At 52.3% G+C, this 57,671-nt stretch carries 54 protein-coding genes, 2 tRNA genes and 1 other annotated feature (1 of these 57 only partly in view); of the genes, 16 read left to right on the top strand and 40 right to left on the bottom strand.

Annotation, left to right across the window (positions count from 1 at the left end):
- Positions 1–13 precede the first annotated feature (13 nt).
- The 3 genes from shiA to RVY89_RS04570 all read left to right on the top strand — a co-directional run bounded on the left by shiA (position 14) and on the right by RVY89_RS04570 (position 4,649).
- On the top strand, positions 14–1,330 hold the full coding sequence (gene shiA, locus RVY89_RS04580; RefSeq protein WP_484827043.1) for a shikimate transporter: 1,317 nt from the start codon (positions 14–16) through the stop codon (positions 1,328–1,330).
- Between the two features lie 73 nt (positions 1,331–1,403).
- Positions 1,404–2,858 (top strand): AMP nucleosidase, encoded by a 1,455-nt coding sequence (locus tag RVY89_RS04575; protein WP_484827042.1) that lies wholly within the window; start codon positions 1,404–1,406, stop codon positions 2,856–2,858.
- 18 nt (positions 2,859–2,876) lie between these two features.
- Positions 2,877–4,649 carry an aminopeptidase P family protein gene (locus RVY89_RS04570; RefSeq protein ID WP_484827041.1) on the top strand — a complete coding sequence of 591 codons (1,773 nt, stop codon included), beginning with the start codon at positions 2,877–2,879 and terminating at the stop codon, positions 4,647–4,649.
- 136 nt (positions 4,650–4,785) lie between these two features.
- On the opposite strand, the gene RVY89_RS04565 is transcribed toward RVY89_RS04570, so the two are convergent.
- Together RVY89_RS04565 and emmdR are read right to left on the bottom strand one after the other, a co-directional pair.
- Positions 4,786–4,861: transfer RNA gene (locus tag RVY89_RS04565), tRNA-Asn, on the bottom strand.
- A gap of 103 nt (positions 4,862–4,964) precedes the next feature.
- Positions 4,965–6,419, bottom strand: a complete 1,455-nt coding sequence (emmdR, locus tag RVY89_RS04560) for a multidrug efflux MATE transporter EmmdR (protein WP_484827040.1) — start codon at positions 6,417–6,419, stop codon at positions 4,965–4,967.
- Between the two features lie 161 nt (positions 6,420–6,580).
- Between emmdR and RVY89_RS04555 the strand changes: the two genes are divergently transcribed.
- Positions 6,581–6,656 (top strand) — tRNA-Asn (locus RVY89_RS04555).
- Between the two features lie 53 nt (positions 6,657–6,709).
- The gene (locus RVY89_RS04550) at positions 6,710–7,045 is read left to right on the top strand and encodes a gamma-glutamylcyclotransferase family protein (protein WP_029739253.1); all 336 of its coding nucleotides are present in this window, start codon (positions 6,710–6,712) and stop codon (positions 7,043–7,045) included.
- 47 nt (positions 7,046–7,092) lie between these two features.
- Here RVY89_RS04550 and RVY89_RS04545 read toward each other — a convergent pair whose 3' ends face one another.
- The 4 genes from RVY89_RS04545 to dacD form a co-directional block, all read right to left on the bottom strand.
- On the bottom strand, positions 7,093–7,428 hold the full coding sequence (locus RVY89_RS04545; protein WP_008499467.1) for a DUF496 family protein: 336 nt from the start codon (positions 7,426–7,428) through the stop codon (positions 7,093–7,095).
- Between the two features lie 147 nt (positions 7,429–7,575).
- A complete protein-coding gene (locus RVY89_RS04540) occupies positions 7,576–8,634 on the bottom strand; it encodes an FUSC family protein (RefSeq protein WP_371897200.1) in 1,059 nt (352 codons plus the stop codon).
- Positions 8,635–8,726: 92 nt separating this feature from the next.
- Positions 8,727–9,200, bottom strand: a complete 474-nt coding sequence (sbmC, locus tag RVY89_RS04535; RefSeq protein ID WP_484827039.1) for a DNA gyrase inhibitor SbmC — start codon at positions 9,198–9,200, stop codon at positions 8,727–8,729.
- A 119-nt stretch (positions 9,201–9,319) separates the two neighbouring features.
- Positions 9,320–10,486, bottom strand: a complete 1,167-nt coding sequence (gene dacD, locus RVY89_RS04530) for a serine-type D-Ala-D-Ala carboxypeptidase DacD (protein ID WP_032646438.1) — start codon at positions 10,484–10,486, stop codon at positions 9,320–9,322.
- Between the two features lie 198 nt (positions 10,487–10,684).
- Between dacD and sbcB the strand changes: the two genes are divergently transcribed.
- Positions 10,685–12,121 carry an exodeoxyribonuclease I gene (gene sbcB, locus RVY89_RS04525; protein WP_484827898.1) on the top strand — a complete coding sequence of 479 codons (1,437 nt, stop codon included), beginning with the start codon at positions 10,685–10,687 and terminating at the stop codon, positions 12,119–12,121.
- Positions 12,122–12,250: 129 nt separating this feature from the next.
- On the opposite strand, the gene plaP is transcribed toward sbcB, so the two are convergent.
- From plaP to RVY89_RS04505, 4 genes are all read right to left on the bottom strand, one after another.
- Positions 12,251–13,609, bottom strand: coding sequence for a putrescine/proton symporter PlaP (plaP, locus tag RVY89_RS04520; protein WP_023312362.1), 1,359 nt, complete (start codon positions 13,607–13,609; stop codon positions 12,251–12,253).
- Positions 13,599–13,661 (bottom strand): membrane protein YoeI, encoded by a 63-nt coding sequence (gene yoeI, locus RVY89_RS04515; protein WP_100245854.1) that lies wholly within the window; start codon positions 13,659–13,661, stop codon positions 13,599–13,601. The genes plaP and yoeI overlap by 11 nt, the downstream gene beginning before the upstream one ends.
- Before the next feature lie 219 nt (positions 13,662–13,880).
- Positions 13,881–14,810: a LysR substrate-binding domain-containing protein gene (locus RVY89_RS04510; protein ID WP_484827038.1), complete on the bottom strand. Its 930-nt coding sequence runs from the start codon at positions 14,808–14,810 to the stop codon at positions 13,881–13,883.
- A 41-nt stretch (positions 14,811–14,851) separates the two neighbouring features.
- Entirely contained in the window at positions 14,852–15,676 is an 825-nt protein-coding gene (locus RVY89_RS04505) for an SDR family oxidoreductase (protein WP_063144497.1), read from the bottom strand.
- Positions 15,677–15,851: 175 nt separating this feature from the next.
- On the opposite strand from RVY89_RS04505, the gene hisL reads away from it, so the two are divergent.
- From hisL to hisIE, 9 genes are all read left to right on the top strand, one after another.
- Positions 15,852–15,902: a his operon leader peptide gene (gene hisL / locus RVY89_RS04500; RefSeq protein WP_001364200.1), complete on the top strand. Its 51-nt coding sequence runs from the start codon at positions 15,852–15,854 to the stop codon at positions 15,900–15,902.
- Positions 15,878–16,001, top strand: a sequence feature (His leader region). (Overlaps the previous gene by 25 nt.)
- A gap of 45 nt (positions 16,002–16,046) precedes the next feature.
- Entirely contained in the window at positions 16,047–16,946 is a 900-nt protein-coding gene (gene hisG / locus RVY89_RS04495; protein ID WP_000886595.1) for an ATP phosphoribosyltransferase, read from the top strand.
- Between the two features lie 5 nt (positions 16,947–16,951).
- Positions 16,952–18,256 (top strand): histidinol dehydrogenase, encoded by a 1,305-nt coding sequence (gene hisD, locus RVY89_RS04490; RefSeq protein ID WP_484827037.1) that lies wholly within the window; start codon positions 16,952–16,954, stop codon positions 18,254–18,256.
- Positions 18,253–19,314, top strand: coding sequence for a histidinol-phosphate transaminase (gene hisC / locus RVY89_RS04485; protein WP_484827036.1), 1,062 nt, complete (start codon positions 18,253–18,255; stop codon positions 19,312–19,314). The genes hisD and hisC overlap by 4 nt, the downstream gene beginning before the upstream one ends.
- A complete protein-coding gene (hisB, locus tag RVY89_RS04480) occupies positions 19,311–20,378 on the top strand; it encodes a bifunctional histidinol-phosphatase/imidazoleglycerol-phosphate dehydratase HisB (RefSeq protein ID WP_484827035.1) in 1,068 nt (355 codons plus the stop codon). Before hisC ends, hisB begins: the two co-directional genes overlap by 4 nt.
- Entirely contained in the window at positions 20,378–20,968 is a 591-nt protein-coding gene (hisH, locus tag RVY89_RS04475) for an imidazole glycerol phosphate synthase subunit HisH (protein WP_484827034.1), read from the top strand. The genes hisB and hisH overlap by 1 nt, the downstream gene beginning before the upstream one ends.
- Positions 20,968–21,705, top strand: a complete 738-nt coding sequence (hisA, locus tag RVY89_RS04470) for a 1-(5-phosphoribosyl)-5-[(5-phosphoribosylamino)methylideneamino]imidazole-4-carboxamide isomerase (protein WP_484827033.1) — start codon at positions 20,968–20,970, stop codon at positions 21,703–21,705. The genes hisH and hisA overlap by 1 nt, the downstream gene beginning before the upstream one ends.
- Positions 21,687–22,463 carry an imidazole glycerol phosphate synthase subunit HisF gene (hisF, locus tag RVY89_RS04465; protein ID WP_484827032.1) on the top strand — a complete coding sequence of 259 codons (777 nt, stop codon included), beginning with the start codon at positions 21,687–21,689 and terminating at the stop codon, positions 22,461–22,463. Before hisA ends, hisF begins: the two co-directional genes overlap by 19 nt.
- The gene (gene hisIE / locus RVY89_RS04460; RefSeq protein ID WP_484827031.1) at positions 22,457–23,068 is read left to right on the top strand and encodes a bifunctional phosphoribosyl-AMP cyclohydrolase/phosphoribosyl-ATP diphosphatase HisIE; all 612 of its coding nucleotides are present in this window, start codon (positions 22,457–22,459) and stop codon (positions 23,066–23,068) included. The genes hisF and hisIE overlap by 7 nt, the downstream gene beginning before the upstream one ends.
- Positions 23,069–23,107: 39 nt before the next feature.
- On the opposite strand, the gene wzzB is transcribed toward hisIE, so the two are convergent.
- A complete protein-coding gene (wzzB, locus tag RVY89_RS04455; protein ID WP_484827030.1) occupies positions 23,108–24,088 on the bottom strand; it encodes an LPS O-antigen chain length determinant protein WzzB in 981 nt (326 codons plus the stop codon).
- Between the two features lie 193 nt (positions 24,089–24,281).
- On the opposite strand from wzzB, the gene RVY89_RS04450 reads away from it, so the two are divergent.
- On the top strand, positions 24,282–25,286 hold the full coding sequence (locus tag RVY89_RS04450) for an NAD-dependent epimerase (RefSeq protein ID WP_484827029.1): 1,005 nt from the start codon (positions 24,282–24,284) through the stop codon (positions 25,284–25,286).
- A 53-nt stretch (positions 25,287–25,339) separates the two neighbouring features.
- Here the strand turns inward: RVY89_RS04450 and ugd are convergent, their stop codons facing one another.
- The 29 genes from ugd to wcaE all read right to left on the bottom strand — a co-directional run.
- Positions 25,340–26,506: a UDP-glucose 6-dehydrogenase gene (gene ugd / locus RVY89_RS04445; RefSeq protein WP_484827028.1), complete on the bottom strand. Its 1,167-nt coding sequence runs from the start codon at positions 26,504–26,506 to the stop codon at positions 25,340–25,342.
- A gap of 226 nt (positions 26,507–26,732) precedes the next feature.
- Positions 26,733–28,139, bottom strand: a complete 1,407-nt coding sequence (gndA, locus tag RVY89_RS04440) for an NADP-dependent phosphogluconate dehydrogenase (RefSeq protein WP_484827027.1) — start codon at positions 28,137–28,139, stop codon at positions 26,733–26,735.
- A gap of 167 nt (positions 28,140–28,306) precedes the next feature.
- The gene (gene cpsG, locus RVY89_RS04435; RefSeq protein WP_484827026.1) at positions 28,307–29,677 is read right to left on the bottom strand and encodes a colanic acid biosynthesis phosphomannomutase CpsG; all 1,371 of its coding nucleotides are present in this window, start codon (positions 29,675–29,677) and stop codon (positions 28,307–28,309) included.
- An 18-nt stretch (positions 29,678–29,695) separates the two neighbouring features.
- Entirely contained in the window at positions 29,696–31,123 is a 1,428-nt protein-coding gene (gene cpsB / locus RVY89_RS04430) for a mannose-1-phosphate guanyltransferase (RefSeq protein WP_484827025.1), read from the bottom strand.
- A gap of 8 nt (positions 31,124–31,131) precedes the next feature.
- The gene (locus RVY89_RS04425; RefSeq protein WP_484827024.1) at positions 31,132–32,241 is read right to left on the bottom strand and encodes a glycosyltransferase; all 1,110 of its coding nucleotides are present in this window, start codon (positions 32,239–32,241) and stop codon (positions 31,132–31,134) included.
- Positions 32,242–33,273 carry a glycosyltransferase family 4 protein gene (locus RVY89_RS04420; RefSeq protein ID WP_484827023.1) on the bottom strand — a complete coding sequence of 344 codons (1,032 nt, stop codon included), beginning with the start codon at positions 33,271–33,273 and terminating at the stop codon, positions 32,242–32,244. It abuts the gene before it with no gap.
- A 20-nt stretch (positions 33,274–33,293) separates the two neighbouring features.
- On the bottom strand, positions 33,294–34,568 hold the full coding sequence (locus RVY89_RS04415) for an oligosaccharide repeat unit polymerase (protein ID WP_484827022.1): 1,275 nt from the start codon (positions 34,566–34,568) through the stop codon (positions 33,294–33,296).
- A gap of 17 nt (positions 34,569–34,585) precedes the next feature.
- Positions 34,586–35,479 (bottom strand): glycosyltransferase family 2 protein, encoded by an 894-nt coding sequence (locus RVY89_RS04410; protein ID WP_484827021.1) that lies wholly within the window; start codon positions 35,477–35,479, stop codon positions 34,586–34,588.
- 18 nt (positions 35,480–35,497) lie between these two features.
- Complete coding sequence (locus RVY89_RS04405; RefSeq protein WP_484827020.1) at positions 35,498–36,955, bottom strand: MATE family efflux transporter; 1,458 nt, start codon at positions 36,953–36,955, stop codon at positions 35,498–35,500.
- A 2-nt stretch (positions 36,956–36,957) separates the two neighbouring features.
- The gene (locus RVY89_RS04400; RefSeq protein ID WP_484827019.1) at positions 36,958–37,782 is read right to left on the bottom strand and encodes an NAD-dependent epimerase/dehydratase family protein; all 825 of its coding nucleotides are present in this window, start codon (positions 37,780–37,782) and stop codon (positions 36,958–36,960) included.
- A complete protein-coding gene (rfbC, locus tag RVY89_RS04395) occupies positions 37,775–38,335 on the bottom strand; it encodes a dTDP-4-dehydrorhamnose 3,5-epimerase (RefSeq protein ID WP_484827018.1) in 561 nt (186 codons plus the stop codon). Before rfbC ends, RVY89_RS04400 begins: the two co-directional genes overlap by 8 nt.
- Positions 38,336–38,360: 25 nt before the next feature.
- Entirely contained in the window at positions 38,361–39,236 is an 876-nt protein-coding gene (gene rfbA, locus RVY89_RS04390) for a glucose-1-phosphate thymidylyltransferase RfbA (RefSeq protein ID WP_484827017.1), read from the bottom strand.
- Positions 39,237–39,268: 32 nt separating this feature from the next.
- The gene (gene rfbB, locus RVY89_RS04385) at positions 39,269–40,351 is read right to left on the bottom strand and encodes a dTDP-glucose 4,6-dehydratase (protein WP_484827016.1); all 1,083 of its coding nucleotides are present in this window, start codon (positions 40,349–40,351) and stop codon (positions 39,269–39,271) included.
- 32 nt (positions 40,352–40,383) lie between these two features.
- Complete coding sequence (locus RVY89_RS04380; RefSeq protein ID WP_484827015.1) at positions 40,384–40,968, bottom strand: acyltransferase; 585 nt, start codon at positions 40,966–40,968, stop codon at positions 40,384–40,386.
- A complete protein-coding gene (locus tag RVY89_RS04375) occupies positions 40,968–41,561 on the bottom strand; it encodes a CatB-related O-acetyltransferase (RefSeq protein ID WP_484827014.1) in 594 nt (197 codons plus the stop codon). The genes RVY89_RS04380 and RVY89_RS04375 overlap by 1 nt, the downstream gene beginning before the upstream one ends.
- Positions 41,562–41,882: 321 nt before the next feature.
- Entirely contained in the window at positions 41,883–42,776 is an 894-nt protein-coding gene (gene galF / locus RVY89_RS04370; protein ID WP_484827013.1) for a GalU regulator GalF, read from the bottom strand.
- Positions 42,777–42,952: 176 nt separating this feature from the next.
- Positions 42,953–44,344: a colanic acid biosynthesis protein WcaM gene (gene wcaM / locus RVY89_RS04365; protein ID WP_484827012.1), complete on the bottom strand. Its 1,392-nt coding sequence runs from the start codon at positions 44,342–44,344 to the stop codon at positions 42,953–42,955.
- Between the two features lie 12 nt (positions 44,345–44,356).
- Positions 44,357–45,577 carry a colanic acid biosynthesis glycosyltransferase WcaL gene (gene wcaL, locus RVY89_RS04360; protein WP_484827011.1) on the bottom strand — a complete coding sequence of 407 codons (1,221 nt, stop codon included), beginning with the start codon at positions 45,575–45,577 and terminating at the stop codon, positions 44,357–44,359.
- Positions 45,574–46,854: a colanic acid biosynthesis pyruvyl transferase WcaK gene (gene wcaK, locus RVY89_RS04355; protein WP_371897233.1), complete on the bottom strand. Its 1,281-nt coding sequence runs from the start codon at positions 46,852–46,854 to the stop codon at positions 45,574–45,576. The genes wcaL and wcaK overlap by 4 nt, the downstream gene beginning before the upstream one ends.
- Positions 46,855–46,869: 15 nt before the next feature.
- Complete coding sequence (gene wzxC, locus RVY89_RS04350; protein WP_484827010.1) at positions 46,870–48,348, bottom strand: colanic acid undecaprenyl disphosphate flippase WzxC; 1,479 nt, start codon at positions 48,346–48,348, stop codon at positions 46,870–46,872.
- Position 48,349: 1 nt separating this feature from the next.
- On the bottom strand, positions 48,350–49,744 hold the full coding sequence (gene wcaJ, locus RVY89_RS04345) for an undecaprenyl-phosphate glucose phosphotransferase (protein ID WP_484827009.1): 1,395 nt from the start codon (positions 49,742–49,744) through the stop codon (positions 48,350–48,352).
- A 46-nt stretch (positions 49,745–49,790) separates the two neighbouring features.
- The gene (gene cpsG / locus RVY89_RS04340; RefSeq protein WP_484827008.1) at positions 49,791–51,161 is read right to left on the bottom strand and encodes a colanic acid biosynthesis phosphomannomutase CpsG; all 1,371 of its coding nucleotides are present in this window, start codon (positions 51,159–51,161) and stop codon (positions 49,791–49,793) included.
- Between the two features lie 111 nt (positions 51,162–51,272).
- Positions 51,273–52,709, bottom strand: a complete 1,437-nt coding sequence (cpsB, locus tag RVY89_RS04335) for a mannose-1-phosphate guanyltransferase (RefSeq protein WP_484827007.1) — start codon at positions 52,707–52,709, stop codon at positions 51,273–51,275.
- A gap of 3 nt (positions 52,710–52,712) precedes the next feature.
- On the bottom strand, positions 52,713–53,936 hold the full coding sequence (wcaI, locus tag RVY89_RS04330) for a colanic acid biosynthesis fucosyltransferase WcaI (RefSeq protein WP_484827006.1): 1,224 nt from the start codon (positions 53,934–53,936) through the stop codon (positions 52,713–52,715).
- Entirely contained in the window at positions 53,933–54,412 is a 480-nt protein-coding gene (locus RVY89_RS04325) for a GDP-mannose mannosyl hydrolase (protein WP_484827005.1), read from the bottom strand. Before RVY89_RS04325 ends, wcaI begins: the two co-directional genes overlap by 4 nt.
- A 2-nt stretch (positions 54,413–54,414) precedes the next feature.
- Positions 54,415–55,380, bottom strand: coding sequence for a GDP-L-fucose synthase (fcl, locus tag RVY89_RS04320; RefSeq protein ID WP_484827004.1), 966 nt, complete (start codon positions 55,378–55,380; stop codon positions 54,415–54,417).
- 2 nt (positions 55,381–55,382) lie between these two features.
- Positions 55,383–56,504: a GDP-mannose 4,6-dehydratase gene (gmd, locus tag RVY89_RS04315; RefSeq protein WP_014884502.1), complete on the bottom strand. Its 1,122-nt coding sequence runs from the start codon at positions 56,502–56,504 to the stop codon at positions 55,383–55,385.
- A gap of 24 nt (positions 56,505–56,528) precedes the next feature.
- Positions 56,529–57,077: a colanic acid biosynthesis acetyltransferase WcaF gene (wcaF, locus tag RVY89_RS04310; RefSeq protein ID WP_126535008.1), complete on the bottom strand. Its 549-nt coding sequence runs from the start codon at positions 57,075–57,077 to the stop codon at positions 56,529–56,531.
- Positions 57,078–57,092: 15 nt separating this feature from the next.
- A protein-coding gene (gene wcaE / locus RVY89_RS04305) for a colanic acid biosynthesis glycosyltransferase WcaE (RefSeq protein ID WP_484827003.1) crosses the window boundary here: on the bottom strand, positions 57,093–57,671 show its 3' portion. It continues 168 nt past the right edge of the window; the window shows 579 of its 747 coding nt (coding positions 169–747); the start codon falls outside the window, past its right edge — the gene reads right to left on this strand; the stop codon is at positions 57,093–57,095.

Here is a 57,671-nt window from a genome sequence, read left to right as displayed (position 1 = left end):
GGACAGGACAACTATGGACTCCACCCTTATCTCCGATCGTCCCAACGAGGAGACACCTTCGCTCAATCGTGCCCGCCGCGCCGCACTCGGCAGCTTCGCGGGTGCCGTCGTCGACTGGTATGATTTTCTGCTTTATGGCATTACCGCCGCGCTGGTGTTTAACCGTGAATTCTTCCCCCAGATCAGCCCTGCGATGGGTACGCTCGCCGCGTTTGCCACCTTCGGCGTCGGCTTTCTGTTTCGCCCGCTGGGTGGGGTGATCTTCGGCCACTTCGGCGACCGTCTTGGCCGCAAGCGCATGCTGATGCTCACCGTCTGGATGATGGGGATCGCCACTGCGCTTATCGGTATTCTCCCCTCGTTTGCCTCTATCGGCTGGTGGGCGCCGGTACTGCTGGTCACCCTGCGCGCCATCCAGGGTTTCGCCGTGGGCGGCGAATGGGGCGGCGCGGCGCTGTTATCCGTTGAGAGCGCACCAAAAAATAAAAAAGCATTTTATAGCAGCGGCGTGCAGGTCGGGTACGGCGTAGGGCTGTTGCTTTCCACAGGGCTGGTGTCGTTAATCAGCCAGCTCACCACCGACGAGCAGTTCCTGAGCTGGGGCTGGCGCATTCCGTTCATATTCAGCATCGTGCTGGTGATTGCCGCACTGTGGATCCGTAACGGCATGGAGGAGTCCGCTGAATTCGAACAACAGCTGCAGGAGAAATCGGTCGTTAAAAAACGGCTGCCGGTGATGGAAGCCCTGATTCGACACCCTGGCGCTTTTCTGAAAATTATTGCCCTGCGCCTGTGCGAGCTGCTGACGATGTATATCGTCACCGCCTTTGCGCTGAACTACTCGACGCAAAATCTCGGCCTGCCCCGTGAATTGTTCCTGAATATTGGCCTGCTGGTCGGCGGGATCAGCTGCCTGACGATACCCTGCTTCGCCTGGCTTGCGGACAGGTTTGGCCGCCGTCGCGTCTACATTACCGGGGCGCTGATTGGAACCCTCAGCGCCTGGCCGTTCTTTATGGCACTGGAGGCGCAGTCGATCTTCTGGATTGTCTTCTTCGCCATCATGCTCGCGAACATCGCTCACGATATGGTGGTGTGCGTGCAGCAGCCGATGTTTACCGAGCTGTTCGGCGCCAGCTATCGCTACAGCGGCGCGGGCGTGGGCTACCAGGTCGCAAGCGTGGTCGGCGGCGGGTTTACGCCGTTTATTGCCGCCGCGCTGGTGACCTTCTCCGGCGGTAACTGGCACAGCGTGGCGATTTATCTGCTGGCCGGTTGCCTGCTGTCGGCGGCAACGGCGCTATTGATGAAAGAGACGAGCCACCGCTGATCTCACTTTTGTTTCACAGGCGTGTGACATACTATCGGGTAGAGTCGCACACCTGTGGAACAAGGAGACAGAGATGAATAATAAGGGCTCCAGCCTGACCCCGGCTCAGGCGCTGGAAAAACTCGACGCGCTGTATGAACAGTCCGTCAACGCGCTGCGCAGCGCCATCAGCGAATATATCGAAACAGGGAAACTTCCCGACGAAAAGGCCAGAACCGAGGGCCTTTTTGTTTATCCATCGCTCTCTGTTACCTGGGATGGCAGCGCTAGCAGTAATCCCAAAACCCGTGCCTATGCGCGCTTTACCCACTCCGGCTGCTACAGCACCACCGTCACCCGCCCTGCACTGTTCCGCCCGTATCTTGAAGAACAACTCACGCTGTTGTACCAGGATTACGGCGCGCACATTTCCGTTGAGCCCTCGCAGCATGAGATCCCGTATCCGTACGTGATTGACGGTTCGGCATTAACCCTTGACCGCTCCATGAGCGCGGGGCTAACCCGCCACTTCCCGACAACGGAACTGTCGCAGATTGGCGATGAGACGGCCGATGGGATCTATCACCCGGCAGAATTTTCTCCCCTGTCACACTTTGATGCCCGCCGGGTCGATTTCTCCCTGGCGCGTCTGCGCCACTACACCGGCACGCCCGTCGAACATTTCCAGCCGTTCGTCCTCTTTACCAACTACACCCGCTACGTTGACGAGTTTGTCCGCTGGGGCTGCAGCCAGATCCTCGACCCGGAAAGCCCGTATATCGCGCTCTCCTGTGCGGGCGGGATCTGGATCACCGCGGAGACCGAAGCGCCCGAGCAGGCCATTTCCGACCTGGCGTGGAAAAAGCACCAGATGCCCGCCTGGCACCTGATCACCGCCGACGGTCAGGGCATCACGCTGATTAACATTGGCGTGGGCCCGTCAAATGCCAAGACCATCTGCGACCATCTGGCGGTGCTGCGTCCGGACGTGTGGCTGATGATCGGCCACTGCGGCGGCCTGCGTGAAAGCCAGCTGATTGGCGACTACGTGCTGGCCCACGCCTATCTGCGCGATGACCACGTGCTGGATGCGGTGCTGCCGCCGGATATCCCAATCCCGAGCATCGCCGAAGTGCAGCGCGCGCTGTACGACGCCACCAAAGAGGTCAGCGGCATGCCGGGTGAAGAGGTTAAGCAGCGCCTGCGCACCGGTACGGTCGTCACGACGGATGACCGCAACTGGGAGCTGCGCTATTCCGCCTCCGCGCTGCGGTTCAACCTGAGCCGCGCGGTGGCCATTGATATGGAGAGCGCCACCATCGCCGCGCAGGGGTATCGCTTCCGCGTTCCCTACGGCACCCTGCTGTGCGTGTCCGATAAGCCGCTGCACGGTGAAATTAAGCTGCCGGGCCAGGCTAACCGTTTCTATGAAGGTGCGATATCCGAACATCTGCAAATCGGCATTCGCGCCATTGACCTGCTGCGGGCAGAAGGTGACCGGCTCCATTCCCGCAAGCTGCGCACCTTCAACGAGCCGCCGTTCCGCTAACAACGATAAGGAATAACCATGTCCAGCACATCTCCGCTCTCTGCCCTGCGCCACTGGCTCGAGGCCAGCCGTCTCGACGGGATGATCGTCCCGCGTGCGGATGCCTGGCAGAGCGAATACTGCGCGCCATACGACGAAAAGCTGGCCTGGCTGACGGGCTTTGACGGTTCGGCCGGCATGGCGCTGGTGCTGAAAAACAAAGCGCTGCTGTTCGTTGACGGGCGCTATCAGGTTCAGGCTCGCGTTCAGGTCAATACGGATGAGGTTGAGATCCACCACCTGCACAACGAGCCGCTGGCAGAATGGCTGGCGGAAAACGTGGAGGCCGGGACGCGCATCGGTTTTGATCCGCTGCTGATGACCAACTCGGAGTTTGAGCAACTGTCTGCCACGCCTTGCGAGCTGGTCCCGCTGAAAGCCTCGCCGTTTGACACCCTATGGACTGACCGCCCTGCCGCACCGGCGGGGCTTATCCGGGAAATGCCGGTTGAATGCAGCGGTGAAAGCAGCGCTGATAAACGCCAGCGCGTCGCCGCCGTGCTGGCTGCAAGCAATGCCGATTATCTGGCCGTTACCCTGCCGGATAATATCGCCTGGCTGTTAAACGTCCGTGGCGCGGATATCCCTTACAGCCCGGTACCGCTCTCTTTTGCTCTTCTGGGCCGTGACGGCCACGTTGAGTGGTTTGTTAACGACAACAAGCTCGCCGCCCTGCCTGAAGATGTGCGCAATGCGTTTACCCTTGCGCCGCAGGACGCCTTTGTCGAACGCTGCCAGCAGATTGCTGCAGGCAAACGGGTGATGGTTGATGCCGATTCCGCGCCGGTGGCTCTGCGCTTCGCCATTGAGCCACGGGGAGAGATTGTCTGGCGGACCGACCCCATCACCCTGATGAAAGCCACCAAAAACCCGGTTGAGCTGGCCGGTTATCGCGCGTGCCATCACCAGGACGGCGCCGCCTGGGTCAACTTCCTGGCCTGGCTGAGCCGTGAAGTGCCGCTGCGCGAGGCGGCAGGGAATCCGCTCACCGAGCTGGAAGTCCAGGCGCAGCAGCTGGCGTTCCGTCAACAGCAGCCCGGGTTTATCGAGCAGAGTTTTGCGACCATCTCCGCCTCTTCGAGCAATGCGGCGATGTGTCACTATCATTCGAGCGAGGCCAGCAACAAGCCCATCGGTCATGACCATTTTTACCTGAACGATTCCGGCGGTCAGTACGTTAATGGCACCACCGACGCCACGCGCACGCTGGCATGGGGTAAGGTCGATCCGCAGCAACGTCTGCACTACACCGCCGTGCTGAGAGGCTTCCTGTCGCTCATTACCCTGCAGTTCCCTTCCGGGACTCAGGGGCATCAGCTGGATGCATTTGCGCGTCGCCCGCTGTGGGAGATGGGGCTGGATTACGATCACGGCACGGGACATGGCGTGGGTCATCAGCTTCTTATCCACGAAAACCCGCATCGCATTGCCAAAAAGGTCAACCCGTGGCCGCTGGTGGCGGGCAACATCATGACGATTGAACCGGGCTACTATCTGGGCGATAGCCACGGTATTCGTATTGAAAACCAGGTGGAAATTGTGGAGAGCCGCCCGGGGTTCTGCAAATTTGCCTCGCTGACGCTTATCCCGATCGACTTAAGTCAGGTTGAGCTACATCTGTTGAGCGCGCAGGAAAAACAGTGGCTGGATGCGTATCACCAGCAGGTACGCGAGGCGCTTTCACCTCTGGTGAATAGCGAGGCGCGCGAGTGGCTGGTAGAGGCGACGGCGCCGGTTCGCGTCAAACATTAGTGCGGTTTGTTGCCCGGTGGCGCTGCGCTTACCGGGCCTACAGTCCCGTAGGTCGGGTAAGGCGAAGCCGCCACCCGACAATTTTACCCGGCGCAGAAAAGCAAAAAGCCTGCTTTAAAAGCAGGCTTTTTAAATTTGGCTCCTCTGACTGGACTCGAACCAGTGACATACGGATTAACAGTCCGCCGTTCTACCGACTGAACTACAGAGGAATCGTGTGAACGGGGCGCATATTATCGATGCTCCCCCATGATGTCAAAGGCAGAATGCATATTTCCGCTCGTTTGCCGAATTATTCTCCACTTCGCGCAATTGTCAGGCATTTTGTCGCGGATATTTCCACAGCCAGCGCCCGCTGACCATCCGCCAGTAGAACAGTGCGCCCCGCACGGCCCAGTCCAGGAACATCCCCAGCCAGACGCCGATCACACCCCATCCGAGCATCACCCCGAGCGTATACCCTGCTACGACGCGACATCCCCACATGCCGAGCATCGACACCCACATCGCAAAGCGGGCATCGCGCGCCCCTTTCAGCCCGGCGGGCAGAACCCATGAGGCTGCCCAGATGGGCATAAAGGCCGCATTGAGCCAGATGAGGACTTTTACAACCTCTTTAACATCGTCTTCGTGGGTGTAGAACGAGGCCATCAGCCCGGCAAACGGCGCGGTTCCCCAGGCGATCAGCGTCAGTCCAATGGTCGACAGCCAGAAAACGTGGCGCAGCTGTCGCTCCGCCTGGCCTATCTGCCCTTTCCCGAGCCGTTTCCCGGTGATAATGGTCGATGCAGAGCCCAGCGCGTTACCCGGCAGGTTAATCAGCGAGGCGATGGAGAAGGCAATGAAGTTACCGGCGATCACGTCGGTGCCCATCCCGGCGACAAACATCTGCGTCAGCAATTTCCCGCCGTTAAACAGCACCGATTCAATGCTCGCGGGAATGCCGATCCCCATCACTTCCCAGATAATGGCGAAATTAAAGGGACGGAAATAGCTCTTCAGCGTGAGGCGCAGCGAGGGGGTGATCCCCGCCATCAGCACGCCGATAATCGCCGCCGCACCGATATAGCGTGAAATGGTTAAACCCAGTCCGGCACCGACGAACCCCAGCCCCTCCCACGAGAACACGCCGTAGATCAGCACGCTGCTGATGATAATATTGAGGATATTCATCCCGCCGTTGATCAGCAGAGGAATTTTGGTGTTCCCTGCCCCGCGCAGCGCGCCGCTGCCAATCAGGGCGATAGCCGCCGCCGGATAGCTGATGACGGTCATCTCCAGATAGGTCAGCGCCAGATCTTTAACCTCGTTCGTAGCCTCCCCGGCGACAAAGTCGATAATCTCTTTACCGAAATAGTGGATCACCGCCGCCAGAACGATCGAAAAAATGGTCATGATCATCAGCGACTGGCGGGCCGCCTCGCGTGCACGTTTGGGGTCAAGCTTGCCGAGGCTAAAGGCCACCACCACCGTCGTCCCGAGGTCAATGGCGGCAAAGAACGAGATCACCACCATATTGAAGCTGTCCGCCAGCCCCACCCCGGCCATCGCCTCTTTTCCCAGCCAGCTCACCAGAAAGGTGCTCAGAACTCCCATCAGCAGAACGCAGGTATTTTCCAGGAAGATAGGCACGGCAAGAGGGGTGATTTCACGCCAGAACAGGACACGATAGCTTTTACGTTTTGCATACCATGGCGTGCGCGCGATCGCCTGGCGTAAGGAGGCAGTGACGTTCAAAATGGACCTTAGCGAGAAAAGTTGAAACTCCATTTCAAATGATGGGGGACAAATGCTAATCCTGCAAAGTATTTTCCAGAAAAAGATGTGTGGATTTACAACAAACTGATGGCAGAATCAGCAATCGGTCGATTTTCCCTAAGATCAGGTTTGACAAAACTTTTTTCGCCGCTAAGATAAGCCTCCACAACGATTCCTCTGTAGTTCAGTCGGTAGAACGGCGGACTGTTAATCCGTATGTCACTGGTTCGAGTCCAGTCAGAGGAGCCAAATTTAAAAAGCCTGCTTTTAAAGCAGGCTTTTTGCTTTGCGGATGAGGGAAAATGAACGCTCTGTTTGTCTACGGCACGCTGCGCCCGGGCCACTCTAATGCGCATATCCTTGAAAACATTGGCGGCGAATGGCTGGCCGGTTCCGTATCCGGTACGTTTTACGAACGCGGCTGGGGCGCTGCGGCGGACTTCCCGGGGATCGTGCTCCACCCTGATGGTCCCCGCGTCGAAGGCTATCTGTTTATCTCTGATAACCTTGCCGCACACTGGCAAATGCTGGATGAATTTGAAGACGGCTACGATCGGGTTGAGGTCACAGTGACCACCCTTGAAGGCAAACAGGTTAAGGCCTGGATTTATCAGCTACAGCCGCGTTCTGCGTCATAAAAAAAGGCTCTCTGTCACCAGAGAGCCTTTTTCACTATTCGCTGCGATTACTCGCTTTTTGCTTCGCCGTTTTTGATTTCGCCCATCACTTTAAGCTTCTTGGAGATGTCGCGACGCTCTTTGGACAGCTCAGCGTTTTTGATGATGTAGTCATCAACGCGGTCTTCATAGTCGCTCTTCATGCTGGCGATGATGCCCTGGATAGCTTCAACGCTCATGCCTGGCTTGATGTAGTCGCTCAGGTTGTCGAGCAGCAGAACACGTTTCTGGTTGTCACGGATCTTCTTCTCAACGTCCTGGATTTCACGCTGCAGTTTGTTTTTGCGGCGGAACAGGCGGACGAATTCCAGAACATCCTGGAACGAAGGCTTGGTAGTTTCCATTTTTACACCCCTGATAATGTGAGATTCGGATTCGTTAAGGCAACCGTTGTAACAGACAGCGGCTGCGAATGACAATGAGTATATCGTTTAAAGCTATCATAACCCCAATTGCTGCTGAATCGAAGCAGCAGGCGTCACATACGCCTTTTATTTGCGCAGCGCCCGGCAAATCAGGTGCGATAACAGCTCAAGCTGCCGCGCCAGTTCCATGCTCAGCCAGACGTAGCCATGAATAGGCGTTTCCGCCACGTTATCGCTCTGGCGTTCATTGATTAACTGCTTCAGCTCCGCGACGATCTCATTCAGTCGCTCGCTGTTGGCCAGTATCGGCTGCGGGTTCCCTTCATAGAGCGCATGGGCGATGGTCAACAGCGTTTGCTGCGTCATCTGCTGGGTCTCTTTGAGGGTCTGCGCGTTAAGCATCAACAGATGGCTGGGACGCGAAGCCCAGTGGGCGTTGATTTGCAGCTCAAGCATGCAGACCAGATTGCGGCTTACCGTCTGGATGGCTTCGAAAATTGATTTCTGAATACGGGTTTCTTTGCTGGCGGGCGTGATCAGGCCGCGCATTTTGACCACGTCGTTGAGGATCGTTTGCAGATGCTTTTCCAGCCGGGGGCGCTCGACCAGATTCGGGGAAAAACCGGCCTGATAGACGCGGTTAAACGCGGTGACGTAGTTCGCCATCTGAATACGCCAGTGCAGAAAAGCTCGCTGTGGCCATATACCGGTGAAGAGCATGGCCAGCAGTGACCCCAGGATGACATCCCCGCTTCGCCACAGCGCCGTGGTCATATCCCCGGCGGGTGCGCCGACAACCACCGCGAGCGTAATACCAATCAGCAGCGCCTGATACGGCTTTTTACCCAACGCCAGCCAGCCGCACAGGAACATGGCGGCACCGCACCATGCCAGCATCACGGGAAATGAGATGAGCTCCAGCTTCAGGGCAATAAGCCCGAGGGCCGAACCTAACACCGTCCCGCCAATTCGCTCGAAAGCGCGCGGAACAACGTTTCCCCAAAACGAGATGGGTCCCATCACCACCACCAGCGTGATAAGCGGCCATGTCCCTTCCGGAACATTCAGTAAACGGACCAGTACAAACGTCAATACGAAAGCCAGCGCGATGCGACACCCGTGCACCACGCGGTAGTGTTTGTACAACCGAATTTCAAAAGGGGTTAATGATTTGTCGGGACGCACACCCGCTCTCCAGCTACACGGCAAATCACAATTGTACTGTGTTTTCAGCCGGGCGGATCGCTCCCGGCTGAAAAACCCTTCATTTAACAGGTCTAAACCGTTTTATGCTCTACGGCGATATACATTTCGATATCCCAGTAACCGTCCGCATTGCCGTCATTGAGATAGCGTTCGAAGCAAGGTTTAAGCGCCATCTGGTACTTATTGTCCTGCAGCAGAGAGTTAAAGAACTGATACCACGGCTTGGCGAAGTCGTAGTTTTCCACGCGCGCCGTCGCCACGGCATAATCCCCGGCCGCGATTTCCGTCATCATGACGCCTTCGCTGTTTTCCGGGATAACGAAATCATCCGGTACCGTAACGGCCGTATCACAGCGCAGTTTTTCTGGCGGGACTTCATCGGGGTTATCGTAATAAACAGCCACCCACTCCAGCGGCTCAATGTGACGCCCGTCGACCCACATGACCAGCTGTTCAAAGCCCTGTTTTACCGTGTGTTCCCAAGGGCCGACCAAATGAAAACCGGCAATCTTACGTTTCTGTTGCTGCGTAATGCTGTAGTCCATGCTGCCTCCGCTCATCACTGTATATTTATACACTATAAAACTGGATTATCATTATCAGCAAACGAGGAGTGTTTATTATGTGAGCAGACTCGCAACCCTGCCAGTCTGCTCATCTGCCGTTAGAGCGTGTGGTGCAGATAATCGCTCAGACGAGAGAACAGGCCGCCTTTATCAACGGCCTCCAGCGTTACCAGCGGCCAGTGGGCTACCACCTTGTCGCGATCGTAGAGCTGAATCTCCCCGACCCGCTGATGCGCGGCAATCGGCGCTTCCAGCTCTTTTTTATCCAGCACGTATTTGGCTTTGATGTTCGGCACTTCCGCTTTCGGCAAGGCCAGCCAGAAGTCCTGGTCGGTGCCCAGCTTCACCTGCTCCTTATCGCCGTACCAGATGCGCTCCGTCCCTACTTTTTTACCGCTATGCAGGATCTGCACCGTATCGAAATTCTGCTGCCCCCAGTGCAGCAGTTTTCGGGCCTGGTCCTCGCGTCCTTTCGGGCTGTCCGCCCCCATCACCACCGCGATTAAACGACGCTGGCCGTCAACGGCAGACGCAATCAGGTTAAAACCCGCCCCCGAGGTATGTCCCGTTTTAAGGCCGTCCACGTTCATGGTCTTATCCCACAGCAGGCCGTTGCGGTTTTGCTGGGTGATCCCGTTCCAGGTCAGACTCTTTTCGCTGTACATATGATAAAACTCAGGCTCGCCGTGGATGATGGCCCGGGAGAGGACGGCCAGGTCATAGGCCGAGCTGTGCTGACCAGGCGCGTCCAGCCCGTGGACGGTTTCAAAGTGCGTATCGCGCAGGTTCAGCTTCTGCACGTAGTCGTTCATCATCTTCACAAACTGCGGCTGCCCGCCCGCCACGTGATCGGCCAGCGCCACGCAGGCGTCGTTGCCGGAATCGACAATCAGGCCGCGGCTCAGATCGCGCACGGAGACGCGATCGCCCTCTTTCAGGAACATCAGCGATGAACCGTCAAAAACCGGGTTACCTTTTGCCCAGGCATCGCGCCCTACGGTGACGATGTCATCCGGGGTAATGCGGTGGCTATCAATGGCCCGATCCACCACATAGCCCGTCATCAGCTTGGTCAGGCTCGCCGGATTACGTTGTTGATGTTCGTTGCCCGCCGTTAAGATCTGACCAGTCGTGTAATCCATCAGCACCCAGGAGCCCGCCTGAATGGCCGGAGGCTGCGGCGAAAAATCCAGTGGTTCGGCCGCAAAAGCAGATGAGACACTCGAAGCGAGTAAAGAAACAGCAATAAACAGACGGCGTTTCAACGGTATATCCTCAGGTCATTAAAAATCGATGACCTTTTTACGGGAGTTCTGATGTCGTTACCTGGCTTAATTGCAAAAAAATGTGACAGAACGCTGATTTTTCTCTGAAGCTGGCGCGCAAATTTGCGACGCGGCGGTGCTTTTTATTCGGTCTGACCCGCACGATCGTTTACCATAGTGACGTCATTTTTTAACAGGATGGTATTACTGGTGTCTGACTCTGCCGCTCGCCCGACTTTTTTGTTCCACGACTACGAAACCTTTGGCACGCATCCGGCGCTGGACCGACCGGCCCAGTTTGCAGCCATCCGTACCGACGACGAATTCAACATCATTGGCGAGCCCGAGGTCTTTTACTGCAAGCCTGCGGACGACTACCTGCCGCAGCCCGGCGCGGTCATGGTTACCGGGATCACCCCTCAGGAAGCGCGGGAGAAAGGCGTTAACGAGGCAGAATTCGCCCGACGCATTCACGATCTGTTTACCGTTCCCAATACCTGCGTGGTCGGTTACAACAACATCCGCTTCGATGACGAAGTGACGCGCAACATTTTCTATCGCAACTTCTACGATCCCTATGCCTGGAGCTGGCAGAACCGCAATTCACGCTGGGATTTGCTCGACATCATGCGCGCCTGTTATGCCCTTCGTCCTGAGGGCATTAACTGGCCGGAAAATGAGGAAGGGCTGACCAGCTTCCGGCTGGAGCACCTGACGCGCGCCAACGGTATTGAGCACAGCAATGCCCACGATGCGATGGCGGACGTGTATGCCACCATTGCCATGGCGAAGCTGGTGAAAAGCGCGCAGCCACGACTGTTCGAGTATCTCCTGAACCACCGCAGTAAGCAGAAATTGACCACGCTGATTGATGTGCCGCAGATGAAGCCGCTGGTGCATATTTCCGGCATGTTTGGCGCATGGCGCGGCAATACCAGCTGGGTCGCCCCGCTGGCGTGGCATCCTGACAACCGTAATGCGGTCATCATGGTGGATTTGGCGGGCGATATTTCACCGCTGCTGGAACTCGACAGCGATACCCTGCGTGAACGGCTGTACACGCCGAAAAATGAACTCGGGGATCTGCCCGCGGTGCCGGTCAAGCTGGTGCATATCAATAAATGTCCGGTACTGGCGCAGGCGAACACGCTGCGCCCGGAAGATGCAGACAGGCTGGGCATTAACCGTCAGCACTGCCTGGATAACCTGAAAGTGCTGCGTGAAAATCCACAGGTGCGCGAGAAAGTAGTGGCCATTTTTGCCGAAGCCGAGCCGTTCGTGCCGTCTGAAAACGTGGACGCTCAGCTCTATAACGGTTTCTTCAGCGATGCCGACCGCGCTGCGATGAATATCGTTCTGCAAACCGAGCCACGTAACTTACCGGCGCTGGATATTACCTTCGCCGATAAGCGCATCGAAAAGCTGATGTTTAATTACCGCGCGCGTAACTACCCCGGCACGCTGGATGAAGCAGAGCAGGAACGCTGGCTGCAGCATCGTCGCAATGTCTTCACCCAGGAATTCCTTAATAGCTATGCCCAGGAGCTGGAAATGCTTTATGGCCAGTATGAAGGGAATGCTGAGAAACAGGCGCTGTTGAAATCACTGTTCCAGTACGCTCAAGAAATTGTCTGAGTGAGGGGTATAAAAAAGCCGGAGGCGATGTCTCCGGCTTTTTTTTTGCCCGATGGCGCTGCGCTTACGCGGGCCTACGGGTGTGCCGTTTTGTAGGCCGGGTAAGCGCTAGCGCCACCCGGCGAGTCATTACGCGACGTCTTCGTACTGAGGAACCGGATTACGGAAGCTCTTCGTAACGCAGGCCAGGTAAATCAGGCCGATACCCGCCCAAATCAGGCCAAGCACCATAGAGCTCTCTTCCAGGTTAACCCACAGCGCGCCCACGGTCAGGGCACCGCACATCGGCAGGAACAGATACTGGAAGTGATCTTTCAGCGTCTTGTTACGCTTCTCACGGATCCAGAACTGAGAGATAACCGACAGGTTAACAAAGGTGAACGCCACCAGCGCACCGAAGTTAATCAGCGCCGTTGCCATCACCAGGTCAAAGTTTATCGCCAGAAGCGCGATCGCACCGACCAGGATAATGTTCATCGCCGGGGTACGCCATGTTGGATGTACGTAGCCGAAGAAGCTTTTCGGGAATACGCCATCACGGCCCATCACGTACATCAGACGCGCAACGCCTGCATGCGCGGCCATACCGGACGCCAGTACGGTGATGGTGGAGAAGATCAGCGCGCCTACCTGGAATGCTTTACCCGCCACATAGAGCATGATTTCCGGCTGAGATGCATCCGGATCCTTGAAGCGGGAGATATCCGGGAAGTACAGCTGCAGGAAATAGGTCGAGAAAATAAAGATCAGACCGCCAATCAGCGCCGTCAGGAAGATGGCGCGAGGGATCACGCGCTCTGCATCCTTCGTTTCCTCAGACAGGTTGCTGATCCCGTCAAAACCGGTAAAGGAGAAGCACAGAATGGTTGCCCCGGTAATCATCGGGATCACATGCGCATCACCAGACCAGAACGGTTTGCTGCTCGCCAGGGTGCCCGCGCCTTCACCGTGGAATACGCCGTAAATGACCATGCCAAGAATAACCGCAATCAGCACAACCTGAAGCACAACGATAACGGAGTTAAAGTTGGCAACGGACTTAATGCTGCGCAGGTTAAAGGCCGTCATAAAGGCCACCAGCGCCACGACGAACATCCAGGATGGAATCGACGGCACAAGCGCTTCAAAATAGATTTTTGCCAGCAGAATGTTGATCATCGGCGCGAACAGGTAGTCGAGCAGCGAAGACCAGCCCACCATAAAGCCAACTGTCGGGCTGATGGATTTCTGGGCATAGGTGTAGGCGGAACCGGCAGACGGATAGCGACGCACCAGCTTACCGTAGCTCAGCGCGGTAAAGAGGATCGCAATCAGCGCGAAGCCGTAAGCCGTCGGCACATGACCGTCTGTGAGGCCCGATACGATACCGAATGTATCGAACAGCGTCATCGGTTGCATATAGGCGAGGCCCATCATAACAACCGGAATCAACGTAAGCGTTTTACGTAATTCCACGCGAGAGGTGTTTGGAGTTGCGTTATGCGACATAGTTAATCTCCTTTACGGTGATAACCGCCACGTAAGCGAAAAATTGCCCCATTTCTTTCTTCCTCAGCGACAACAACTGTCGGATTTTAGTAAATATCTATCCGGTACGAAGCCCGGCCTCTTGGTTTTTAGTTTCGTTTCGTACATGCAAAAAAAAATAACCGACGCCTTTTATATCGTCGATTATTCATTTGGTTGCAGCGGCGGCATTTTGCCCCACATCGGATACAAAAGGCAATACTTTGCAACGCAGCGGGTAATTTTCTTTTTTCTAACTGGCTGATTTCTCGGCACTGCCCTGAGCATATACAGCGGCGATAGCACTATTTGCTAAAATTTCGTCCCGCCACCAGGCGCTGGCCAGCCCCGCGGTTTGCTCATTCCAGCCCACCCATACCGATTCATGACTGTTTAGAGCAAGTACCTGTTTTTCAACAAGCGCACCGCTGTCAATGTACCGCTGAGCCAGATAGCGAGGCAAATAGCCGCAGCCCAGACCGCTTATTTGCAGCTCCAGCTTGGTTTTAAAGTCGAAAACGGTGATGGCCTCCTGCTCGTCAAGCAGCTGCGACGAAACCGCACATTCCGGACGAGAACTGTCCCCGACCACGATGGCGCGGTAGCCTTTTATCACGCGCCGGTTAAGCGGCTCAGGCTCCTGAGCCAGCGGATGATGAGGCGCCACGGCGAACACCTGCTCCAGCACGCCCAGCCGGGCAAAACCAAAATCACTCAGCTGGGGGGGCTCATGGAGTGCACCAACGAAAATGTCCGCCCTGCCCTGCGTTAAGGCATCCCAGGAGCCACCCAGCACGCCGTTGATAAAGATAAGCCGGGTCACGCTGTGATGTTGATAAAAGTCTTCAATCAGCGGCGTGAGGAGAGAAAACGGAAAGGTATCATCCACGCCAATAACCAGCTCGTTTTCCCATCCCTGATGGAGTTTCACGGCCTGTTTTTCGAGTTCACGAACGGTATGGAGGACTTCACGGCCTTTTTCCAGCAGCATTTGTCCGGTACGGGTAAAACGTGCGCGGTGCCCGGAGCGATCGAGGATCTGGATATTGAGATCGCTTTCCAGTTTTTGAACGGTATAGCTCAACGCAGATGGGGTTTTGTAGAGCTTTGCCGACGCAGCGGCAAAGCTCCCCTCTTTTTCCAGTGCATCCAGAATAATAAGAACATCCAGCAGCGGTTTCATGCTCGCCCCCTTTCGGTGTGCGACGGTCTCCGCTGCGGGATTTATTCCATGGGCATCACCAGCGGATCGGGATACTGATACTCAAACCCCAGCTCATGACAAATGCGATTGCCATCAACAATTTTGCCTTTACTGTCATCCTTTGCCTCACCGAAAACCGGCGCCGCCAGGCCCAGCTGACGTGCCATCAGCGGGTAAAACGTGCTGCGCGCCGGATGAGACGGTGCACATATATTATAGATGTGTCCACCTTTCGGAGCCTGTAAGAGTAGCTCAATCGCGCCAACTACATCATCAAGATGCACAAGATTGACAACATGTTGGCCATCTGGCGCCGACTTTCCGGCAAAAAAGCGTCCCGGATGGCGACCCGGGCCAACCAGGCCCGCCAGACGAACGATATCGACCTGCGTGCCGGGAAGATGATGCAGCCAGTCTTCCAGCTCTTTCAGGACCTGACCGCTCGCCGTAACGGGACGGCGCTCGGAACTCTCTTTCACCACGCCCTCAACTTCGCCATACACCGACGTCGAGCTGGTAAAAATGATGCGCGGCACATGGTGCGCCAGCGCGCTATCGACAATCTCCTGCATCGCCTGCAGATAAAACGACTCGCCCGGACCGCTGCGCCGCGCGGGTAGCGTGATCACCAGCGCATCGACGTTCATTAGCGTGTCCAGATCGTCAGCATCACACACCAGCTCCGGTTCAAGTCGCAGTTCAACGCCATCAATACCGCACATGCGCGCTGCCTCTACCCCATCCGCCGTGGTTTTGCTCCCGGTCACCTGCCAGCCTTTCGCGGCTAATGACATCGCCAGCGGCATTCCCAGCCATCCTAAACCGACAATCGCGACCTTTTTCATGCGAATTCTCCTGACTCTCACTCGTCTTTTATAAGGCTACGCCAGCCCGGCAGAACACACAATTCATAGCATCAATATGAAATGAATTAATGATCAAAAAAAGCCCTTGCAATATGTCGTACAACTGGTTTAGGTTAAAAGGCATCAAATGAATAAGCATTCATCGAGAATTTATATGACACGCGTTCAATTTAAACACCACCATCATCACCATCATCCTGACTAGTCTTTCAGGCGATGTGTGCTGGAAGACGTTTGGATCTTCCAGTGGTGCATGAACGCATGAGAAAGCCCCCGGAAGATCTTCTTCCGGGGGCTTTTTTTTGGACCGAATTCAGACAGGTTAAAACAGGTTAACGAGGAATAAAGAATGTTAGATAACTCACGCTTACGCATAGCTATTCAAAAATCAGGCCGTTTGAGCGACGATTCACGCGAACTGCTGGCCCGCTGCGGGATTAAAATTAACCTGCACACCCAGCGCCTGATTGCTCTGGCTGAAAACATGCCCATCGATATTCTGCGCGTGCGTGATGACGATATTCCCGGCCTGGTCATGGACGGCGTCGTTGACCTCGGCATCATCGGGGAAAACGTGCTGGAAGAAGAGCTGCTGACCCGCCGTGCGCAGGGCGAAGATCCGCGTTACTTTACCCTGCGTCGTCTGGACTTCGGCGGCTGCCGCCTTTCGCTGGCTACGCCGGTTGACGAAGCGTGGGACGGCCCGGCCGCGCTGAACGGCAAACGTATCGCCACCTCTTACCCTCACCTGTTAAAGCGTTATCTCGACCAGAAAGGCGTGCAGTTTAAGTCCTGTCTGCTTAACGGCTCTGTTGAAGTGGCGCCGCGTGCGGGTCTGGCGGACGCCATCTGCGACCTCGTCTCTACCGGCGCGACGCTGGAAGCCAACGGTCTGCGCGAAGTGGAAGTGATTTACCGCTCTAAAGCGTGCCTGATTCAGCGCGACGGCGAGATGGCCGACGCCAAGCAGCAGCTGATTGACAAGCTGCTGACCCGCATTCAGGGCGTGATTCAGGCGCGTGAATCCAAATACATCATGATGCACGCCCCAACCGAGCGTCTGGATGAAGTGATTGCCCTGCTGCCGGGCGCCGAGCGCCCGACCATCCTGCCGCTGGCGGGCGATCAGCAGCGCGTGGCGATGCACATGGTGAGCAGCGAAACCCTGTTCTGGGAAACCATGGAAAAACTTAAGGCGCTGGGCGCAAGCTCCATCCTGGTGCTGCCAATTGAGAAGATGATGGAGTAATGGCCATGAGCTTTAACACAATCATCGACTGGAATACCTGTAGCGACGCACAGCAGCGCGAGCTGCTAATGCGCCCGGCAATTTCCGCCTCTGAGAGCATCTCACGCACCGTGGCGGAGATCCTGGATAACGTCAAAGCCCGTGGCGATGACGCGCTGCGTGAATACAGCGCGAAGTTTGATAAGACGGAAGTCGGTGCATTACAGGTAACCGAGCAGGAACTCATTGATGCCAGCAATCGTCTGGGCGACGACATCAAGCAGGCGATGGCCGTCGCGGTGAAAAACATTGATACCTTCCACACCGCGCAAAAGCTGCAGACCGTGGATGTCGAAACCCTGCCCGGCGTGCGTTGCCAGCAGGTGACGCGCCCGGTTGCGTCCGTTGGCCTCTATATCCCTGGCGGCTCTGCCCCGCTTTTCTCCACCGTACTGATGCTGGCGACACCCGCGCGCATTGCCGGATGTCAGAAAGTGGTACTTTGCTCACCGCCACCGATTGCCGACGAGATCCTTTATGCGGCAAAGCTGTGCGGCGTGCAGGCGGTATATAAAGTTGGCGGCGCGCAGGCGATTTCGGCCCTGGCGTTTGGCACAGACTCCATTCCTAAGGTCGACAAAATTTTTGGCCCGGGCAATGCGTATGTGACCGAAGCCAAGCGTCAGGTCAGCCAGCGTCTGGACGGTGCGGCCATCGATATGCCAGCCGGTCCGTCTGAAGTGCTGGTGATTGCCGACAGTGGCGCAACGCCGGACTTCGTCGCCTCCGACCTGCTTTCTCAGGCGGAACACGGCCCGGACTCGCAGGTCATTCTGCTGACCCCGGATGCCGATATGGCGAAACGCGTGGGCGAAGCCGTGGAGCGTCAGCTTGCCGATCTGCCCCGCGCCGACACTGCACGTCAGGCGTTAGCGGCCAGCCGCCTGATTGTGGCGCGCGATCTGGACCAGTGTATTGCCATCTCCAACCAGTACGGTCCGGAGCACCTGATTATTCAGACCCGCCGCGCGCGCGATCTGGTCGACAGCATTACCAGCGCGGGCTCGGTATTCCTCGGCGACTGGTCACCGGAGTCCGCAGGCGATTACGCCTCCGGCACCAATCACGTGCTGCCCACGTATGGCTACACCTCTACCTGTTCAAGCCTGGGACTGGCGGACTTCCAGAAACGCATGACCGTGCAGGAACTCTCCCGCGAAGGGTTTGCCTCACTGGCGTCCACCATTGAAACCCTGGCCGCTGCCGAGCGCCTGACCGCCCACAAAAATGCCGTTACGCTGCGCGTTGCAGCCCTGAAGGAGCAAGCATGAACATTGAAGAATTAGCCCGCGAAAATGTCCGTCGCCTGACGCCTTACCAGTCTGCGCGTCGTCTGGGCGGTAAAGGGGATGTCTGGCTGAACGCCAACGAGTATCCAACGGCGGTGCAGTTTGAGCTGTCGCAGCAAACGCTGAACCGCTATCCGGAGTGTCAGCCGAAAGCGGTGATTGAAAACTACGCCCAGTACGCTGGCGTGCAGCCGGAGCAGGTGCTGGTCAGCCGCGGCGCAGATGAAGGCATTGAACTGCTGATCCGCGCCTTCTGCGAGCCGGGCAAAGATGCGGTGATGTACTGCCAGCCTACCTACGGCATGTACAGCGTCAGTGCGGAAACCTTCGGCGTGGCGTGTCGCAACGTGCAGGCGCTGGAGAACTGGCAGCTGGATCTGCAGGGGATTGCCGACAACCTCGATGGCGTAAAAGTCGTGTTTGTCTGTAGCCCGAATAACCCGACCGGACAGATTATCGATCCGCAGGATATCCGCACCCTGCTGGAGATGACGCGCGGTAAAGCCCTGGTGGTGGCCGACGAAGCCTACATCGAATTCTGCCCGCAGGCGACGCTGGCAGGCTGGCTGGAAGAGTATCCGCACCTGGTGGTGCTGCGTACGCTGTCGAAGGCTTTCGCCCTCGCGGGTCTGCGCTGCGGATTCACCCTGGCGAATAAAGAGGTCATCGACCTGCTGCTGAAAGTGATCGCTCCGTACCCCCTCTCGACGCCGGTTGCCGATATTGCGGCACAGGCGCTAACGCCTCAGGGGATTAACGCGATGCGCGAGCGCGTGGCGCAAATCCTTGAGGAGCGTCAGTATCTGGTGGTTGCCCTGAAGGATATCCCGTGCGTGGAGCAGGTGTTCGACTCGGAAACCAACTACATCCTGGTTCGCTTCACCGCCTCCAGTGCCGTATTTAAATCTTTGTGGGATCAGGGCATTATCTTACGAGACCAGAATAAACAACCTTCTCTGAGCGGATGCCTGCGCATTACCGTCGGCACCCGCGCAGAGAGCCAGCGCGTAATTGACGCCCTGAAAGCGGAGAAAGTATGACCCAGAAGATCCTTTTCATCGATCGTGACGGCACCCTTATTTCGGAGCCACCAGCTGATTTTCAGGTCGACCGATTCGACAAGCTGGCGTTTGAACCGGACGTGATCCCGGTGCTGCTTAAGCTGCAAAAAGCCGGATACAGGCTGGTGATGATCACCAACCAGGACGGTCTGGGTACCGACAGCTTCCCGCAGGCTGATTTTGACGGCCCGCATAATTTAATGATGCAGGTGCTGACCTCTCAGGGCGTAGTGTTTGATGAAGTGCTGATTTGCCCGCACATGCCGGCCGACGAGTGTAACTGCCGTAAGCCAAAGGTGAAGCTGGTCGAGCGCTATCTGGCGGAGGATGTGCTGGATAAAGCCAACAGCTATGTCATCGGCGATCGCATCACTGATATTACGCTCGCGGAAAACATGGGCATCGCGGGGTTGCGCTACGACCGCACCAACCTGAACTGGGCGATGATTGGCGAACAGCTGACAAAACGTGACCGTTACTCGCACGTTGAACGCAACACCAAAGAGACGCAGATTGATGTGAAGGTCTGGCTGGACCGTGAAGGCGGCAGCAAGATCCACACCGGCGTCGGTTTCTTCGACCACATGCTGGATCAGATTGCCACCCACGGCGGTTTCCGCATGGAAATTACGGTAAAAGGCGATCTCTACATTGACGATCACCACACCGTGGAAGATACCGGCCTGGCGCTGGGTGAAGCCCTGAAGCTGGCGCTCGGTGATAAACGCGGCATTAACCGTTTCGGCTTTGTTCTGCCAATGGACGAGTGTCTGGCGCGCTGCGCGATGGACATCTCCGGTCGTCCGCATCTGGAATATAAAGCCGATTTCACCTACCAGCGCGTGGGCGATTTGAGCACCGAAATGGTGGAGCACTTCTTCCGCTCATTGTCCTACACCATGGGCCTGACGCTACACCTGAAGACCAAGGGCAAGAACGACCACCACCGCGTGGAGAGCCTCTTCAAAGCCTTTGGCCGCACCCTGCGCCAGGCAATTCGCGTTGACGGTGACGCCCTGCCTTCATCGAAAGGAGTGCTGTAATGAACGTGGTAATTCTGGATACCGGATGCGCCAACCTGAACTCCGTCAAATCGGCGATTGCGCGCCACGGCTATGAGCCGGTGGTCAGCCGTGACCCGGACGTGGTGCTGCGCGCCGACAAACTCTTTTTACCGGGCGTGGGAACCGCGCAGGCCGCGATGGATCAGATTCGTGAACGCGAGCTGGTCGATCTTATCAAAGCCTGTACCCAACCGGTGCTGGGCATTTGCCTGGGCATGCAGATCCTAGGCCGCCGCAGCGAAGAGAGCAACGGCGTTGACCTGCTGGGCATTATTGATGAAGACGTGCCGAAAATGACCGACCACGGTCTGCCTCTGCCGCATATGGGCTGGAACCGCGTGTACGCCAAAGCGGGCGACAGGCTGTTTCGCGGCATCGACGACGGTGCGTATTTTTACTTCGTGCACAGCTACGCCATGCCGGTGAACGTGAATACGATCGCCCAGTGCACTTATGGCGAGGCGTTTACGGCAGCCGTACAGAAAGACAATTTCTTCGGCGTGCAGTTTCACCCGGAGCGCTCAGGCGCCGCGGGCGCGCAGCTGCTGAAAAACTTCCTGGAGATGTGATGATTATTCCCGCGTTAGATTTAATTGACGGCACGGTTGTCCGTCTTCATCAGGGTGATTACGGCCAGCAGCGCGACTACGGAAACGACCCGCTGCCGCGTCTGCAGGATTATGCCGCCCAGGGTGCGCAGGTACTGCATCTGGTGGATTTGACGGGCGCGAAAGACCCGGCGAAACGCCAAATCCCGCTGCTTAAACAACTTGTTGCGGGTGTTGATGTGCCCGTCCAGGTCGGCGGCGGCGTGCGTTCGGAAGATGACGTTGCGGCGCTGCTGGACGCTGGCGTGACCCGCGTGGTGGTAGGTTCAACCGCCGTGAAAGATCCTGAGACGGTGAAAGGCTGGTTTCGCCGCTTTGGCGCCGACGCCCTTGTACTGGCGCTGGACGTGCGTATTGACGAACAGGGCAATAAGCAGGTGGCCGTGAGCGGCTGGCAGGAAAACTCCGGCGTGACGCTGGAAGAGCTGGTTGATATCTATCTTCCCGTTGGTCTGAAGCATGTGTTATGCACTGATATCTCCCGCGACGGAACGCTGGCGGGCTCCAACGTCTCGCTGTATGAAGAGGTCTGTGCGCGCTATCCGCAGGTGGCGTTCCAGTCTTCTGGCGGAATTGGTGATATAGGCGACGTGGCCGCGCTGCGCGGCACCGGCGTGCAGGGTGTGATTGTGGGCCGGGCCCTGCTGGAAGGTAAATTTACTGTGACGGAGGCGATTCAATGCTGGCAAAACGGATAATCCCTTGCCTGGACGTACGTGACGGCCAGGTCGTGAAAGGCGTGCAGTTCCGCAACCACGAGATCATTGGCGACATCGTCCCGCTGGCAAAACGCTATGCCGATGAAGGTGCAGACGAGCTGGTCTTTTATGATATTACCGCCTCCAGCGATGGCCGCGTGGTCGACAAAAGCTGGGTGGCACGCGTGGCGGAAGTTATCGACATTCCGTTTTGCGTGGCGGGCGGGATTAAATCCGCTGACGACGCGGCCAAAATTCTCTCGTTTGGTGCCGATAAGATCTCCATCAACTCCCCTGCCCTGGCCGACCCGGAGCTCATTACCCGCCTCGCAGATCGTTTTGGGGTGCAGTGTATTGTGGTTGGGATTGACACCTGGCATGACGCCGCAACGGGCAAATACCACGTAAACCAGTACACGGGGGATGAAAGCCGCACGCGCGTGACGCAGTGGGAAACGCTCGACTGGGTGCAGGAAGTGCAGAAGCGTGGCGCGGGCGAGATTGTCCTCAACATGATGAACCAGGACGGCGTGCGTAACGGGTATGACCTCGAGCAGCTGAAAAAAGTCCGTGCGGTCTGCCACGTTCCGCTGATTGCCTCCGGCGGCGCGGGCACCATGGAGCACTTCCTGGAAGCCTTCCGCGATGCGAACGTGGACGGCGCGCTGGCCGCTTCCGTGTTCCACAAACAGATTATTAATATTGGTGAGTTAAAAACGTACCTGGCCGACCAGGGCGTGGAGATCAGGGTATGTTAACAGAGCAACAACAGGCGCAGCTGGATTGGGAAAAAACGGACGGATTACTGCCGGTAGTTGTCCAGCATGCCGTGTCAGGCGAAGTGCTGATGCTGGGTTATATGAACCAGGACGCGCTGGCGAAAACGATCGACAGTGGCAAAGTGACCTTTTACTCGCGCACGAAACAGCGCCTTTGGACCAAAGGCGAGACCTCGGGTCATTTCCTGAACGTGGTAAGCATCGCGCCTGACTGCGATAACGACACCCTGCTGGTGCTGGCAAACCCAATCGGCCCAACCTGCCATAAGGGCACCAGCAGCTGCTTCGGCGAGACGAGCCACCAGTGGTTGTTCCTGTATCAACTGGAACAGCTGCTGGCAGAGCGTAAAACGGCTGATCCTGAAAGTTCGTATACCGCGAAGCTTTACGCCAGCGGAACCAAGCGCATCGCACAGAAGGTAGGAGAAGAAGGTGTTGAGACGGCGCTGGCTGCAACCGTGCATGACCGCGAGGAGCTGACGAATGAGGCGTCTGATTTGATGTATCACCTGCTGGTGCTGCTGCAGGATCAGGAGCTGGATTTGACGGCAGTGATTGAAAATCTTCGCAAACGTCACAAATAAAAAAAACCGGGGATATTCCCCGGTTTTTTTATCTACAAATCAGGCTTTGGGTTTGTAGTTTCGTAAGGCGTTACGCCCTAGTACCACACCTGAACCTATCATTCCACCCAGCAGCACGGCAAGAATCAGAACAACCGCTTTTTTCGGGCTATCACGACGGACAGGTAGTTCCGGCTTCATGACGTAGCGGTAAACGTGGATCGTGTCCGGGTTTACATTCAGATTCTGGATATCCAACAGATTTCGCTTGGTCTGGTAATAGGCTGTTGGGAAGACCAACGGACGAGAAGCCTCATTGTCAATCATCGATTTCAGCCCCTCGCTTCCCAGCAGGAATAATGTTTCCTGCGTGACATCCTGGGTTTGCTGGACCTGCGGCGAGGTAATTTTCGCTGCTTCAGCGTTCTTCAGTGCCTCAACAATCTGTTTGATGCGCAGATCTTTCTGTTCCTGCGCGACCTTCTCCTGGTTTTGCAGTGAATCATTCAGGGTCTTGATCTGCTCCTTAATATTGTCCTTAAGATCCAGGGCTAGTTCTTTTGCGGTCTGCTCATCGACTTGCTGAATGTACTGCGCCAGCTGCTTTTGAGCCGCTTCTGCAGATGTACTGGTGTAGGAAACACTTAGCGGGAGGGGCTGTCCCGTCGAGGTCGGAGCTATAGTCAGTTTTTCAGGATCCTCCTGATTCTCGAGCGCCTGAGATAATGCCGAGAACGAAGAATTAAAACGGCCAATCGCGAGCGTTTGAATGTCGAGCATCGAGGGTGCAGCACTACCGTAGAGAATGTTCAATGCATTTGAATAGGTCGCTATCTGGGCAGCATCAGGTTGAGCAATGATCGCATTAGAGGTCCATTTCTCCTTCGCGACAGAGAGATATCCAATTGCCAGGACGATAAAAACAACAATAAAGATTGCTATCGTCAACTTCCCACGCCACAGTTGCAGCATTAAATCAAGTAAATCAATTTGCTCAGGGTCATTGCTTCGGCTGACCTGGCTATTGTTGTTTTGCGTCATACAATCCCTAACAGATTAAAAAGGGCAAACATAATATTGTTTGTACAGTTTATCCATTACTGCCGATTTTTCTATAAGAATCCGATGAGTTAAATCGGAAAGATGGGTTATGTAACTTCGCCCCTTCGCGCTATCATAGACGTCATCTGATGCGCAATCGCATCTGTAAGAATATGGGTTTATGAGGGAAGCTATGAAATTTTTGGTAACGGGTGCAGCTGGGTTTATCGGTGCGAATGTCAGTAAACGCCTCCTTGAGGCCGGTCATCAGGTTGTTGGTATTGATAACCTCAATGACTACTACGATGTCAAACTGAAGCTAGCGCGCCTGGAACTGTTAAACTCTGAGAGTTTCACCTTCCATAAGCTGGAATTAGCCGACCGGGAAGGTATGGCCACGCTTTTCGCGTCTGAAAAGTTTGATCGAGTAATTCATCTTGCCGCACAGGCTGGCGTACGCTATTCCCTGGAAAATCCGCACGCCTATGCAGATGCCAACCTTATCGGTCATCTCAACGTACTGGAAGGGTGCCGTCATAATGACGTTCAACATCTTCTTTATGCCTCATCCAGCTCCGTATATGGCCTCAACCGCAAGATGCCCTTCTCCACTGACGATTCCGTGGATCATCCGGTCTCACTCTATGCCGCGACCAAAAAAGCCAATGAACTGATGTCGCATACCTATTCGCATCTCTATAATCTGCCGACCACTGGCCTGCGCTTCTTCACAGTGTACGGTCCGTGGGGACGCCCGGACATGGCCCTGTTTAAGTTTACAAAGGCGATGATTGAAGGCAAAAGCATTGATGTCTATAACTACGGTAAGATGAAGCGCGACTTCACGTACATTGATGACATCGCTGAGGCAATTATTCGTCTGCAGAATGTTATTCCTCAGTCTGACACAAACTGGACCGTTGAGACCGGTTCACCGGCGACCAGCTCAGCGCCTTACCGGGTCTACAACATCGGTAACAGTTCACCAGTAGAGCTCATGGACTACATCACCGCTCTGGAAGAGGCCCTGGGTAAAAAAGCGGAGAAAAATATGCTGCCACTCCAGCCCGGCGATGTTCTGGAAACCAGCGCAGATACCCAGCCACTTTATGACGCGATCGGATTTAAACCGCAAACCTCAGTTAAAGATGGGGTGAAGAACTTCGTCGACTGGTACCGCGACTTCTACAAGGTTTGAAAATAAAAAAACCCGGCAATTCAGCCGGGTTTTTTACAGGATAAAGCAGAGAATCAGTCGCTACCAAACAGATCGCGGGTATAAACCTTATCCGCCACGTCAGACAGCTCTTCCGCCATACGGTTTGAAATGATGACATCCGCTTCTTTCTTGAATGCATCCAGGTCACGGATCACCCGGGAATTGAAGAACTGATCGTCCGGCATGGCAGGCTCATAGATAACAACCTCAACCCCTTTCGCCTTAATGCGCTTCATGATCCCCTGAATGGAAGAGGCGCGGAAGTTATCGGAGCCACTCTTCATAATCAGACGGTACACGCCGACCACTTTCGGTTGACGCGCAAGGATAGAATCGGAGATGAAGTCTTTACGTGTACGGTTCGCATCAACAATCGCCGAAATGAGGTTATTTGGCACAGCCTGATAGTTTGCCAGCAGTTGCTTCGTGTCTTTCGGCAGGCAATAGCCGCCGTAGCCAAATGACGGGTTGTTATAGTGGTTGCCAATGCGCGGGTCGAGACACACCCCTTCAATAATCTGGCGGGTATTCAGTCCAAGACTCTCTGCGTAGCTGTCGAGTTCATTGAAATAAGCCACTCGCATTGCCAGGTAGGTATTCGCGAAGAGCTTAATCGCCTCAGCTTCAGTGGAGTCGGTAAACAGCACCTGAATATCTTTCTTCACTGCGCCTTCCTGCAGCAGCGCAGCAAAACGTTCAGCGCGATCAGAGCGTTCGCCAATGACGATTCGCGAAGGATGCAGGTTATCGTAAAGCGCTCTGCCCTCACGCAGGAATTCAGGCGAGAAGAAGATATTATCAATACCAAATTTTTCTTTAATGGATTTGGTAAAACCGACAGGAATGGTTGATTTAATGACCATTACCGCATCAGGGTTGATCGCGATAACGTCTTTGATCACCGCTTCTACCGTTGAGGTGTTGAAGTAGTTGGTTTTAGGATCGTAGTCAGTAGGCGTCGCGATGATGACGTAATCCGCATTGCGGTATGCATCTTCTTTATCTGTCGTGGCGCGGAAATTCAGCGGTTTATTGCTGAGATAGTCCTGGATTTCTTTATCCACAATCGGCGATTTTTTCTGATTGAGCATATCCACTTTGGCCTGCACGATATCCAGCGCAACCACTTCATGATTCTGAGCAATCAGAATGCCGTTAGAAAGACCGACATACCCTGTTCCGGAGATTGTTATTTTCATTCGCTAATGACTTCTGTGAGTTAACTGTACTGATGGCCGCCAGACCATCGCGATAAACATAACTGTTGGGCTTTGTACCTCCTGGCAAACTGAACTGTCAAGGCAAACCAGGAGTAATCACTACGAGCGGGCCGAGATTCGGACTACTTCGAATAACAGGTGACATTTTTTGCATAAAAAAACCCGGAGACAGGCTCCGGGTTTTGATTACAGCGAGTAAGTTAACTTATTCCATCCATTCGGTATGGAACACGCCTTCTTTATCGGTGCGTTTGTAAGTATGCGCACCAAAGTAGTCACGCTGTGCCTGAATCAGGTTGGCTGGCAGAACAGCAGCACGGTAGCTGTCGTAGTAGGCTACTGCAGCAGAGAAGGTCGGAACCGGGATACCGTTCTGAACAGCGTAGGCAACCACGTCACGCAGCGCCTGCTGATATTCGTCCGCGATCTTCTTGAAGTACGGTGCCAGCAGCAGGTTGGCGATACCGGCGTTTTCAGCATAGGCATCAGTGATTTTCTGCAGGAACTGTGCACGAATGATGCAACCCGCGCGGAAGATCTTCGCGATTTCACCGTAGTTCAGGTCCCAGTTGTTCTCGTCTGACGCCGCACGCAGCTGAGAGAAGCCCTGCGCGTAAGAAACGATTTTACCCAGGTACAGTGCACGACGCACTTTTTCAATGAATTCGGCTTTGTCACCAGCTGGTTTAGCCTGTGGGCCAGACAGCACTTTAGACGCCGCAACGCGCTGCTCTTTCAGGGAAGAGATGTAACGCGCAAAGACGGATTCGGTGATCAGAGACAGCGGTTCGCCCAGATCCAGAGAGCTCTGGCTGGTCCATTTACCGGTACCTTTGTTCGCTGCTTCATCCAGAATCACATCAACCAGGTATTTACCGTCTTCATCTTTTTTCGTGAAGATATCTTTGGTGATGTCAATCAGGTAACTGTTCAGCTCGCCTTTGTTCCACTCGGTAAAGGTTTCAGCCAGCTCTTCATTGGAGAGATTCAGACCGCCTTTCAGCAGGGAATAAGCTTCAGCAATCAGCTGCATGTCGCCGTATTCGATACCGTTGTGAACCATTTTCACATAGTGACCTGCACCGTCGGCACCAATATAGGTTACGCAAGGCTCACCATCTTCAGCCACGGCTGCGATTTTAGTCAGGATAGGCGCAACCAGTTCGTATGCGTCTTTCTGGCCGCCAGGCATGATAGATGGGCCTTTCAGAGCGCCCTCTTCACCACCGGAAACACCGGTACCGATGAAGTTGAAGCCTTCAGCAGACAGCTCACGGTTACGACGAATGGTGTCCTGGAAGAAGGTGTTACCGCCATCAATGATGATGTCACCTTTTTCGAGGTAAGGCTTCAGGGAGTCGATAGCTGCATCGGTACCTGCGCCCGCTTTCACCATTAACAGGATACGACGAGGCGTTTCCAGAGACTCAACGAACTCTTTCACCGTATAAAAAGGAACCAGTTTCTTGCCTGGGTTCTCGGCAATAACTTCTTCGGTTTTATCACGGGAGCGGTTGAAAACGGAGACGGTATAACCACGGCTTTCGATGTTGAGCGCCAGGTTGCGCCCCATCACTGCCATACCGACAACGCCGATCTGTTGCTTGGACATTACATACTCCTGTCAGGTGTGGTCACCACGGCTTATGCGCGGCTTGAAATGTGGTTGAGATGTTAACTCAGTATTAGGTGACATGAATAGCTTTTGCTGATCTATGTCACACTGATTGCACAATCCAGGTACAGTCAAGCCGCCAGAAATACGCTGGCGGCAGACCCTCACTTCCGGAGCAAAGCCAGAATTTCTTGTGTCTTCTCTTCCATCAGCGCCGTGTCAGCACGGGACTCCACGTTCAGGCGCACCACCGGCTCGGTGTTGGACGAGCGCAGGTTAAAGCGCCACTGCGGGAACGCCATGCTGATGCCGTCCGTACGGTCAATTTCCAGCGCATGAATCGCAAAGTGTTGCTCCACGCGGGCAATAGCCTCGGCCGGCTGCGCCAGCTTGCTGTTGATCTCCCCGCTCGCCGGGAATGCCGCCATACGGTCGCGCACCAGCTCGCCCAGCGTCTGCCCCTTCAGGCACAGCAGCTCGGTCACCAGCAGCCACGGGATCATCCCGCTGTCGCAGTAGGCAAAGTCACGGAAGTAGTGGTGGGCGCTCATCTCGCCGCCATAGATGGCGTCTTCTTCGCGCATGCGCTCTTTGATGAAGGCATGGCCGGTTTTGGACATCACCGGCGTGCCGCCCGCCGCGGACACCACGTCGACGGTGTTCCAGGAAAGGCGCGGGTCATGAATGATTTTCGCGCCCGGGTTTTTCTCAAGGAACGCTTCCGCCAGCAGGCCGACAATGTAGTAGCCCTCGATGAACTGCCCTTTCTCGTCGAACAGGAAGCAGCGGTCAAAGTCACCGTCAAAGGCGATGCCCATGTCCGCGCCGTGCTCAATCACCGCGTTGCGGGTGTCGTCGCGGCACTCCGGCAGCAGCGGGTTAGGAATACCGTTCGGGAAGTTGCCGTCCGGGGTGTTGTGCACCTTGACGAAGGTCACCGGCACGTTCAGCGCCTTAAAGCGGGCTTCCAGCGCGTCCACCACCGGACCGGCCGCGCCGTTACCGGAGTTGATTACCAGCTTCAGCGGCTTCAGGTTCGCCACGTTGATGTAGCCCAGCAGGTGGTCAATGTACTCTTTCTGCAGGTTGATTTTTTTGTAGCTGCCGCGCCTGGCCTCGTTCACCGGCGGGAAATCATTAGCTTCCGCCAGACGCTGCACGTCGCGCAGGCCGGTGTCGCCGCTAATCGGGCGAGCGCCCTTGCGCACCAGCTTCATGCCGTTGTAGTCCATCGGGTTGTGGCTGGCCGTCACTTCGATACCGCCGTCCACGCCCAGGTGGAAGGTGGCAAAGTAAATCTCTTCGGTTCCGGAAAGGCCGATATCCAGCACGTCCACGCCCGCGTCCTGCAGCCCTTTCGCCAGGGCCAGCTTGAGGGACTCGCTGGTCAGACGCACGTCGCCGCCCAGCACGATGGTCTGCGGTTTTAAATATTCGCCGTACGCGCGGCCAATGCGCCACGCGATGTCTTCATTCAGCTCTTCGCCCAGCTTGCCGCGAATATCGTAGGCTTTAAAACAGGTTAATTTTTCCATGATAATTTTACCGTAATCTCAAACACGACCATACCTGTCAGCAAAACGTACAATATCATCCTCCCCGAGATAAGAACCTGAGCGAACCTCAATCAATTCTAAAGGGATCTTTCCAGGGTTTTCCAGACAGTGTGTTGCCCCAACAGGAATATAAATAGACTCATTTTCACCGAGAAGTTTTGTCTGCTCGTTAATAGTCACTTGTGCAGTTCCCGCGACGACAATCCAATGCTCCGCACGATGGTGATGCATCTGAAGAGAGATGCCTTCGCCCGGCTTTACGGTTAATCGCTTAACCTGATAGCGGCTTCCCGTATCAATCGAGTCATATTTACCCCAAGGACGATAAACTTCACGGTGAGTATGATGTTCGTGACGGCCGTCTGCTTTGATCGATTCGACAATTTTCTTCACATCCTGCACGGCGTTACGGTCGGCAATCAGCACGGCGTCCTTGGTCTGAACAACGACCAAATCTTTCACCCCAACAGTAGTCAATAGCCCAGATTCAGAGTACAGGAAGCTATTTTCAGTATTGCAGGACAATACATCACCTGTAACGACGTTACCCTCTGCCGTCTTATGGCTAATGTCCCAAAGCGAAGACCAGGAGCCGACATCACTCCAGCCAGCATCCATTGGCACAACAACAGCATCTGAAGTCTGTTCCATCACAGCATAATCAATCGACTCATCAGGACAAGCTCTGAAAGCCTCCTCGTCAACGCGAATAAAGTTCAGGTCAGGATCAACAGCGCTCATTGCCTTTTCGCATGCCTCAAGAATATCCGGACGATATTTTTTCAGTTCCTCAAGATAGCGATCTGCGCGGAAGAGGAACATCCCACTGTTCCAGTAGTATTCACCGCAGGCAACATAGGCTTCTGCCGTTTCAAGATTAGGTTTCTCAACGAATTGCGCGACCTCGAATGCATCGGCCTGCTCAACATCATCGCATGGCGCGCCTCGACGAATGTAACCATAGCCAGTCTCTGGTTTATGCGGGACTATGCCAAAGGTCACAAGCTTTCCATTTTCAGCATAAGGTAGGGCCTTACGAACTGAATTACGAAACGCTTCTTCATCCTGTATGACGTGATCGGCGGCAAGAACCAGCATAAGCGCATTGCCCTCGTTCTGGGCACGAACAGCAGCAAGTGCAGCCAACGCAATCGCCGGAGCAGTATTACGACCAACCGGTTCGAGAATGATATTCTCAGTGAGTTTACTCATCTGGCGCAGTTGCTCGGCAACGATAAAGCGGTGCTGTTCGTTACAAATAACGACGGGACTTTCGCATTCAATCCCCTGTAATCGGTTAATCGTCGCTTGTAACATTGTCAGTTCACCTTCCAGACACAGAAATTGTTTTGGATAGAGAACACGAGAAAGCGGCCATAAACGACTACCGGAGCCTCCGGCCATAACAACAGGAAATAATGACATGATTGAACTCACTTTAAAGATGAATATAAATTCATTATATTCTTAATCATCAACTCTTTAGTAAACATAGTATCAAATCTGGCCTTCGCGCCTTTACTATACGTCTCACTGCTTTGAATAACAGAAACTATTCCTTTTGCAAGCGCTTTGGCATCATTAGGTTCAACAACGATGCCAGTCTCGTTGTGCTGATTAACCCAGGCCACACCACTTCGAGGAATATTAGTCGACACAAGCGGTCTGGAAAAACTCATAGCTTCCAATTGAACTACACCAAAAGCTTCAGATTCATGAATAGATGGCAGACAAAAAACATCACATGCTTTGTAATAAGAAGCTAAATCCGAATAATTGATACTACCAAGAAGAATTACTTTATCTGATAATCCGTCATTAGCAATTTTTTGCTTTAATGTATCAATTAATGGGCCGGTACCACCAATAAGAACAATGTAATCGTCAGGAAGTTCCTTCGCAGCATCAATCAGATATTCCATACCTTTATAGTAAACAAGACGCCCCAAAGAAAAAATTATTTTTTTATTTTGATAACGCTGCTTAATGCTTTTTTCAAGTTCCTCATTTAGTGGCATAACACGGGTATCAACCCCAATCGGAATACAAATAACTTTATCCTGATAAGGCTGCAAAGTTGGTGAAGATTGCCCATAAACCGGACTAGTAACAATAATACTGGTGCACTTATCTAAAATCCATTTTTGTAACGGAGCAAAAAACATCAATAATTTTTTCTGCTTAACAATATCGCTGTGCCAATGAAGAACAATCTTCCCTTTGGGAGGGAATAAAAAGAGTGCCAACACAGCCAGTGGATTTGGAAGATGAACATGGATAACATCATAATTATTTCTTATCATTCTCCAACGGGATATTAAGGAAAATGATAACGGTGTCGAAAAAAGCTGTGCAAATAATTTCTGACGGTAAACTTTATAACGGAGTTTGTCGTCATTTTTTCTTTCTCCAATTGGATCAACACAGAGTACATCGACAGGTTGGTCATTACTTTTTGCAATACCTTCACTTATATCGAATGCTACCTGTTCGATTCCACCATGTACTGGAGGGTAAAATTTACTAAACTGTAAAACCTTCATTCAAATATTCCTTTGATAGATCACATCCATAAGTTTCGATGCAACATCACGTACGTCAAATTGTTCCAGCCTACGATATCCATTACGAATCAATACAGGGCTGAGCTCATCATAATTTTCAATCAATTCACGTAGCTTAGCACTAAAATCTGATGAGTCCTCTGGATTAAAATAATATGCCGCATCACCACAAACTTCAGGGATACTTGCGCGGTCAGAAGCCATTACAGGACAACCACGCTGCATTGCTTCCAGAGGAGGTAGTCCGAAACCTTCATATAATGACGGATAGACAAAAATAGAAGCATCTCTGTATTTTAACTCTAAATCGTCATCTGATAGATAGCCACAGAATACAATGTTATCATGCTGTGAAAAAGTCACCTTTGAGAAAGCAGCACCTAACCCTCCCACCACGATGAGTTTATAATTTTCGATTTTTGAATTCGAAAAAGCATTAATAACAAATTCGATATTTTTTCTCGGCTCTAAGGTGCCAACCAGTAGAATCTCATTACGCTTAACCGTTTCATTTTTACTATTATTTTTGAGGTTAATAGATGTATCCACGGAATTTCGCAATACAGTGATCTTATCTGGGTCTATCGCCAGATATTTCTCTATCTCTGATTTTGAAAAGTCACTAACCGTAAAGATACCTCTCGCGATTCTCGACTGAATAGCATAGTTGACCTTGTATACAGCACGATATAAGAAACGGAACCACTTTGGGTATGCGTACAATGACATATCATGAATAGTAAAGTAACAGTTCTTGTAAAACGCAGGTGATAACCCAGTGAAGCAGAGCAGTAACGGGCTACCGACGCTTCTAAGATAACGTGGTAACTCGATTTGTTCCCAGTAGTGGCCGTTACGGTTTCCTATTTGAAGGATATTAAATTCCTTCCTCCATTTGTCATCAATGAGGCCAGTTTTCGGTGTTAAAAAACAGATATCAGGAACGTGTTTAACGAGTTCCCGACATAGTACTAATGCATATTGCTGTACACCAGTTTTGCGTTGAGTCAAAAATCTCGCATTAATATATATCATTTATTACTCGGCATTCTGTAGATGTAACACTGAAACATAAAGAAGGAATAAAAAAGGATAAATCTAAAAGGTAATGTAAAGAGCATAGAAGCAACAATATACATTAGAATAATAAAGTGATTTTTATTTTCTTTAAGTCTGGCTGACAATAAAAATATACTTATGGCAAATATTAACAAGCCCGGCAGACCGAAAGTTAAAATAATAAAACTTAAAACATCTTTAGGGGCAAAACTTTCATAGGCACTGGAATCCAACGAAGATAAATAAGATCTCATCTCATTACAGTTTACATCCAAACCAGAAAGAGCCTGACAATAGTCATTTATAAAAGGTGAAAGTGTGCTCTTGAAACCATATACTCCACTGCCAAGTGGATAATCACTAAGATGCCATATGCTCACAATTGGGAAACCCAGACGAGTGACATAAGTCATCGTAGCAGAATTTGACAAATGAGCTGCAATGAGTGCAAAAAGGTCATAATATATGAACGCAAGACTGACAAAAAGAACAATAAAAGATAACGGAATGAGCTGGTATGTATAATTATAAAAACCCTTCACCTTGAAGAAATACACTAGCCCAAGGAGTACTGGAATTATCAGGAATGAAAATTTAGCACCTGAAATATAGGTGGTAATGGCAAACATGCACGCCAGAATTAGCCTGTATTTTTGATTAGAAAACATCACCATCAAGAACATTAAGCCATAAAAATAGCCATTTAAACTTGGCTCTGCAAAAGTGCCTGCAAAGCGAAAGTTTTCATCATATAACCAAGCCCCACCTAATACTTTAACATGAAAACCAAATTTCGCCATGATGTAAAGTATAAGCGCGATACCAAGAAATAAACTCGATATCTTGACACTAAAATTATATATATCAAAGTTATGTTCAAGTTCTTTAGCATAACTGAATATAACAAACCATAAGAGCATATTTAATAAAAGCGCGAAGGTTTTATCATATTCAGCACCATGATAGAATGCACCAATCGCAGCACCAATGAGAAGGATAAAGGCAAAAAAGAGTATCTTTACCAGGTTAAGACTGCGAATCCTGAAAAGAACGAGCAATACGATTACAAGGACGATCTTCAGGCTAAAATCAGCAATACTTGAAAGGCCTTTCATCAAACCAATCTGAGAAAAGTCAACACCACTAAAAAGCGAATTAATTAATAACAGTCCAACAAGTGATTTGACAATAAAAGTTGTCGATAAATTATAGTTATTGACAAGTGTGCTACTGGAAATTTCGCTCACCTTAACCTCTTAGTTATTTATTTTTTTAACATTAGTCCGTCGATAATCCCCCGAACAAAAGCCTTATAGACATTATATGGCGTTTTGCGACAAAGTGGATAAACCAACCGGGTTATAATGGTAAAGAAAACGCTAATAATAAAATAAGGAGCCTCAATATTTTTTCTTGCGAAAAATATGCGGTTTCTTGTTAAATAATATGCACCGAATAGACTTAACCCGCCCCCAGTAGAAGTACTAACTTTATGAAACACTAGAGGTTCATTAATAATTCTTACCCGTATGCCAGCCATGTTTGCACGATAGAGAAAATCAGTATCATCGTAATAAGCAAAGTAACGAGCATCCATCATACCTATAGTGGCAAACACCGAAGCATGTACAAGTAAAAAACATGTTGGTGCGTAATCGCACTCTTTTGGAATATTAGCATAAACATCGTTGTAGTCGGCTCCCTCAAAAAGATGAGGGGCGATAGCTTTTTTCTTATTAAAAAATGAGCCTGCGTACCAGACTTTTTTTTCTGGATAACTGAATATTACTGGTGAAACAAGTTTGTATTGTCCTTCTTCAGCAACACTCATCATTTTGCTGAGAGTATCTTCCTGTTCAAAAAGCAGGTCGTTATTAGTGAGCAATATATACTCACACCCATCTTTTAAAGCTTGTTCAATACCTTGGTTGTTGGCCTGCGCAACCCCAACATTATTTCCTTCATTATTAATATAGGTGTACTTTATGTCTTTCTCTAAAAGAACTTCTTGCGTTAAGTTAAAAGAATCCTGATTTGTACTGTTATCTACAATATAAAGATGCTTGTTCTGATAATTTTGTTTTTCAACACTCGAATAAAAGTCAGGTAGCACACCTGGAGAATTGAACAAAACAGTAACGAGTCCAACTTTTTTCACACTTTCACCATAGCAATATTAGTATTGATTTAACAGATTCTTGATGCTTTTTATTTGTTTTATTATAAAGATAGTAAATACAACTATAAAAGCAACCTGGATGCCATAAACAACATAATGGATAGTTATCGACTCAGTCATCACCAGATTGACTAGGCAGATGGCTATAATCACAGGTATTATCAGAAACGAGACAAATATTAATTTTGACTTATATTCAGCTTCTGCCTGATATTTGCATGCGTAAACAGCCATGATTAATATGCCAGAAATAAACGTCGAGTAGGCAATTCCAATGGCGCCAAATATACGAACAAAGTAAATCGACAACGCAAAATTCAATATTCCTTCGAGCACCGGTAGCCAGGCAATTGACAATTGTTTGCCGTAGGCGACTAACATAAGCCCGTAGGGCGCTGCAATCATTCGAATAAGATAAGCCGCAAGCAGCAAAGAAAACATAATGTGCAAGTTTGTTGCTTGCTGATATCCCAACCAGACGCCAAGGATATGTACAGAGGCAAACCAGGCAATAAAGACGCCAATAAAGACAATCATCGAGAAAAGGAAAATAAGTTTGTTGACCAGAAGTTCAACATGCTGGTTATTCCCGTGATTATGCATCCTTATCATGGGTTGAATTATAGGATTAATCATGGCTCCCAAAATCCCCACACCAGCATTAACAAGTGTCATTAATACAGCAAAACCTGCTAGTTCCTGAAATGAGTATTTACCGACGGTAAAGGTGCCTATACCGGAAATTAAGAACTGTGCGATATTCCATACTAAGAGTCCACTGAAAAAGACAACTATGGTACGAAATAAACTTTTATCCAGTGATAACTTTGTTCTTTGAGATGTATTTTTTAATTTATATAAAATATAAAAAGCAATTTGATTAAAACTGTTTATTGCAAAATAAACCCATGCAATAACATCAAGACCATGGTGAACAAGCAACAGAATCGACGTACCCAGAATCACTTTAAAAAATATATTTATGCCAGCGGTAATATCATTGCGTTCTATACCAGTGAAATAACCAACGAAGGGTGAGAATACGTTATTAATGACGAACGAACTGCCAATTAATATAAGTATTTGTTTAGCATTAGCACTGGTTTCTGAAACTTCAGGAAAAAATGAAAAAAAGAACTTTGCTAAAACGAAGATCCCGCTCAAACATACCATACTGAGCAGTAACGCAAAAAGCAATGACTGATGCATTGCCATTTGAAGTTTCTGTGGGTTACTTAAATGAAGGGCGACAAAACGCCCTACCGTAACCTGAAGACCAATTCCAAAAATGCCGATCAAAACCCCAACCTGAAGAGTAAGGGACCAAATCGAAAAATCTACCTTTGAAAGGTTATGTAGTAAAACTGGAGAAATAACTATTCCAAGAATTACATTTGAGAAGCCATTTATTATATTAGATAAAGAGTTTTTAAGTAACCGCTTAAAACCACTCATATTTATCTCGCCAGTTCTTCTTTATAACTAGCTATCATAATTTTCAAATCATCAAGCACATGTTGTGGTTTATAATCCGGAATTTCATTAGTTAATTTACGTATGCTGGTAACAGGAAACTCTTCACGCGGAAAATTACCGTCATGCCAGTTAACTTTACAAGCCGTCTCTTTTTCAATGACATCAGCGATTTGTTTTGCTGTTACGTTAAATCCAGATGCGACATTGTATATTTCTTTATTGCCGTTTTGGTTTTCAGCCAACCACACACATGCATTAGCGACATCATTGACCGAAACATAGTCCTTAGCATATTCAGGTGCAACAAACATATTGATTTCACCATTATTAATGGCATGACGGATAATTGACGGTAAGAATAATGTACTATTTAGCGCTAAACCATAGACATTGCTTGGTCGAACCACAGTAACATCACGTTCGCTCTTAAGGCACAGCTCCTCAGCTACCAGTTTGGTCAGATTAAAAAGCTTCCTGTTATCATCCGCTGTTACTATCAGATCGTCAGTTTCATTTGCGCTATGATGGTTCATATAAACTCGAGTTGAGGATATATATACCATCTTTTCAAACTGCGCATCCTTCAGTAACTTTGCCAACAAGACCGTATTTGCTTCCAGCACAGAAAAATAACTTTTTGCACAATCACCATTGCCAGCACAATAAATGACTTTGCCCAACTCACCATTGAGGGAATTGCAGCTATTACGATCAGGAACAAAGACATCATGCCCTAGCTCTTTAAGCAATGTAACGATATGTGAACCAATAAAACCGTTACCCCCAATAACTGTATACTTAGCCATTTTTCCAGCCTTTAAGAATCTGTTCTTTGATACTTGCAAGTGAAGGTAAAATACAATCTTTAGCAGAAACTACAGGATTAGAAACTGGCCATTCTATACCCAGATCTGGATCGTTCCAGATAAGACCACCTTCATCGGTTGGATCATAATAATCTGTGCATTTGTACTGGAAACTGGCAGTATCACTTAATACACAGAAACCATGAGCGAAACCAGGAGGAATATAAAACTGAAGAAAATTATCTTCGGATAGAATGACTGAATGATGCTGACCAAATGTTGGTGATTCTGGGCGGAGATCAACGGCCACATCAAAAACAGAACCCTGGGTTACTGAGACTAACTTACCCTGAGGCTTTGTTTTCTGAAAATGAAGCCCGCGCAGAACATTTTTCGTCGACTTAGAACGATTATCCTGAACAAAGTCCAGACCAAATCCTAATTCCTGGTAACGTTTTTTCTGATACACTTCGAAGAAATAGCCACGTTCGTCACCAAAAACTTTAGGTTCAATAATTACAGCATCTTTTAAGGGCGTTTCAATAATTTTCATACTTTTTAGTACTTAATGTTGGATTTCAGTCTTTAGCTAAATGCTGCAAATATTTGCCATAGTCATTTTTATTGAGCTCTTTGGCTAATTTTGCTAACTGTTTCTTATCAATGAAACCTTTACGGTAAGCTATCTCTTCTGGGCAAGAAACTTTGAGTCCCTGACGTGATTCGATCGTCTGAATAAAGTTACCTGCCTCAATTAGACTCTCATGCGTTCCTGTATCAAGCCAGGCATATCCTCGTCCCATAATAGCAACTGAGAGCGAATTTTTTTCCAGGTAGAGGCGGTTAATATCAGTGATCTCTAACTCACCACGTGCTGAAGGTTTCAGCTGTTTAGCCATCTCTATGACGTCATTATCATAAAAATAGAGACCAGTCACAGCGTAATTACTTTTTGGCTTTAGTGGTTTCTCTTCTAAAGAAAGCGCTTTGCCATTCTCATCGAAATCTACCACGCCATAGCGTTCAGGGTCTTTCACATGATAGGCAAAGACCGTAGCTCCTTTTTCCTGATTCATTGCCATTTCAAGTTCTTTTGGCAAATCGTGACCATAGAAAACATTGTCACCAAGGACTAAAGCACAAGAATTGTTTCCGATAAATTCTTCACCAATAATAAATGCCTGAGCAAGGCCATCAGGACTTTCCTGGACCTTATATTCGATGTTCAGTCCCCATTTTTTACCGTTACCAAGCAATTGCTCAAAGCGAGGGGTATCCTGAGGTGTGCTTATAATGAGAATATCCCGAATGCCAGCAAGCATCAGCGTGCTTAATGGGTAATAAATCATCGGCTTATCATAGATTGGCAGTAGTTGTTTACTAACCGCCATCGTCACAGGGTAAAGGCGAGTACCTGAACCACCGGCTAAAATAATTCCTTTTCTTTTTGACATGTTCAATGCTTCTTATGACGGGGTTGAAAAGATTAGCGTTGTTCGTAATTTTTGTTGATCCAGTCCTGATAGGCACCGCTCATAACATTTTGGACCCAATCCTGGTTATCAAGATACCAATGAATCGTTTTCTTAATACCAGATTCAAATGTCTCTTGAGGTTTCCAGCCGAGTTCTTGAGTGATTTTACTGGCATCAATTGCATAGCGCCGATCGTGGCCTGGGCGATCGGCAACATAAGTGATTTGTTCGCTGTACGAGGTATTCTTCGGCTTTATTTCGTCAAGGATATCGCAGATAGTCTGTACTACTTCAATATTCTTTTTCTCGTTATAACCGCCGATATTGTAGGTTTCACCTACGCTCCCTTGCGTAATAACGGTATAGAGTGCGCGGGCATGATCCTCAACGTATAACCAGTCACGAATTTGATCGCCTTTACCATAAATAGGCAACGGTTTTCCTTGTAATGCATTGAGAACTACCAACGGGATTAATTTTTCTGGAAAATGGTAAGGACCATAATTGTTTGAACAGTTAGTCACAATAGTTGGGAAATTATAAGTACGATGCCACGCGCGAACTAAATGATCGCTTGATGCTTTAGAGGCAGAGTAAGGACTACTTGGAGCATAGGCGGTTTGCTCAGTAAATAATGGAAGACTTTTTTTATTATCCCATTCATCAGGATGAGGTAGATCACCATACACTTCATCGGTTGAAATATGATGGAAACGGAATGTCTGTTTCTTTTCACCTTCCAAGTTTTGCCAGTATTTTCTGGCTGCTTCAAGCAAGACGTAGGTCCCAACAATATTCGTTTCAATAAACGCAGCAGGGCCGGTGATTGAACGGTCAACGTGACTTTCTGCTGCCAGATGCATTACCGCATCAGGTTTATGAGTTGAAAAGATTGCGTCTAACGCCTGTGCATCGCAAATATCAGCATGAACAAAAGTATAACGTTCGCTATTTTCAATGTCTTTTAAAGACTGAAGGTTACCTGCATAGGTTAACTTATCAACATTCACCACATAATCAGTTGTTGATTTAATAATGTAACGCGCTAATGCCGAACCGATGAACCCGGCACCACCAGTAACTAATATTTTCATTTTTTATCTCAAATAAGTAAAAATGGATTGCGTTAAAGAACACTTATCCATTCATTTCGTTCGAAACAGTATTTTTTGATTACTTTTGCAGGTACACCAGCACAAACAGAATAATCAGGTATATCTTTTGTCACTACAGAGTTTGCTGCGACTACGCTATTTCTACCAATGCAAGCACCAATTATAGAGACATTTTCCCCTATCCAGGCGCCTTCTTTAATAACTACATCGTCTTTGAATATAACAGGTTGCTGGCTTACTGGAGTCAGAATATCTTTGTATTCATGAAGGTTATCTGAGATATATACCTTATCGGCGATAAGAACATCCTTTTCGATAACTACACGACGAACACTTACAATGTGAAAAAAGCGACCAATATAAACGTCATCACCTATATTCAGAATCGGATTATGGTTATCAATTTTTAATGCCAAGGCCCATAATCCCGGCTGAATTACTACTCTATCGCCAACCTCTATATACTTCACGCCTTGCAATATATCAGGCTTAAAAATACCACTTTTAATCCCGAATTTTTTAAATGAAATGCGAAATATAAATGAAGAAAAAAGTATGGCTATTTTTCGTTTGACCTTGAACATCAACTCGTACATTATAATCTCTTTTTAAATTTTGAGGAAAAATCTACAAGGGTATCTACATCAAACTCCCACCAGGGACAATTTATATTTTGTCTATCCCGTATGAATTTCGCAGGAACACCACCTACAATAGTATAGGGTTGAACATCTTTGGTAACAACCGCCCCAGCCCCAATGACGGCTCCATCGCCAATAGTCACACCATCCATTACAATGGCATTTACGCCAATCCAAACATCATTGCCTATAATGATTTTCTCGGATTCAGCGATAGACTCAATCACTTTTTCACTAACTCTATGATTTTTCAATCTATATGGAAAACAGGTATTTTCAGAGTAAAATATAGGATGTGTTGAGAAAAAATCAACTGGATGTTTTCCAAGACCTATTTTAACACCTTCAGCAATAGAACAAAATTTACCAATCTGACAATTGTTTACAGAGGCTGTGCCTGCGAAATATGTATAATCACCTACTATAGAATTAGTTATATTTGCGCGACGAAATAAAACAGTGTAGCGACCGAATTGTGTAGACCGATTTTTTCTTTTATAAAAATATGATAACAATTTTATTTTAATTCTCGATAAAGCTTGCTTCATATAGAGACCTACACTTTGTAATATCAATTTAATTTGGAAAACTCAACGCTACCGCCCCTGGCTCAACAGCTACCAGTTCACTGAAACCCATGGGCAAATTGTTCAAAACCTTTCTTTCTTACACAATGTGTATGACAGATTTAATCTGATATTGTGGTCCTAATTGCACATCAAAACAAGAAAAAATCCACGATTTAACCTAATGGCGTTTCCTGGCATCAGTACGTGACCCGCTGATTTTTAAATAGAAAACGGCAGAGAGCGATGACAATGTATCATTTGCTCTTCTGCCGCCATTATGTTTGTCTAATAACTAAGCAGCTACTCAGCTAACAGCTGTTCGATCTTTTTACGGAACTTCGCCCCTTCCTTCAGGTTGCGCAGCCCATAGTTCACGAACGCCTGCATGTAACCCATTTTCTTACCGCAGTCATAGCTGTCGCCGGTCATCAGCATGGCATCCACGGACTGCTTTTTCGCCAGCTCGGCAATCGCGTCGGTGAGCTGAATACGATCCCAGGCGCCTGGCTCGGTTTTCTCCAGCTCTGCCCAGATATCGGCGTTCAGAACGTAACGACCCACAGCCATCAGGTCTGAGTCCAGCGTCTGCGGCTGATCCGGTTTTTCAATGAACTCAACGATGCGGCTCACCTGCCCTTCTGTCTCCAGCGGCTCTTTGGTCTGAATAACGGAGTACTCGGAGAGGTCGCCCTTCATGCGTTTCGCCAGCACCTGGCTACGGCCGGTTTCATTGAAACGCGCCACCATTGCCGCGAGGTTATAACGCAGCGGGTCGGCAGAAGCAGTATCAATGATGATATCCGGCAGCACGACGATGAATGGGTTATCACCCACAACCGGACGGGCACACAGAATAGAATGGCCCAGGCCCAGCGGCTGCGCCTGACGCACGTTCATGATGGTCACGCCAGGCGGACAAATAGACTGAACTTCCGCCAGCAGCTGGCGCTTAACGCGCAGCTCCAGCAGCGCCTCAAGTTCGTAAGAGGTGTCGAAGTGGTTTTCTACCGCATTCTTGGACGAGTGGGTAACCAGGACGATTTCTTTGATCCCTGCAGCAACAATCTCGTCGACAATGTACTGAATCATTGGCTTGTCGACGATCGGCAGCATCTCTTTAGGAATGGCTTTTGTGGCTGGCAGCATATGCATGCCCAGGCCTGCTACCGGAATGACTGCTTTCAAATTAATCATTATTTCTTCCACCTTAAAATGGTTGACGAATTATAGCTCTTAAACCTGTTTTCGCCAGCATGATTTGCCGTAATCCAGAGGCAATGTTACGCCTTAGCATCACCAATTTCTGTAGTTGTAATCTGATTCGATCTCACTTTTATGCCAGGAATAGTCTTAAAAAAGATAATTGTCGATTATCTGTGCGGAAGCGCAAAGTTAAGCCTTTCCACATTCACCACCTGCTGATCGACCCGGTCAATATCCACCGAACTCTGCCCCTTCTCATTCACAGCTTTTATGTTCGCCAGCGACAGCAGCGTCTCGTCTTTCGCCATGAATTTACCCCGCACATCCTTGCGCAGGTCGAAGTTGATCTTCAGGGCGGGCCCCACGGCGGCTTCTTGCATCACATTGATGTTGCGTAAAAAAAGATGTTGCGGCTTGTTGTGCAGTTCCAGCGTAGCACGCTGCATTTCCACATTGGTTATCGCCACAAACGAGGTGGCATTACCGGATGAAATCTGTATTCCGCGCAATTTATACGCAAGCTGTCGATTATCGAGGTGAATATTGTTGAGCTTGAAGTTCTGCGGGATGGACAAATAATCGCCTTTTATCACCCCATAGCCGATTAACATTCCGGCGCTGTTCACCATATCGACATTATCAATAATGAAATTATCACAGCCATAAATGGCGACCGTGGCGTTGTCTATTCCCGCCTTTTTACTGAAGTCGGGAGTAATATTTTTGGCCTTAATATTGCGGATAACAAAATGCTTACCGTTTTCAACGTGCACCAGCTGGCGACAGTTGCTGCCGGTGATGTTGGCCACCACGAAGTTCTTGACGGTTTGCTTCTCCGGGTAGTCGTTATCGTAGGTGCTGCCGGCGAGGCCAATGCCGATGCCCCAGTTGATCTTGCCGTTGGTACAGCTGATGTTGTCGATGACATGGTCGGAGATCAGGATATTACGATCGTTGATGGCGACGTTCCACTCGATCGCATCACCCTGCAGATGGCTAAATTTGCTGTTGGTGATGCGGGCACCGTCCACCTGGTTGTGGAAACCCTGGCGCAGGATGGCGTAGTTGGCCTGACTCACGCTGATGTTATCAATCAGCAAATTGCGCATCACGCTGGGTTTCTTGCCACCGATGTAGATCTGCGTCACCGGGCCAAAACCGCTCATGGCCAGCCCTTTGATGACGCAGTCAGAGCCGCGAACGTCGAGCGTTATGTTCTCCGTGCGGCCAGCACCTTCACCTATCACTTTGCTGCCTTCCTGCAGAACAAAGCGGCCGCGCCCGTTACCGGTTAATGCCCCGCGGATCAGCAGCGTTTTACCGTCGGGAATGAAAATACCCGTGTTGATGTTTTCGCAGGTGAGCCCGGCAGGGACCACGACGGTGTCGCCATCATTAAACGCCTGCTTAAAGGCGGCGATCCAGTCGTTGTTATTGTACTGATTAACAGAGACCGTTCTTCCGCTTGCCGCCCGCGCAATACGTGACGACAGCAGCGGCGTGGCCGCCAGAACGGAGAGAGAAGAGACAAAGGTGCGTCGGGTAATCTTTTTCAGCATACATCCTCGGCGTTACAACGTTTGCAGCAGGCTCGCTAACTGGCGGTTAATCACCTGCTGGTTAAAATCGGTTTCCACTTTTTGTCGGGCGTTATGGAGCACGGGCTCCAGCGCCTGCTGGTCGATATCGCTGAAGGCTGCCAATCGGTCCGCAAGGGCCATCGCGTTATTCTCCGGCACCAGCCAGCCGGAATGGTCAGACTTAATCAGCTCCGGGATCCCGCTGTGCAGGGTCGATACCACAGGAATACCTACGGCCATCGCCTCCATCAGCGCCACCGGAATGCCTTCCATATCGCCATCGGCGCCCGTCACCGAGGGCAGCAGAAAGACATCTGCCTCGTCGAGCATGGCCTTGACCTCGTGGCTCGGCTTGAAGCCCGGCATCTCTACGACATCTTCCAGCTGATACTGTTCGATGAGCGTGCGCAGACGACGCTCCCACGGCCCAATGCCGAGAATGCGATAGTGGAAATCCACCCCGCGCGCTTTCAGCTGGCGGCAGGCTTCAATCGCCACATGCAGCCCTTTCTTCTCGGTCAGACGAGCAACGGAGATGATCTGCAACGGTGTTCCCGGCACCTTTACAGGACGACGCGTGAAGCGCGTTAAATCCACGCCCATTCGCGAAACGGCAATTTTCTCTCCCGGACAGCCCATGTTTTTCAGGCGTCCGGCCCACAGGTCGCTGATAGGCAGCATCATGTCACCGCGTCTGAACAGCTGCTGATACTCCGGCGTGTAGTGGTTCAGCACTTCCCGGCTGGAGATGTCGATACCGTGGAAGATGGTCGCAATTTTACCGTCAATCACGCCCAGCTCGCGCAGCTTCGCGGCGGTGACGCCCGCCGGTCCAAAGTGGGCGATAAACACGTCAGCACGATACGGCTTCGCCGTTTGCCCGCAGATGGCCGACAGAATCAGATTGCGGGATTCGGACCCATAGCGGGAAACATTCAGCGCCCGCCAGGTCGACGCACGGTGGATCCCGCGCAACGTCTGGCTGGCCCGGTGGCGCAGCTTGCTCAGCTTCCCGGACGGCTCATCCTGCAGCCAGCGGGTTTTCGCCTCCAGCCCATACTGGGTATACGCCGCATGGGTATTTTTGGTATCGCCCTTTTGCAGGGCGATAATCTCCACGTCATATCCCATATCGATAAACGCGGTGATTTGGTTCAGGACAAACGTTTCAGACGACAGCGGAAATTTCAGCAAGAAGAAACCAACCTTCATTTCCCCTCCCGTACGCGGTCAAGTACCGATTTCACCATCCCAATGCCCTTCTCACGCTCGGCTTTCACCGCCACGGCCAGGCGTTCATTGATCGCAGGCAGCTGGCCGAGCGTATCGCCCACCATCGCCCCGAGCGAACCATCGAGCAGATGACGGATATCCACGGCCATTTCAGGCATACCAAGCTGCTGCATGATGCCTGCTGATTTGTGCTCATAGTTGATGGCAATGGCCGGCGTGCCAAAGTTCATGGAGATAATGGCGGAGTGCAAGCGCGTACCGACGGTCAGGTCGCAGGCGGAGAGCAGCTTGCCCATCTCCAGGTCGTTCAGTTCGTCCATCACTACGTGATAGCGGGACGGATCGTTAACCAGGTTGCGCAGGTTCAGCGCCACCATACGATCGTCTTTGTTATAGCTGTCGATGCCGGTGCAGGTTGAAAGCGCCAGCACCTGGTACCCGCTGTCCAGCACGCGGTTAACCACGTCGGCGAAGGCTTTCTCATACGCCGCCTGGGTCGTACCTAAACGTTTATCAAAAGGCGCCAGCTCGCGCAGGGTTATTGCGACGGTTTTCTGTTTCGCCGCCACGTCGAGCCAGTGCTGTACCGCGTAGCTCGGCTGGAAGCTGTCGTCCTGGTGCTCTACCAGCCAGGCGGTGTCCACGCCGTGCTCAACTTTTGAGGTGTCAATTTCGCTGCGCTTCATCATGTCGAGGCTGACCGACTCGCGCAGGATCAGCGCGTCGCAGTGGCCGAACACGTAGTTCGCCAGCTGGTTAAACTGCGGATCCTGGAATGGCCCTACGCTGTGCCCAATCATAAACAGCGGCTTTTTCGCCATAAAGGTGCAGAGCGCATGCTCAAACTGCGGCACGCCGTAGAGATCGACGAAGAACGAACCGCCGACCTGGATAATGGCGTCATAGCCGGAGAGCAGACGGACGAAATCCGTAAAGCCCTGGGCAATGGCGATGTTGCGCAGCTTGCCGGTATCGGTCACGCGGGAAAGCAGCACCTGATGCTGGTAGCGACGACGCAGGACTTTCTTCACGCGCCCCATCACGCCCGCGGCGTTGTTGTGCTGTTTCATCTGGCTGTAAAGCGGGTCGCCCATCACCGGGCGGTTCAGTAACCAGGATGAGCTGACCGGATAACGGCTCATCACGTCCACTTCGGTCTCAGGCTTAAGGGTGTTAATCGCATCCAGTAAACCGCGCAGGATGGCGCTGTCGCCACGGTTGCCGCAGGTATGGTTGCCAAGAATAAGTAATTTCATAATGGCCTCTTAAAATTAGCCTGCGCGAAGCAGCGTTTTCATTTTTTCGTTACGGCAAAACTGGCGCTTCATCTCTACCACCAGCGCATTGCGCGACAGCACAATCATCACGCCGAACGCCAGCGCGCCCGCGGCGACCTGTACCGCCAGCAGCGCGGCCAGCGGCAGATGACCGCTGAGCACCACGCCCAGGCCATAGCTGACCGCAAGAGTGGGTAAGGAGAGATAAAACGGCAGCCACAGGCTCAGGATGTACTGTCGGTAGCTGGAGCCCAGCACCGGCTTGATCATGATGAAGTAGCTCAGAACGGTATTGACGATCTGCACCAGCAGGAACCCGAGCGTGACGCCGATGGCGCCCGCCATATGCCCGCCGACGATAATTGCCGGAATAAACAGGAAGGTTTTGAACACGTTGAACTTAAAGCTGATGTCCACGCGCGCTTTTGCCATCAGCAGAGAACCAATCGGATTCCCCACGGAGCGCAGTAGCCCCACCACGCACAGCAGCTGCAGGATCGGGATGATGCCGTTCCACTTCTCGCCAAACACCAGCGGCACAAAGTTGCTGGAAACCACCATCAGCCCCAGCAGCACGGGGAAGTTGATAATCCCCACCACGGAAAGCAGCTTGTAGAAGTTGATGCGCAGCTTCTCGGTGTCGTCCTGAATCTTGGCGAACGCCGGGAACAGAACGCGGGTGATTATCGGGTTCAGCTTCATCGGCGGCACTACCGCGACGTTGTAGGCCAGGTTGTAGCCCCCCGCCACGCTCGCGCCGAGAATACGCGCCAGCACCAGCGTCGACAGGTTGGTGTTCACGTAGTTGATGATGCTGTCCGCCGTCAGCCACGCGCCGAAGCGCAGGTTAGACGACACCGACGCCAGCGAGAAGTGCAGGCCCGGACGGTAGATCTTGCGGCCAAAATAGCCGAACAGCAGCGTGCGCACGGCAGAGTTCACCAGGTAACCGAGGATGGCGGTCATCGCCAGCGGCCAGAAATGGGCGCTCACCACGGTAAAGGTAAAGCCCGCCAGCACCGCGCTGGTTTCAATCATGCCGATCTTGTTGAACTCCAGCTCTTTCTGCATCAGCGCGCGGAACTGCTGCCCGTGGGGGATCACCACGAATGCAAACGACAGCGTGCGCATCAGCGGAGCGAGATCCGGGTTGTGCAGCACGCTGGCGATAGTGTCGCTCAGCAGGAACACCAGCACGAAGACGAAAATCCCGAGCCCCACGTTCAGCCAGTAGAGCGTAGTCAGCTCGAGATGGCTTATCTCTTTGCGCTGGATAATCGAGTTGGCAATACCAAAATCAGACAGCGTATCGGCCAGCGCGATGATCACCAGCGAGACGGTCAGCAGACCGAACTGGTGATTATCAATAATGCGCGCCAGCACGGTCATCTGCACCAGCCCGAGGCCAATGATGACGATGGTCGCCATCGCTGACCACTTCGCCCCGCTGATGGTTTTTTCACGTAAGCTCATCTTAGTACGCCGCTTTGTTCACGAAACCTTTGAAGATGGTCAGAAAAACAATCTTAATATCGAACCAGATACTCCATTCACGGATGTACTCCAGATCGAATTCGATACGTTTTTCCATTTTTTCCAGCGTGTCGGTTTCGCCGCGCCAGCCGTTGATCTGCGCCCAACCGGTAATGCCCGGCTTCACCTTATGGCGCAGCATGTAGCCCTCAATCAGCGAACGGTACTGCTCGTTGTGCGCCACCGCGTGTGGACGCGGGCCAACAATCGACATGCCGCCTGTGAAGACGTTGATAAACTGCGGCAGTTCATCCAGCGAGGTGCGGCGCAGGAAGTTGCCCACGCGGGTGACGCGCGGATCGTTCTGCGTTGCCTGGGTCACCACTTTGTCGTTTTCCATCACCTTCATGGAACGGAATTTCCACACCATAATCGGCTTACCGTCCATACCGTAGCGGGTCTGGCGGAAGATAACCGGGCCGGGAGAGCTAAGCTTCACCGCCAGGGCAATGCAGCACAAAACAGGCGAAATCAGCAGGAGGATCAGCGAAGAGAGCACGATATCTTCCACGCGCTTCAGCACGCGGTTAATGCCCGACAGCGGGGTGTCGTACAGTGGTACCACCGGCACGCCGTTCACTTCTTCAATGCGTGAATGGAGGATGTTGAAGGTAAAGACGTCCGGGATCAGGATCACCGAACAGGTTGTATCCGCCAGCTCGCGCATCAGTTGCTTAATGCGGGATTCGTCTCTCATCTGCATGGCGATATAGACGTTATGAATTTTACCGGCTTTCGCGTCTTCAATAAGCTGTTCGTAATTGCCCGCCCAGTCCGCAGGCACGCCTCCCGGCTTCGCGTCGTGATAAATCCCTACCACTTCAAACCCTAACCACGGCTCTTTGCGGAAGCTATCGAGCAGCACCTTCCCGACCGGCAGATCGCCCGCCACGGCAACGAAGCGACGGTTATAACCGCGGTTACGCAGCCAGCCCGCGCCAAAGCGGATCAGGGAACGGCACACCACCATGCCGACGCTGGTTAACAGATACCAGCAGAGATAGGTGACGAGGCGATTGTCAAAATCATGGCTGAACGCTACCAGGCCTGCGCTGAAGATCAGGCTCAGGGTCCAGTTCTGCAGCAACAGCATCAGTTCGGTGGTCATTTTCACGCCGCGCCACGAGCGGTAGAAATCGGTCATCCCGCCGATCATTTGAAACACGACCAGCGCAATTAGGGCCATCAGCAGATGCATGTATAAGAACGGCAGCCCGCTGATCCGACACACCGCCCACAATCCACCGACCATGATGGTGATATCAGAAAAACGCTGCACCATAGAGATTAACGATGCATTCGTTCTCGCTCGTTCGCGTTTTTTTAGATTCGTCATCGTTGTTCCTGTATTCGGTTCCCCCTCCCAGCGGGAGGGGCAATTGTTACTGATTCAACAGCGCCAGAATGTCCTTCGTTCGGGCTTCCATCAGCGCCGTGTCAGCACGGGACTCCACGTTCAGGCGCACCACCGGCTCGGTGTTGGACGAGCGCAGGTTAAAGCGCCACTGCGGGAACGCCATGCTGATGCCGTCGGTGCGGTCAATTTCCAGCGCGTGAATCGCAAAGTGTTGCTCCACGCGGGCAATAGCCTCGGCCGGCTGCGCCAGCTTGCTGTTGATCTCCCCGCTCGCCGGGAATGCCGCCATGCGATCGCGCACCAGCTCGCCCAGCGTCTGCCCCTTCAGGCACAGCAGCTCGGTCACCAGCAGCCACGGGATCATCCCGCTGTCGCAGTAGGCAAAGTCACGGAAGTAGTGGTGGGCGCTCATCTCGCCGCCATAGATGGCGTCTTCTTCGCGCATGCGCTCTTTGATGAAGGCATGGCCGGTTTTGGACATCACCGGCGTGCCGCCCGCCGCGGACACCACGTCGACGGTGTTCCAGGAAAGGCGCGGGTCATGAATGATTTTCGCGCCCGGGTTTTTCTCAAGGAACGCTTCCGCCAGCAGGCCGACAATGTAGTAGCCCTCGATGAACTGCCCTTTCTCGTCGAACAGGAAGCAGCGGTCAAAGTCACCGTCAAAGGCGATGCCCATGTCCGCGCCGTGCTCAATCACCGCGTTGCGGGTGTCGTCGCGGCACTCAGGCAGCAGCGGGTTAGGAATACCGTTCGGGAAGTTGCCGTCCGGGGTGTTGTGCACCTTGACGAAGGTCACCGGCACGTTCAGCGCCTTAAAGCGGGCTTCAAGGGCATCGACAACCGGGCCGGCCGCGCCGTTACCGGAGTTAATCACCAGCTTCAGCGGCTTCAGGTTCGCCACGTTGATGTAGCCCAGCAGGTGGTCGATGTACTCTTTCTGCACGTTGATTTTTTTGTAGCTGCCGCGCTTCGCCTCGTTCACCGGCGGGAAATCATTAGCTTCCGCCAGACGCTGCACGTCGCGCAGGCCGGTGTCGCCGCTAATCGGGCGAGCGCCCTTGCGCACCAGCTTCATGCCGTTGTAATCCATCGGGTTGTGGCTGGCCGTCACTTCGATACCGCCGTCCACGCCCAGGTGGAAGGTGGCAAAGTAAATCTCTTCGGTTCCGGAAAGACCGATATCCAGCACGTCCACGCCCGCGTCCTGCAGCCCTTTCGCCAGGGCCAGCTTGAGGGACTCGCTGGTCAGACGCACGTCGCCGCCCAGCACGATGGTCTGCGGTTTTAAATATTCGCCGTACGCGCGGCCAATGCGCCACGCGATGTCTTCATTCAGCTCTTCGCCCAGCTTGCCGCGAATATCGTAGGCTTTAAAACAGGTTAATTTTTCCATGATGACCCCTTTTTCAGGCAACAGTCGGCCCTGACCACTAAATGGCCAAATTGATTTTTTTGTCATTCGTAGGCCCGGTAAGCGCAGCGCCACCGGGCATGATGCTGAGTGCTACACCCGCCCGTAGCGGTCCTGGAAGCGCACGATATCGTCCTCTTCCAGATACGAGCCGGAGCGCACCTCAATTAAGTCGAGAGGAATTTTCCCCGGGTTCTCCAGACAGTGCGTCGCCCCCAGCGGAATATAAATGGACTCGTTTTCACCCAGCAGTTTGACTTCACCGTCAATAGTCACTTTCGCGGTACCCGCCACCACGACCCAGTGCTCGGCGCGGTGATGGTGCATCTGCACCGACAGCCCCTCGCCCGGCTTCACGGTGATGCGTTTCACCTGATAGCGGTCACCGGAATCAATGGAGTCATATTTCCCCCATGGACGGTAGACTTCGCGGTGAATATGGTGCTCGTGGCGACCATCCGCCTTGATCTGCTCCACCACTTTTTTAACGTCCTGCACGGCGTTACGGTCGGCAATCAGCACGGCGTCCTTGGTCTGAACAACCACCAGATCCTTCACTCCGACCGTGGTCACCAGACCGGACTCGGCGTAGACGTAGCTGTTTTCCGTTTTGTGGCTAATAACATCGCCGTGGTGGACGTTACCCTCCGGGGTGTGGGCGCTGATCTCCCACAGGGAGGACCAGGAGCCGACATCGCTCCAGCCCGCATCCATCGGTACCACGACGGCGTCTGCCGTACGTTCCATCACCGCGTAGTCAATGGACTCTTCCGGGCAGGCGAGGAACGCCTTTTCATCCACGCGGATGAAGTCGAGATCCGGATCCACCACCGCCATCGCTTTCTCGCAGGCGTTCAGAATATCCGGGCGATATTTGCGCAGCTCTTCCAGATAGCGTCCGGCGCGGAGCAGGAACATCCCGCTGTTCCAGTAATACTCCCCGCTGGCGACATACGCCTGCGCGGTTTCCAGATTCGGTTTTTCAACAAACTGCGCCACGTCAAACGCCACGCTGTCGCCTTCACCCGGCGTCACGCTGCCGCGGCGGATGTAGCCGTAGCCGGTTTCCGGCAGATCCGGCACGATGCCGAAGGTCACCAGCTTGCCGCTCTCGGCATAAGGAATGGCCGCACGCACCGCGTCGCGGAATGCGTCTTCCTGCTGGATAACGTGGTCTGCCGCCAGGACCAGCATCAGCGGGTCGCAGTCCGGGCTGCTGCGTTTTGCCGCCAGCGCCGCCAGGGCGATCGCAGGCGCGGTGTTGCGTCCGGCAGGCTCCAGGATGATGTTTTCAGTAAGTTTGTTCAGCTGGCGCAGCTGCTCGGCAACGATAAAGCGGTGCTGTTCGTTACAAATCACCACCGGGCTTTCACACTCCACGCCGTGCAGACGGTTTACCGTCGTCTGCAGCATGGTGAGATCCCCTTTCAGGCAGAGGAACTGTTTTGGATAGAGCACGCGGGACAGCGGCCACAACCGGCTACCAGAGCCACCAGCCATCACAACCGGATACAAAGTGGTTTGACTCATGATTTATCCCCGTATATCTGCAATAAATTGGCTCAGCACGTTCTCTTTCTCGAGCGTGCGTTCGGCATATTCACGTGCCACCGTGTTCACTTTTGGCATGGCAAGCGCTTGCTCAATTCCGGTGACCAGCGCCGGGACCGATTCCGGCTCCACGCACACGGCAATTCCCGGATAGCTGTCGCACAGCTGGCCTAATTCTGTTTCGGCTTCTGCCGTAATCACCGCGTTTCCGCCCACTGCCAGAATGTTGGTCAGCTTGGACGGCAGCACCGCATCCGCGGCGCCGCGTTTTTGCACCACCAGATGGCAGTCGCCCATCTTCAGCAGCGCAGGCAATGCCTCGTAAGACTGAAGCGGGAAGAATTTCACGTTGGTCAGGCCGCGTTCGCTGACCATTTTTTCCAGCCGCGCTTTTCCACCGCCCTGCCCGACAATCACAAACATCCATGGATGTTCGTTCAGCAGTTGAGCCGCCTCGATCACGCTCTCCAGCCCCTGCTTTTCGCCGATATTGCCTGAGTAAAGAATGATTTTTTGATCTTCAGGCAAACCGAGCTGCGCGCGCAGCGACTGGGCGTCTTGCTCAGTCACGTCGCGAAAACGCGCCACTTCGGACCAGTTCGGGAAGAAGATCACCTTCTCTGCCGGGACGCCCTTTTCCTGCGCCTTGTTCATCATCGAGCGCGAGATAGTCGAAACATAGTCCACGTTGTGTAAGCCACTGCGCTCAAACGCGCTGGCGAGCTTCGCTACCTTGCCGCCCTTGCTTTTGCCTGCCATCCCCAGGCCCAGCATGGCGTCAACTTCATAATCCTGAATGTGCAGCAGGGTGCGCGCGCCGGAGAGTTTGCCCAGCAGGCGCATGCCCGGCGTGCAAAACAGCGTCGGCACCACGCCGATAATGCGATCCGGCTTCCAGCGACGCTGCGCCATCAGCGGGAAGAAACTGCTCAGGGCAAAGCTGCCGAGATGAATCAACCGCTTAAGCGTTGAGGGCTGCTTAGGCACATACAGCGGGCAGCGCCAGACGGTCGCTGCACCCTCTTCGCGACGGTAGCGCCAGCTTGAGTAGCGCTCCCCGACTTTCCACTCCGGGTAGTACGGCGGCGCGGTAATGACCCGCACGTCATGTCCCTGGCTCGCCATCCACTCGACCATCTCGCCGGTGTATTTCCCAATGCCGGTTAATTCCGGCGAGTAGTTGATTCCGTACACTAAAATTTTCATAAGCCCGGCACTCCGGACTGACGATCGGCCAGGAAATAGGCACGACTGTTGTCATGCACATTGTCGCTGGCAAGCAGCGCCTCTGGCGTCTGCCAGCGGTAGTCGTCATGCTGAGAATCAGGCAGACGCAGGTCTGCCTCACTCACCTTCAGGCGGAACCCCAGCACGATGTAGTGCGTGGTGAACCCGGTGCCTGAAAAGTTATCGTCATAGAAGTGCTGCCAGACCCCGTAAAACTGGCCCGCCGCCATCGGCAGCTGCAGGCCCAGTTCCGCCAGAGTGAGACGCTCAAACGCATCGGTAAGCCGCTCATCCTTTTGCACGCGCCCGCCGGGCACGAACCAGAAGCCCTGTGCAGGGCGGTTGGTTCGTTTCCCCAGCAAGAACTCGCCGCGTTCGTTCTCCACGATCAAATCAATCGAGATGAGCGGAGTGGAACGCACTACCGTGGCAAAATCTTCCTGACTTAAAAACATCGTTACCCCCGGAAGCGGTGCTGGTTTTCCAGGAACCACTGGTAGGTACTGGCCAGCCCCTGCTCCAGTGACACCTCGTGATACCAGCCCAGCTGATGCAGACGGGTCACGTCCAGCAGCTTGCGCGGCGTGCCGTCCGGCTTGGTGGCGTCAAACACCACGCGACCTTTGTAGCCCACCACCTGCGCGATGGTTTGCGCCAGCTCGCGAATAGTGCAGTCCACGCCGGTACCAACGTTGATGTGCGACAGCATCGGCTCGGTATTCTCCTGCCACACTTCGCGATCCAGCTCCATCACGTGAATGCTGGCCGCAGCCATGTCGTCCACGTGCAGGAATTCACGCATCGGCGTACCGCTGCCCCACACCACAACGTCCGGCGCGTTCTCGGCGGTTGCCTCGTGGAAACGACGCAGCAGCGCCGGGATCACGTGCGAGTTGCTCGGGTGGAAGTTGTCGTGCGGTCCATACAGGTTGGTCGGCATCACCGAGCGATAGTCGCGGTTATACTGACGGTTGTAAGACTCACACAGCTTGATCCCGGCAATCTTGGCAATTGCGTACGGCTCGTTGGTCGCTTCAAGCGTGCCCTGCAGCAGCTCGCTTTCGGCGATCGGCTGTTTCGCCATTTTCGGGTAAATACAGGATGAGCCCAGGAACAGCAGCTTGTTCACGTTGTGCAGATGCGCCGCGTGAATGATGTTGCTCTCGATCATCATGTTTTCGTAGATGAAATCCGCCGGGTAGGTGTTGTTAGCGACAATGCCGCCCACCTTCGCCGCGGCCAGATACACCTGGTCAATGCGTTCGTTAGCAAAGAAGTTCTGTACCGCACGGCTGTCGAGCAGGTTCAGTTCGTCGCGCGAACGGACAACCACTTCGACGTCACCGCGCTGCTCCAGCTGGCGAACAATCGCGGAACCCACCATTCCGCGATGACCGGCGACAAAAATACGTTGTTTTGTCATTCTCAGGACTCCAGCGCGATGGCAACCTCGTAGCCATGAGACTTGAGCAGGGAGTGTTTTTTCGCTGCTTCAAGATCTTTGGCTACCATCTCGGAAACCATCTCCTGCAGAGTGATTTCTGGTTTCCAGCCCAGCTTCTCGTGCGCTTTGGTTGGGTCGCCCAGCAGGGTTTCCACTTCAGCAGGACGGAAGTAGCGCGGGTCAACTTGCACAATCACGTCGCCTGGCTTCACGCCCGGAGCGTCGTGGCCGGTTACAGAAACCACGATACCTTTCTCTTCCACGCCGGTACCTTCGAAGCGCAGCTTGATGCCCAGCTGTGCCGCGGCCATTTCAACGAACTGACGCACGGAGTACTGCACGCCGGTCGCAATCACGAAGTCTTCCGGCTGTTCCTGCTGCAGCATCATCCACTGCATTTTCACGTAGTCTTTGGCATGGCCCCAGTCACGCAGGGAATCCATGTTGCCGAGGTGCAGGCAAGACTCCAGACCCTGCGCAATGTTGGCAATAGCGCGGGTAATTTTGCGGGTCACGAAGGTTTCGCCGCGACGTGGAGATTCGTGGTTGAACAGAATGCCGTTACAGGCGTACATGCCGTAGGATTCACGGTAGTTTACGGTGATCCAGTAAGCGTACAGTTTTGCTACCGCATATGGAGAGCGCGGGTAGAACGGCGTGGTCTCTTTCTGTGGGATTTCCTGCACCAGACCGTACAGCTCAGAGGTGGACGCCTGGTAGAAGCGCGTTTTCTTCTCAAGGCCCAGGAAGCGGATCGCTTCCAGCAGACGCAGCGTACCCATGGCATCAACGTCAGCGGTGTATTCCGGGGACTCGAAGGAAACCGCTACGTGGCTCATCGCGCCCAGGTTGTACACTTCATCCGGCTGCACTTCCTGCAGGATACGGGTCAGGTTGGAGGTATCGGTCAGGTCGCCGTAGTGCAGGTGGAATTTCGGGTTCGCCGCGTGAGGATCCTGATAGATATGATCCACACGTTCGGTGTTGAAAGAAGACGCACGACGTTTAATGCCGTGTACTTCATAACCTTTTTCCAGCAGGAACTCTGCCAGGTAAGAACCATCCTGCCCGGTAACGCCGGTGATGAGAGCGACTTTAGACATGTTTATATTCCTCTACTTATGAATTTAATCAGTTTCAACGCGTTCGCGTATCACCACTGCGGGGTTGCCACGGCAAATTTTATTTGCCGGTAGCGATTTAAAAACGCTGCTGCGGGCACCGACTACCGTGCCATCGCCAACAGAAACACCCGGTGCAACAAAAACATCCGTTGCCAGCCAGCATTTTTCACCAATCACAATAGGCGAAGCGGTAATATCAAAATGCTGACTCATAAAATCGTGGCTACCGGTGCACAAATAACATTTCTGTGAAACAACCGAATTTGCGCCAATTGTTATTTCGCCAAGGGTATATAACACCGCGTCATCCCCTACCCAGGCGTAATCCCCCAGCGTCAATTTCCACGGATAGGTAATTTTTACCGAAGGTCGGATGACTACGTTTTTTCCTATTTTTGCGCCAAACAGGCGCAATAAAAATGCTCGCCAGCGGTACAGTATTTGCGGTGACCAGGCAAACAAGGTGGCCTGAACGGCCCACCACAGCTGCACTTTAATACCGCCCGCGCCCCGAAAACCTTTCGGTACGGAGAAACCTTTCAGATCCTGCATTACGTTTCCTTATATTCAGACTTTGTTATATAAGGCTTTCGTTTTACCCGTGGTGCGCACGCGCAATAAATAAGACAATTCCGCCCAGAATGCTGGTACGCGTAATATTTTGCGCTGTACGTTTTTGGCATCCTGGCACAATTCCAGATTATTAGACGTTGACACGCCGCCCATTGAAAATTCAGATACCAGCCCTTTAATTCGACGGAACGGGTAACCTGATTTATACAGGCTGGCCGCCAGTGCATAATCCGAAGACACTTTATACTGCAAATCGTAAGGCTGTTTTTTCAGACCTTTTACCGGGAAGAAAATGGCCTGATGGCTGGCAGGCAAGCTGTGATAGATATACCAGCCTGGCTTCGCGCTGCGACACACTTTATGTCCGTCGCCAAAATCGAGCAGCGCATCGCCAATATACATGGCGTCCTCTTTCTGGCGAGCCAGCTGACGGGCAAATAGCGCCACGTCATCATGGAAAATGTCGCCCGAGTTCAGGAAGATGGCATAACGGCCTTGAGCCATGTTAATGCCTTTATTCATTGCATCGTAGATGCCTTTATCTTTCTCACTGATGTAGCGTAAGTTGAACTC

It is taken from the genome of Enterobacter sp. 3U4 (assembly GCF_057224565.1).
Note: the sequence above shows the minus strand (reverse complement) of the source record. Positions and strands in the feature narration are given on the sequence as shown.

Bases quoted from the DNA above. Each gene is read 5' to 3' on its own strand.
- shiA (WP_484827043.1), top strand. From the start codon at position 14: ATGGACTCCACCCTTATCTCCGATCGTCCCAACGAGGAGACACCTTCG.
- RVY89_RS04575 (WP_484827042.1), top strand. From the start codon at position 1,404: ATGAATAATAAGGGCTCCAGCCTGACCCCGGCTCAGGCGCTGGAAAAA.
- RVY89_RS04570 (WP_484827041.1), top strand. From the start codon at position 2,877: ATGTCCAGCACATCTCCGCTCTCTGCCCTGCGCCACTGGCTCGAGGCC.
- emmdR (WP_484827040.1), bottom strand. From the start codon at position 6,419: ATGGAGTTTCAACTTTTCTCGCTAAGGTCCATTTTGAACGTCACTGCC.
- RVY89_RS04550 (WP_029739253.1), top strand. From the start codon at position 6,710: ATGAACGCTCTGTTTGTCTACGGCACGCTGCGCCCGGGCCACTCTAAT.
- RVY89_RS04545 (WP_008499467.1), bottom strand. From the start codon at position 7,428: ATGGAAACTACCAAGCCTTCGTTCCAGGATGTTCTGGAATTCGTCCGC.
- sbmC (WP_484827039.1), bottom strand. From the start codon at position 9,200: ATGGACTACAGCATTACGCAGCAACAGAAACGTAAGATTGCCGGTTTT.
- sbcB (WP_484827898.1), top strand. From the start codon at position 10,685: ATGGTATTACTGGTGTCTGACTCTGCCGCTCGCCCGACTTTTTTGTTC.
- plaP (WP_023312362.1), bottom strand. From the start codon at position 13,609: ATGTCGCATAACGCAACTCCAAACACCTCTCGCGTGGAATTACGTAAA.
- RVY89_RS04510 (WP_484827038.1), bottom strand. From the start codon at position 14,810: ATGAAACCGCTGCTGGATGTTCTTATTATTCTGGATGCACTGGAAAAA.
- RVY89_RS04505 (WP_063144497.1), bottom strand. From the start codon at position 15,676: ATGAAAAAGGTCGCGATTGTCGGTTTAGGATGGCTGGGAATGCCGCTG.
- hisG (WP_000886595.1), top strand. From the start codon at position 16,047: ATGTTAGATAACTCACGCTTACGCATAGCTATTCAAAAATCAGGCCGT.
- hisD (WP_484827037.1), top strand. From the start codon at position 16,952: ATGAGCTTTAACACAATCATCGACTGGAATACCTGTAGCGACGCACAG.
- hisC (WP_484827036.1), top strand. From the start codon at position 18,253: ATGAACATTGAAGAATTAGCCCGCGAAAATGTCCGTCGCCTGACGCCT.
- hisB (WP_484827035.1), top strand. From the start codon at position 19,311: ATGACCCAGAAGATCCTTTTCATCGATCGTGACGGCACCCTTATTTCG.
- hisH (WP_484827034.1), top strand. From the start codon at position 20,378: ATGAACGTGGTAATTCTGGATACCGGATGCGCCAACCTGAACTCCGTC.
- hisA (WP_484827033.1), top strand. From the start codon at position 20,968: ATGATTATTCCCGCGTTAGATTTAATTGACGGCACGGTTGTCCGTCTT.
- hisF (WP_484827032.1), top strand. From the start codon at position 21,687: ATGCTGGCAAAACGGATAATCCCTTGCCTGGACGTACGTGACGGCCAG.
- hisIE (WP_484827031.1), top strand. From the start codon at position 22,457: ATGTTAACAGAGCAACAACAGGCGCAGCTGGATTGGGAAAAAACGGAC.
- wzzB (WP_484827030.1), bottom strand. From the start codon at position 24,088: ATGACGCAAAACAACAATAGCCAGGTCAGCCGAAGCAATGACCCTGAG.
- RVY89_RS04450 (WP_484827029.1), top strand. From the start codon at position 24,282: ATGAAATTTTTGGTAACGGGTGCAGCTGGGTTTATCGGTGCGAATGTC.
- ugd (WP_484827028.1), bottom strand. From the start codon at position 26,506: ATGAAAATAACAATCTCCGGAACAGGGTATGTCGGTCTTTCTAACGGC.
- gndA (WP_484827027.1), bottom strand. From the start codon at position 28,139: ATGTCCAAGCAACAGATCGGCGTTGTCGGTATGGCAGTGATGGGGCGC.
- cpsG (WP_484827026.1), bottom strand. From the start codon at position 29,677: ATGGAAAAATTAACCTGTTTTAAAGCCTACGATATTCGCGGCAAGCTG.
- cpsB (WP_484827025.1), bottom strand. From the start codon at position 31,123: ATGTCATTATTTCCTGTTGTTATGGCCGGAGGCTCCGGTAGTCGTTTA.
- RVY89_RS04425 (WP_484827024.1), bottom strand. From the start codon at position 32,241: ATGAAGGTTTTACAGTTTAGTAAATTTTACCCTCCAGTACATGGTGGA.
- RVY89_RS04405 (WP_484827020.1), bottom strand. From the start codon at position 36,955: ATGAGTGGTTTTAAGCGGTTACTTAAAAACTCTTTATCTAATATAATA.
- RVY89_RS04400 (WP_484827019.1), bottom strand. From the start codon at position 37,782: ATGGCTAAGTATACAGTTATTGGGGGTAACGGTTTTATTGGTTCACAT.
- rfbC (WP_484827018.1), bottom strand. From the start codon at position 38,335: ATGAAAATTATTGAAACGCCCTTAAAAGATGCTGTAATTATTGAACCT.
- rfbA (WP_484827017.1), bottom strand. From the start codon at position 39,236: ATGTCAAAAAGAAAAGGAATTATTTTAGCCGGTGGTTCAGGTACTCGC.
- rfbB (WP_484827016.1), bottom strand. From the start codon at position 40,351: ATGAAAATATTAGTTACTGGTGGTGCCGGGTTCATCGGTTCGGCATTA.
- RVY89_RS04380 (WP_484827015.1), bottom strand. From the start codon at position 40,968: ATGTACGAGTTGATGTTCAAGGTCAAACGAAAAATAGCCATACTTTTT.
- RVY89_RS04375 (WP_484827014.1), bottom strand. From the start codon at position 41,561: ATGAAGCAAGCTTTATCGAGAATTAAAATAAAATTGTTATCATATTTT.
- galF (WP_484827013.1), bottom strand. From the start codon at position 42,776: ATGATTAATTTGAAAGCAGTCATTCCGGTAGCAGGCCTGGGCATGCAT.
- wcaM (WP_484827012.1), bottom strand. From the start codon at position 44,344: ATGCTGAAAAAGATTACCCGACGCACCTTTGTCTCTTCTCTCTCCGTT.
- wcaL (WP_484827011.1), bottom strand. From the start codon at position 45,577: ATGAAGGTTGGTTTCTTCTTGCTGAAATTTCCGCTGTCGTCTGAAACG.
- wcaK (WP_371897233.1), bottom strand. From the start codon at position 46,854: ATGAAATTACTTATTCTTGGCAACCATACCTGCGGCAACCGTGGCGAC.
- wzxC (WP_484827010.1), bottom strand. From the start codon at position 48,348: ATGAGCTTACGTGAAAAAACCATCAGCGGGGCGAAGTGGTCAGCGATG.
- wcaJ (WP_484827009.1), bottom strand. From the start codon at position 49,744: ATGACGAATCTAAAAAAACGCGAACGAGCGAGAACGAATGCATCGTTA.
- cpsG (WP_484827008.1), bottom strand. From the start codon at position 51,161: ATGGAAAAATTAACCTGTTTTAAAGCCTACGATATTCGCGGCAAGCTG.
- cpsB (WP_484827007.1), bottom strand. From the start codon at position 52,709: ATGAGTCAAACCACTTTGTATCCGGTTGTGATGGCTGGTGGCTCTGGT.
- wcaI (WP_484827006.1), bottom strand. From the start codon at position 53,936: ATGAAAATTTTAGTGTACGGAATCAACTACTCGCCGGAATTAACCGGC.
- RVY89_RS04325 (WP_484827005.1), bottom strand. From the start codon at position 54,412: ATGTTTTTAAGTCAGGAAGATTTTGCCACGGTAGTGCGTTCCACTCCG.
- fcl (WP_484827004.1), bottom strand. From the start codon at position 55,380: ATGACAAAACAACGTATTTTTGTCGCCGGTCATCGCGGAATGGTGGGT.
- gmd (WP_014884502.1), bottom strand. From the start codon at position 56,504: ATGTCTAAAGTCGCTCTCATCACCGGCGTTACCGGGCAGGATGGTTCT.
- wcaF (WP_126535008.1), bottom strand. From the start codon at position 57,077: ATGCAGGATCTGAAAGGTTTCTCCGTACCGAAAGGTTTTCGGGGCGCG.